Annotated in this window: 44 protein-coding genes, 1 tRNA gene and 1 pseudogene (2 of these 46 running past the window's edge); 9 read left to right on the top strand and 37 right to left on the bottom strand. The window is 59.4% G+C overall.

Annotated elements, in window-relative coordinates; translation table 11 throughout:
• The 17 genes from RlegSU303_RS02165 to RlegSU303_RS02085 all read right to left on the bottom strand — a co-directional run.
• A protein-coding gene (locus tag RlegSU303_RS02165; protein ID WP_064650462.1) for an O-antigen polymerase crosses the window boundary here: on the bottom strand, window positions 1-172 show its 5' portion. 1,187 nt of this gene lie to the left of the window's left edge; the window shows 172 of its 1,359 coding nt (coding positions 1-172); the start codon lies at window positions 170-172; its stop codon lies off the left edge, out of view.
• Window positions 162-1,322 carry an N-acetyl sugar amidotransferase gene (locus RlegSU303_RS02160; RefSeq protein ID WP_011650566.1) on the bottom strand — a complete coding sequence of 387 codons (1,161 nt, stop codon included), beginning with the start codon at window positions 1,320-1,322 and terminating at the stop codon, window positions 162-164. Before RlegSU303_RS02160 ends, RlegSU303_RS02165 begins: the two co-directional genes overlap by 11 nt.
• Window positions 1,315-2,070, bottom strand: coding sequence for a HisA/HisF-related TIM barrel protein (locus RlegSU303_RS02155; protein ID WP_231283837.1), 756 nt, complete (start codon window positions 2,068-2,070; stop codon window positions 1,315-1,317). Before RlegSU303_RS02155 ends, RlegSU303_RS02160 begins: the two co-directional genes overlap by 8 nt.
• Complete coding sequence (gene hisH, locus RlegSU303_RS02150) at window positions 2,070-2,681, bottom strand: imidazole glycerol phosphate synthase subunit HisH (protein WP_064650458.1); 612 nt, start codon at window positions 2,679-2,681, stop codon at window positions 2,070-2,072. The genes RlegSU303_RS02155 and hisH overlap by 1 nt, the downstream gene beginning before the upstream one ends.
• The gene (locus tag RlegSU303_RS02145; RefSeq protein WP_231283404.1) at window positions 2,682-4,277 is read right to left on the bottom strand and encodes a lipopolysaccharide biosynthesis protein; all 1,596 of its coding nucleotides are present in this window, start codon (window positions 4,275-4,277) and stop codon (window positions 2,682-2,684) included.
• Window positions 4,274-5,377, bottom strand: coding sequence for a DegT/DnrJ/EryC1/StrS family aminotransferase (locus RlegSU303_RS02140; RefSeq protein WP_064650454.1), 1,104 nt, complete (start codon window positions 5,375-5,377; stop codon window positions 4,274-4,276). The genes RlegSU303_RS02145 and RlegSU303_RS02140 overlap by 4 nt, the downstream gene beginning before the upstream one ends.
• Before the next feature lie 214 nt (window positions 5,378-5,591).
• Window positions 5,592-6,077, bottom strand: coding sequence for an acyltransferase (locus RlegSU303_RS02135; protein WP_064650451.1), 486 nt, complete (start codon window positions 6,075-6,077; stop codon window positions 5,592-5,594).
• The gene (locus RlegSU303_RS02130) at window positions 6,074-7,153 is read right to left on the bottom strand and encodes a Gfo/Idh/MocA family protein (protein WP_197496388.1); all 1,080 of its coding nucleotides are present in this window, start codon (window positions 7,151-7,153) and stop codon (window positions 6,074-6,076) included. The genes RlegSU303_RS02135 and RlegSU303_RS02130 overlap by 4 nt, the downstream gene beginning before the upstream one ends.
• Before the next feature lie 20 nt (window positions 7,154-7,173).
• On the bottom strand, window positions 7,174-8,292 hold the full coding sequence (gene gmd, locus RlegSU303_RS02125) for a GDP-mannose 4,6-dehydratase (protein ID WP_064650449.1): 1,119 nt from the start codon (window positions 8,290-8,292) through the stop codon (window positions 7,174-7,176).
• Window positions 8,292-9,272 carry a GDP-L-fucose synthase family protein gene (locus RlegSU303_RS02120; protein ID WP_064650447.1) on the bottom strand — a complete coding sequence of 327 codons (981 nt, stop codon included), beginning with the start codon at window positions 9,270-9,272 and terminating at the stop codon, window positions 8,292-8,294. Before RlegSU303_RS02120 ends, gmd begins: the two co-directional genes overlap by 1 nt.
• Window positions 9,273-10,165: 893 nt before the next feature.
• On the bottom strand, window positions 10,166-10,555 hold the full coding sequence (locus RlegSU303_RS02115) for a hypothetical protein (protein ID WP_150131655.1): 390 nt from the start codon (window positions 10,553-10,555) through the stop codon (window positions 10,166-10,168).
• Between the two features lie 33 nt (window positions 10,556-10,588).
• On the bottom strand, window positions 10,589-11,011 hold the full coding sequence (locus RlegSU303_RS02110; protein WP_150131656.1) for a hypothetical protein: 423 nt from the start codon (window positions 11,009-11,011) through the stop codon (window positions 10,589-10,591).
• Between the two features lie 647 nt (window positions 11,012-11,658).
• A complete protein-coding gene (locus tag RlegSU303_RS02105) occupies window positions 11,659-19,824 on the bottom strand; it encodes a M10 family metallopeptidase (RefSeq protein ID WP_231283403.1) in 8,166 nt (2,721 codons plus the stop codon).
• A 257-nt stretch (window positions 19,825-20,081) separates the two neighbouring features.
• A complete protein-coding gene (locus tag RlegSU303_RS02100) occupies window positions 20,082-20,330 on the bottom strand; it encodes a hypothetical protein (protein WP_064652494.1) in 249 nt (82 codons plus the stop codon).
• A 69-nt stretch (window positions 20,331-20,399) separates the two neighbouring features.
• Window positions 20,400-21,203: an anti-sigma factor family protein gene (locus RlegSU303_RS02095; RefSeq protein ID WP_231283402.1), complete on the bottom strand. Its 804-nt coding sequence runs from the start codon at window positions 21,201-21,203 to the stop codon at window positions 20,400-20,402.
• Window positions 21,200-21,805 carry an RNA polymerase sigma factor gene (locus RlegSU303_RS02090; protein ID WP_231283401.1) on the bottom strand — a complete coding sequence of 202 codons (606 nt, stop codon included), beginning with the start codon at window positions 21,803-21,805 and terminating at the stop codon, window positions 21,200-21,202. The genes RlegSU303_RS02095 and RlegSU303_RS02090 overlap by 4 nt, the downstream gene beginning before the upstream one ends.
• Before the next feature lie 46 nt (window positions 21,806-21,851).
• On the bottom strand, window positions 21,852-22,388 hold the full coding sequence (locus RlegSU303_RS02085; RefSeq protein WP_231283400.1) for a tetratricopeptide repeat protein: 537 nt from the start codon (window positions 22,386-22,388) through the stop codon (window positions 21,852-21,854).
• Between the two features lie 168 nt (window positions 22,389-22,556).
• On the opposite strand from RlegSU303_RS02085, the gene RlegSU303_RS02080 reads away from it, so the two are divergent.
• From RlegSU303_RS02080 to RlegSU303_RS02070, 3 genes are all read left to right on the top strand, one after another.
• Window positions 22,557-23,609, top strand: coding sequence for a type III polyketide synthase (locus RlegSU303_RS02080; protein ID WP_231283399.1), 1,053 nt, complete (start codon window positions 22,557-22,559; stop codon window positions 23,607-23,609).
• Window positions 23,606-24,109 (top strand): isoprenylcysteine carboxyl methyltransferase family protein, encoded by a 504-nt coding sequence (locus RlegSU303_RS02075; protein ID WP_231283398.1) that lies wholly within the window; start codon window positions 23,606-23,608, stop codon window positions 24,107-24,109. The genes RlegSU303_RS02080 and RlegSU303_RS02075 overlap by 4 nt, the downstream gene beginning before the upstream one ends.
• Window positions 24,110-24,184: 75 nt before the next feature.
• Entirely contained in the window at window positions 24,185-25,432 is a 1,248-nt protein-coding gene (locus RlegSU303_RS02070) for an NAD(P)/FAD-dependent oxidoreductase (protein WP_231283397.1), read from the top strand.
• On the opposite strand, the gene RlegSU303_RS02065 is transcribed toward RlegSU303_RS02070, so the two are convergent.
• The 10 genes from RlegSU303_RS02065 to RlegSU303_RS02020 form a co-directional block, all read right to left on the bottom strand.
• Window positions 25,422-25,961, bottom strand: a complete 540-nt coding sequence (locus RlegSU303_RS02065) for a gluconokinase (RefSeq protein WP_231283396.1) — start codon at window positions 25,959-25,961, stop codon at window positions 25,422-25,424. The two genes, RlegSU303_RS02070 and RlegSU303_RS02065, sit on opposite strands and share 11 nt — an antisense overlap.
• A 26-nt stretch (window positions 25,962-25,987) precedes the next feature.
• Window positions 25,988-26,941 carry a peptide ABC transporter ATP-binding protein gene (locus tag RlegSU303_RS02060; protein ID WP_027666445.1) on the bottom strand — a complete coding sequence of 318 codons (954 nt, stop codon included), beginning with the start codon at window positions 26,939-26,941 and terminating at the stop codon, window positions 25,988-25,990.
• Window positions 26,938-27,954: an ABC transporter ATP-binding protein gene (locus tag RlegSU303_RS02055; RefSeq protein ID WP_077977681.1), complete on the bottom strand. Its 1,017-nt coding sequence runs from the start codon at window positions 27,952-27,954 to the stop codon at window positions 26,938-26,940. The genes RlegSU303_RS02060 and RlegSU303_RS02055 overlap by 4 nt, the downstream gene beginning before the upstream one ends.
• Window positions 27,954-28,844: an ABC transporter permease subunit gene (locus RlegSU303_RS02050; RefSeq protein ID WP_077977680.1), complete on the bottom strand. Its 891-nt coding sequence runs from the start codon at window positions 28,842-28,844 to the stop codon at window positions 27,954-27,956. Before RlegSU303_RS02050 ends, RlegSU303_RS02055 begins: the two co-directional genes overlap by 1 nt.
• 9 nt (window positions 28,845-28,853) lie before the next feature.
• The gene (locus RlegSU303_RS02045) at window positions 28,854-29,858 is read right to left on the bottom strand and encodes an ABC transporter permease subunit (RefSeq protein ID WP_017959055.1); all 1,005 of its coding nucleotides are present in this window, start codon (window positions 29,856-29,858) and stop codon (window positions 28,854-28,856) included.
• A gap of 87 nt (window positions 29,859-29,945) precedes the next feature.
• On the bottom strand, window positions 29,946-31,541 hold the full coding sequence (locus RlegSU303_RS02040; protein ID WP_077977679.1) for an ABC transporter substrate-binding protein: 1,596 nt from the start codon (window positions 31,539-31,541) through the stop codon (window positions 29,946-29,948).
• A 340-nt stretch (window positions 31,542-31,881) separates the two neighbouring features.
• The gene (gene rirA / locus RlegSU303_RS02035; RefSeq protein ID WP_017959053.1) at window positions 31,882-32,364 is read right to left on the bottom strand and encodes an iron-responsive transcriptional regulator RirA; all 483 of its coding nucleotides are present in this window, start codon (window positions 32,362-32,364) and stop codon (window positions 31,882-31,884) included.
• A gap of 108 nt (window positions 32,365-32,472) precedes the next feature.
• Window positions 32,473-33,522 (bottom strand): M48 family metallopeptidase, encoded by a 1,050-nt coding sequence (locus RlegSU303_RS02030; protein WP_017959052.1) that lies wholly within the window; start codon window positions 33,520-33,522, stop codon window positions 32,473-32,475.
• The gene (locus tag RlegSU303_RS02025; protein ID WP_017959051.1) at window positions 33,512-34,594 is read right to left on the bottom strand and encodes a YjgN family protein; all 1,083 of its coding nucleotides are present in this window, start codon (window positions 34,592-34,594) and stop codon (window positions 33,512-33,514) included. The genes RlegSU303_RS02030 and RlegSU303_RS02025 overlap by 11 nt, the downstream gene beginning before the upstream one ends.
• A gap of 170 nt (window positions 34,595-34,764) precedes the next feature.
• Window positions 34,765-36,261 carry a CoA-acylating methylmalonate-semialdehyde dehydrogenase gene (locus RlegSU303_RS02020; protein ID WP_231283395.1) on the bottom strand — a complete coding sequence of 499 codons (1,497 nt, stop codon included), beginning with the start codon at window positions 36,259-36,261 and terminating at the stop codon, window positions 34,765-34,767.
• Between the two features lie 180 nt (window positions 36,262-36,441).
• Here RlegSU303_RS02020 and RlegSU303_RS02015 point away from each other — a divergent pair, with 180 nt between their 5' ends.
• Both RlegSU303_RS02015 and RlegSU303_RS02010 read left to right on the top strand, forming a co-directional pair.
• A complete protein-coding gene (locus RlegSU303_RS02015) occupies window positions 36,442-36,756 on the top strand; it encodes a putative quinol monooxygenase (RefSeq protein WP_064652519.1) in 315 nt (104 codons plus the stop codon).
• Entirely contained in the window at window positions 36,753-37,634 is an 882-nt protein-coding gene (locus RlegSU303_RS02010) for a LysR family transcriptional regulator (protein WP_064652521.1), read from the top strand. The genes RlegSU303_RS02015 and RlegSU303_RS02010 overlap by 4 nt, the downstream gene beginning before the upstream one ends.
• On the opposite strand, the gene RlegSU303_RS02005 is transcribed toward RlegSU303_RS02010, so the two are convergent.
• The 3 genes from RlegSU303_RS02005 to traA form a co-directional block, all read right to left on the bottom strand.
• Window positions 37,631-37,798 carry a hypothetical protein gene (locus tag RlegSU303_RS02005; RefSeq protein WP_017959047.1) on the bottom strand — a complete coding sequence of 56 codons (168 nt, stop codon included), beginning with the start codon at window positions 37,796-37,798 and terminating at the stop codon, window positions 37,631-37,633. The genes RlegSU303_RS02010 and RlegSU303_RS02005 overlap by 4 nt on opposite strands.
• 44 nt (window positions 37,799-37,842) lie before the next feature.
• The gene (locus RlegSU303_RS02000) at window positions 37,843-38,280 is read right to left on the bottom strand and encodes a DUF4174 domain-containing protein (RefSeq protein ID WP_017959046.1); all 438 of its coding nucleotides are present in this window, start codon (window positions 38,278-38,280) and stop codon (window positions 37,843-37,845) included.
• Between the two features lie 325 nt (window positions 38,281-38,605).
• The gene (gene traA / locus RlegSU303_RS01995; RefSeq protein WP_231283394.1) at window positions 38,606-43,252 is read right to left on the bottom strand and encodes a Ti-type conjugative transfer relaxase TraA; all 4,647 of its coding nucleotides are present in this window, start codon (window positions 43,250-43,252) and stop codon (window positions 38,606-38,608) included.
• A gap of 322 nt (window positions 43,253-43,574) precedes the next feature.
• Here traA and RlegSU303_RS01990 point away from each other — a divergent pair, with 322 nt between their 5' ends.
• Both RlegSU303_RS01990 and RlegSU303_RS34455 read left to right on the top strand, forming a co-directional pair.
• Window positions 43,575-44,570, top strand: a complete 996-nt coding sequence (locus tag RlegSU303_RS01990) for a nucleotidyltransferase and HEPN domain-containing protein (protein ID WP_231283393.1) — start codon at window positions 43,575-43,577, stop codon at window positions 44,568-44,570.
• 15 nt (window positions 44,571-44,585) lie between these two features.
• Window positions 44,586-44,809 (top strand): annotated as a pseudogene (locus RlegSU303_RS34455) (helix-turn-helix domain-containing protein); the annotation flags it as partial.
• 107 nt (window positions 44,810-44,916) lie between these two features.
• Here RlegSU303_RS34455 and RlegSU303_RS01985 read toward each other — a convergent pair.
• Window positions 44,917-44,993: transfer RNA gene (locus tag RlegSU303_RS01985), tRNA-His, on the bottom strand.
• 130 nt (window positions 44,994-45,123) lie between these two features.
• A complete protein-coding gene (locus RlegSU303_RS01980) occupies window positions 45,124-45,573 on the bottom strand; it encodes a phasin (protein WP_003545621.1) in 450 nt (149 codons plus the stop codon).
• Window positions 45,574-45,786: 213 nt separating this feature from the next.
• On the opposite strand from RlegSU303_RS01980, the gene RlegSU303_RS01975 reads away from it, so the two are divergent.
• Window positions 45,787-49,644 (top strand): ATP-binding protein, encoded by a 3,858-nt coding sequence (locus RlegSU303_RS01975; protein WP_094086708.1) that lies wholly within the window; start codon window positions 45,787-45,789, stop codon window positions 49,642-49,644.
• A gap of 215 nt (window positions 49,645-49,859) precedes the next feature.
• Here RlegSU303_RS01975 and RlegSU303_RS01970 read toward each other — a convergent pair whose 3' ends face one another.
• On the bottom strand, window positions 49,860-51,812 hold the full coding sequence (locus RlegSU303_RS01970; protein WP_231283392.1) for an acetoacetate--CoA ligase: 1,953 nt from the start codon (window positions 51,810-51,812) through the stop codon (window positions 49,860-49,862).
• Window positions 51,813-52,031: 219 nt separating this feature from the next.
• On the opposite strand from RlegSU303_RS01970, the gene RlegSU303_RS01965 reads away from it, so the two are divergent.
• Window positions 52,032-53,924 carry an AsmA family protein gene (locus RlegSU303_RS01965; protein WP_094086710.1) on the top strand — a complete coding sequence of 631 codons (1,893 nt, stop codon included), beginning with the start codon at window positions 52,032-52,034 and terminating at the stop codon, window positions 53,922-53,924.
• Between the two features lie 26 nt (window positions 53,925-53,950).
• Here RlegSU303_RS01965 and RlegSU303_RS01960 read toward each other — a convergent pair whose 3' ends face one another.
• From RlegSU303_RS01960 to RlegSU303_RS01945, 4 genes are all read right to left on the bottom strand, one after another.
• The gene (locus tag RlegSU303_RS01960) at window positions 53,951-54,769 is read right to left on the bottom strand and encodes an ABC transporter permease (protein ID WP_020048525.1); all 819 of its coding nucleotides are present in this window, start codon (window positions 54,767-54,769) and stop codon (window positions 53,951-53,953) included.
• A gap of 3 nt (window positions 54,770-54,772) precedes the next feature.
• Window positions 54,773-55,684, bottom strand: coding sequence for an ABC transporter permease subunit (locus RlegSU303_RS01955; RefSeq protein ID WP_094087679.1), 912 nt, complete (start codon window positions 55,682-55,684; stop codon window positions 54,773-54,775).
• Between the two features lie 4 nt (window positions 55,685-55,688).
• Window positions 55,689-56,831 carry an ABC transporter ATP-binding protein gene (locus RlegSU303_RS01950; protein ID WP_231283391.1) on the bottom strand — a complete coding sequence of 381 codons (1,143 nt, stop codon included), beginning with the start codon at window positions 56,829-56,831 and terminating at the stop codon, window positions 55,689-55,691.
• Window positions 56,832-56,919: 88 nt separating this feature from the next.
• A protein-coding gene (locus RlegSU303_RS01945) for a polyamine ABC transporter substrate-binding protein (protein WP_017959038.1) crosses the window boundary here: on the bottom strand, window positions 56,920-57,671 show its 3' portion. 346 nt of this gene lie beyond the right edge of the window; the window shows 752 of its 1,098 coding nt (coding positions 347-1,098); the start codon falls outside the window, past its right edge; the stop codon is at window positions 56,920-56,922.

The raw sequence follows: 57,671 nt of genomic DNA, 5'->3' as shown, positions 1-57,671 counted from the left end.
AGAACTTGGTCTGAGGACCCCATACTCGAGTGTAATATAGATACATAGGGCCATGAAGCGTGAGCATGAGGCCTAAAAATACTGACGAAAGCGTCAGATTGATACCCACCTTCCAAATGTAGAAGCCCACCGACAGTGTGACAGCCATTGCGAAGACGAGGCTAGTCGACATCAGCTGCCTCTACGGTTGCGCTACGTGACGGCAGCAAAATTCGAGTCACCTTACGCAGGCGCAAAAGCGCTTTATGAAGCCACATGCCGTTCGGAAAATTACTGTGCGGTACTGGCGGTGCCTCGATATACCATTGGAGCTCTTCCGGCTTCAATCCCAGTTTTTTGGCCACGAACTTTGTTTCCCTGCGGGCATCCTGAACGGAGATGATGGGCGTTGAAATTTCGCGCAGCGCCTCCTCCCGTGTCATTTGTCCGGCAACAATCAAACTTGAAAGATGAAGCCGTCTTTTGTCAAAGTTAAATTTTCTCGGAAGATAGATATCCTGGTAGAATTTTGTGAATCTAGATTCACTGTGTTTGCCGCCGTAGTCACGCCACCCATATTCGCGCTGAAGCTCAGTGCGCGCCTCTTCTTTATTGTAGTCGATGTAGTTGAGTGGACGGTGAATGGTGAGTTGCCGGCGGACGCGGGTAAGCCAAATATACTCAAGAGGGCTCATGAAGGGATAGGTCGTGAGCTTCAAGGAGCCGAAGCGTTTTTGAATCGCGCTCGCATGCGTTCCGTCAATCGACGGATAGCCAAAGCCGCGGGGTATCACCGATTCTGACGCGAAGTTTACGCCGCTGAGGAAGTGACGAATGCCGAATTTAGCTGCTGTCCTATAGAGGGTGGAAAAGAATGCATGATCTTGCGGGATGTCCTGATTGAGGACAGAAGCCTTCATAAACGCAATCTGCAGATCGCGCATCTCCTGCCACTCGATTACATACGTGTGAAGGTCGAGATCGAGTTTCCGGACAAGAATTTCAATATTGTGGACGGCGGGCTCGGAATTCCAACCGCCGTCGACATGGACCGCCAGAAGACGAAGACCATGCTTTCGGGCGGCGAGATGCGCAAGAAACGCGCTGTCAATTCCACCGCTAAGCCCGACCATTGCGTCGTATGGCTTACCTGCGCCTTCTTCCTTCAATGTGGCGATCAATCGCCGCATTCGTATGTCGCCTTCGGGGCCGGTCCACCACTCGTGCGGCTTGCGATTCAGCGCATCCCGACAGCAGTTACATTGGCCGTTTGCGTCAAACACGATCGACGGGTTGGAATTGTCCATGACGCAAAATGAGCAAACTCGCGACGCGTTATCCATGAGCACCTTGCTCCGCCTCCTCCAAAATTTCTGGTGCAGGGTAGCTTATAAGGACTGCCCTCAGCCGACCGATAAAGGTGAAGGCGCTCCCCGAGGCCGCGGCGGAAGCGCCGGCATCAAGGCCTTCCATCAGGTGGGCGACGTTTCCGGCGCCACCCAAGGCAACGACCGGAATGCTCAGCTTTCGGGTAATCGACTGGATCAACTCAAGATCATACCCGTTGCGCGTGCCGTCGAGAGTTTTCGACTGGAGAATTATTTCGCCAACGCCGACATCCTGCAGCCTCAGGCAGAATTCTATCGGCTCTTGCCTCGCACCGCTTGAAGTGTAGCAGCTCGCCGCCGCGCCGCGACCGTCAACGTCGACACAGGCAACCAGAGCCTGGCTGCCCATATCGGCAGCAATCGCTCCCACCAGTTGCGAATTGCGCGCGCCTTGACCGAGTACAAACTTCTCGACGCCGGAGCGGTTAAGTTCCTCGCACTGCTTAAGCTCGGTGATGCCGCCGCCATATGCCAAAGGCATGAAACATTCGGTTGCGAGTTCGCGAACGAAGCCGAGATCAGGACCTCGCCCCGTACGCGTGGCGTCGATATCGAGAATGCAGATCTCGTCGACTTCCTTTTCGTTGAACAGGCGAACAACATTGAAGGGATCGCCGACGTAGGTGCGTTCACCAAACTCTATCGTTTTCACCAGCCGACGCTTCTGATCGACCAGCAGGACGGGTATAAGCCTTTTTCTCATCAAAGCTTTCCGAATGCTTCAAGAATCCGCATTCCGAAGCGGTGGCTTTTTTCAGGATGAAATTGCACGCCGCTGACATTGTTCGAACTCACTGCGCAACATAGCTCCTCGCCATAGTCGATGACGGCGGTAACGTCATTCGGATCATCGCAATCGACAAAATAGCTGTGGTCGAAATAAAAGCGCTCCCGCCGGTTGGACCTGTCGAACAGAGCGCTTTCTCGGCGCGGCCTTATCTCAAGCCAGCCGATATGAGGAACCTTAAGGGATGATGTTGCCGCTAGCCCGATGCGCTTTACATCCGCATTTATCCAGCCAAGTCCAGTTTCCGAGCCTTCCTCGCTGGATCGCGCCAACAGCTGCATACCGAGACATATGCCGAGAACAGGAACCCTCCGTTCGCGCACCGCGTGATTCAGCGGATCGACTAATTGTCTGTTTCTCAACGTAGCCATTGCTTTGTCAAACGCACCGACTCCTGGAAGAATGAGCTTCGCGGCACTTTCGATCTCCTTGGGATCGCCGCTTGGCCGAGCATCGATCCCCAGATACTCCGCCATATTGGTGATTGCGCCGATATTCCCGACGCCATAGTCTACCACAGTGATCACTCAAAACCCTCTCTTGCGTTTCACAAGATGGTTATTCCATCCAATCAGGCGTCTCTCGGACAAAGCCGTTCTAACGGACCCATAGATACGGGACAAGATAATGCTCCCGGTTTTCGTCGTCATCGCCACGGCTGCGATCGCGGCGGAGACAACGCAGACAGAACAGACATACGCGAAAGCGAGGGACAGCCAGCCATTGATCCAGGTGAAATTCAGGCCTAAAGATCCGACAACTATGCAGATGCCAACCAAGATAGGAGCAACTGTACAGGCAAACATTTGCTCCGCGCTGAAAGTGCGAAAGAAGCAATTGCGAGTCACCAAAAGCGCGAGAGGTACTCTTACAAGGCTGGCAGCAAGCAAGCCTGTTCCAGCAGCGTATGGACCGAAACACCAAATGGAAATGAAAGAAAAAACAACCGTCATCACCGAATACGCAAGTGAAGTATATGCAGCCGGTGCGTTTCTGCCCATTCCCATGGCGTAATACTGGAATACATTCGAACCGCACCCGACGATGCCGCCGAGAATGAGTATTTGGAGCAGATGCGTGCCGCCTGCAGCGGTTTCTTCGCCGACCCAAACCGTCAACAGCGGCCTGGAGAGAACCGCGATTGGTGAGAGTACGATGGCTCCGAAAGCCGAATTGCCCCATGAGGCGAGCATAAAGAAATCATGCCGCTCCTCTTCGCGGCTGTTCGACATGTTGCCAAATCGAGGAAACAGGACTTCACAGATACGTATGACCGCGATGTAAGCGGCCTCCTGGACGCGATTGCACACGTTATATTGGCCGACAACGGCAGACGGCGCGAGCGAAGCCAGAACGTAGCGGTCAATCTGGTTGCCAAAGATTCCCGCAAGCTGAGAGAGGCTTTGCCATTTTCCAAAATGAAGCAATGATTTCAGTTCGTCGGGAGACGATGAGATCAATCTGCCGTTCTCACGGAATTCCGAGGATGTAATCCATATCCATCCTACAGTCGACAATACGAGACTTCCAGAAAATCCGAGCAAATAGCCGTTCAGCACTGGAAAGGACCAAGTGCATCCCAAGGTCATGATGATGGTTGCGAATGAACTCCAGGCTGATGCTTGGGCCACCAATCGAAAACTTTGCTTTCCCACGCAAATACCTTGCAGGACAAACGAGAACTGCTGCGCCATTGTGCCGGTTGCGACAATGAGGAAGGAGACGGCGAGATTCTGTGACGGAAGAGACGCACCGGCGATGCCGGTCATGATCCATGGACCGGCAAGCACGATCCCTAGCCACGCCACCGCCGAAGCGATCAGGCAGATTTTTATTCCGACGATAGCAATACGGGCGGCGGCATGCTCCTCGCCACGTCCAATCCGCGCGGAAATTTCCCTGACAACGGCCTGCCCGAGCACGGTGCCGATCAGCGTCACGGGAGCTGCGATAGCGATCACTATGCCGGCGCTTCCCAGCGTCTGCAGTCCAATCCAGCGTACGACGAACGGCACCGTGGCAAGGTTAGCAACCAGCATAAAAAGGAAACCCGCAAAATTCCAGCCTGAGTTTCCAAGAAGATTGCTGCGCCTTCCATGGCTCTCCGGGCGTTCATCACTCACTCGGCGAATCCCCTGATCGTATCTGCGACGTACAGGAGTTGAGCTTCTGTCATTTCAGGGAAAATCGGAATTGAGAGAATCTTGGATTGATTTCCAAACGCGTTGGGAAAATCTTCCGGCCGATGGCCAAGGCGTTCGTAAGCCGGCAGGAACGGCAGCGATATTGGATAGTTGACCACGGTTTGGATGCCGGCATGATTGAGGTGGGCGGCCAGGGCATCGCGCCGCTGGTGCTTGATCACAAACAGGTGATAGACGTGATTTCGTCCGGCTGCCGTTTCAGGCAGGTCCAGCCGACCAATATCCTCGAGGGCGCGCGCATATCGTCTCGCCCATTCCTGCCGCTTTGCAGTCCACTCAGGCAGACGCGGCAGCTTCACCGACAGGATCGCGGCCTGCAGTCCGTCGAGGCGGCTATTTATGCCTTCGATCTGGTGGTCGCCCTTTGAAAGCCCGCCATGCCGCGCAAACATTGCCATCCGATCGGCAAGTGATTTGTCCTTGCAGGTAATGGCGCCTGCGTCGCCCATCGCGCCAAGGTTCTTACCCGGGTAGAAAGAATAGGAAGCGACATCCCCGAAGCTCCCGACGACCTGCCCATCAATCTCAGCCAGATGGGATTGAGCACAATCCTCTATGACCCAGAGACCGTGCTTCCGGGCGATCGCCATGATCGCAGTCATATCTGCCGGTTGGCCATAGAGATGAACCGGGATGATGCCAACCGTTCGAGGCGTGATCTTCGCTTCGATTTGAACAGGATCGATGGTGTATGTCGAAGCGTCGGTGTCGCAGAAGACAACATTGCCGCCGGCCTGTGAAATGGTCTCGGTAGTTGAAATCCATGAATGGGCAGTCGTAATAACTTCATCCCCAGGTCTGACGCCTAGCGCGCGCATGGCGATGAAGAGTGAGTCCGTTCCATTAGCACATGAGATGCAATAAGGGGCGCCGACGGCGACGGCAAATTCGTCCTCGAACTTCTGAACGAATGGCCCCCTGATAAACGAGGAAGACCGGATGACTGAAGCAATTGCAGCATCGATCTCCTCCTTTAGCGAGAGATATTGGAGATGAAGATCAGCGAAAGGAACTTTCATTAAACCTGCTCTCGGTAAATTTTCATGATTTCCGCGTCTGGCAGCGCCGTCACTGCAACAAGTCAAATAACATTCGGCCATGCATTGGCTCAACACTGAAACAACTTTTCCCCAAGGGGCAAGGTCAACGACCTTCTATGGGCCACCTTGCGGCGAGAAGCTCACAAAGCCAAAGGTGCCGGGTTGTCTACCAACGACGACATTTCCGCACAAACTAAGTTTCGTTGCTAGCCGAGCGAGGTAAAGGCCGGGCGGGGTTGCCGGCATAGGTGCCAGAAATGGTGATATCCCGGGTTACAACGGCGCCCGCGCCGATGACAACGTCGTCGCATATCTGAACCGGAAGGACCGTAGCGTTCGAGCCGATCGAAACCCGATTGCCGATTCGGGTTTCCTTCCAGAGCTCGCGATTTCCCCGCGCAGGCCCACCTCCTGAAAAAACGTCGTTCACAAAAACAACCCCATGTCCGATGAAACAATCCTCACCAATCTCTACAAGTTCGCATATGAAACTGTGTGACTGTATCTTTGTGCGCGGCCCGATCTTCACTCCCTTCTGGATTTCGACGAACGGACCGACGAAACAATCATCCGCAAGTTCGCATTCATAGACATTGGCCGGCTCAACTATTTTCACCCGAGCGCCGCAAACGACGTCTCTGACCTGCGTCTTCCAAAGCGTGGGGGAGCCGTCGGTCACTGGGAAGACCGTCCCAGTTTCGAGTGTTTCAATTCCAAAGGAAGTTTCACTTCTTTATTCGACGCGATTGATTCGTAAAGCGCCGAGATCAGTTCAAGACTCTGGCGGCCCTCATGACCATCCACGAGGGCTTTTGTATCATTCACTAGGCAATCGACGACATGCTCGTAATAAGCCTGATGACCAAAACCATAAACGTTCGGAGGATTAACAGAGTATTTCTCCATAACTTGCTCATCGCCTAAGTCATGATCGCTGAACTGCCAGGTGCGGATTTTGTTCACCGCAAAGCCCGCAATCTCAACAGAGCCCCCAGCTCCAAGTATCGAAATCGATCCTTCAATGTCTTTGGGTCGGGTTGCTGCGGTAGCTTCTATAATGCCGAGAGCACCATTGCGGAACTTCAGTGTGGCTACTGCGGTGTCTTCCGCCTCGATATCCACCAACGCTGTCGCCGCGCGCGCGTGAACACTTTCGACATCACCCATGAACCAAGTTAACATGTCGATATGATGACTTGCCTGATTGGCAAGGACACCGCCGTCGTATTGCCAGGTACCGCGCCAGCTATCCTGATCATAGTAACTCTGATCGCGGCACCATCGTACCCTAACCGTGCCGAGCACGAGCTTACCGAAGCGGCCAGCATCAAGAGCTTCGCGCGCCTTCACGACCGGGACATTGAAACGGTTTTGTTTGACGACGAACAATCGAATATTATTCTCGTCGCAAGCCCTGATCATCGCTTCAGCATCGGTCAGAGTCAGAGCCATTGGCTTTTCGACAACGATATGTCGTTTATATTTTGCTGCCGTAATGACGTGTTCCGCATGCATGCCGCTTGGCGTCAATATCGATACGACATCCACCTCAGTGTTCTGAAGCATCTCATCGATCGACCGATAGTAGGGAACGCCGAATCGTTCACCGAACTCCCTCGCTCTTTCCTCTGCAACATCGCAAACCGCAGCGAGCGTCGCACCTTTTATCTGTGACAGGCCCAACAGTTCGGAATGTCTTTTGGCAATGCGCCCGCAGCCAACAATAGCGAATTTTATCAAGAGTTCTTTCCCCATGCGATCGTATTCGCCCGCAATCACTCGGCACTTACGTTAACATCGAAGCCATGCTGTTTAAGCAAGGCATGTCTCTGTGCATGCCCCAAATCATGCATGACCATTTCCCGGCACATTTCTCTCGCGGAAATTTCCGGAACCCAGCCGAGTAGTTCGCGGGCCTTCGTAGGATCTCCGAGAAGTGTTTCGACTTCGGCCGGACGAAAATAGCGAGGATCGATCTGTACGACTACGGAGCCGGGTTTCACGCGATGGGCCTTGTCGCCTGTGACGGTCTCAACGATCCCTCGTTCATTCAAGCCCACTCCCTCGAAGCGAAGGGTAATTCCGAGATCCTCTGCAGCCCATTGGATGAACTGACGTACGGTGTATTGCTTGCCGCTCGCGATCACGAAATCCTGCGGTTGATCCTGCTGGAGCATCATCCATTGCATGCGAACGTAGTCTTTGGCGTGGCCCCAATCACGCAACGCATCGAGATTGCCCATGTACAGGCACTCTTCCAGACCTTGCGCGATATTGGAAAGACCTCGCGTGATTTTTCTCGTCACGAACGTTTCGCCGCGACGAGGACTCTCATGATTGAATAGGATTCCATTGCACGCGTATAAACCATAGGATTCGCGATAGTTGACGGTGATCCAGTAAGCATAGAGCTTCGCAACCGCGTAGGGACTGCGCGGATAGAATGGTGTCGTTTCCTTCTGAGGGGTTTCTTGCACAAGGCCGTAGAGTTCGCTCGTGCTCGCCTGATAGAATCGCGTTTTCTTTTCAAATCCCAGTATGCGTATGGCTTCGAGCAGGCGGAGCGTTCCGAGTGCGTCGGTATCGCCTGTATATTCCGGGCTCTCGAAGCTTACGGCGACATGGCTCTGGGCGCCGAGATTATAGACCTCGTCCGGCTGCGTTTCTTGCATGATGCGGATGAGATTGCTTGTATCCGTCAGATCGCCGTAATGCAGCTTGAACAACATATTCTTGCTGTGTGGATCCTGGTAAATATGATCGACGCGTTGCGTGTTGAACGAACTCATGCGTCGCTTGATTCCGTGAACGGTATATCCTTTCTCGAGGAGAAATTCCGCCAGATAGGAACCGTCCTGACCGGTGACGCCGGTTATGAGAGCGACTTTAGACATTATGCGACGTTCTCCCGAGACAGGAAATCTTCATAGGCAAATTTGAGACCTTCCTTCAGATCGGTTGCCGGCGACCATCCGAGTTCTCTCGCCACCCCGCTGTCCATGAGCTTTCGAGGTGTTCCGTCCGGTTTGGAGGTATCGAATTCTATCTTCCCTCGGAAGCCGACAAGATCGCCGATAGTCGTCGCAAGCTCGCGGATGGTCACGTCGCTTCCATATCCTACGTTGATATGGGTCTGGCCTTTTGGCTTCAAGGCGTTGTAGCGTTCCGCCGGCAAATTCATGATATGCACGCTGGCGGCGGCCATGTCGTCGACGTAAAGAAATTCCCGCAGCGGCATCCCGCTGCCCCAGATCACCACGCTGGACGCGCCGCTGGTTTTGGCTTCGTGAAAGCGCCGCAGGAGCGCCGGAATGACATGCGAATTCTGGGGATGATATGAATCTCCCACACCATATAAATTGCTGGGCATCACAGCGCGGTAGTCTACACGGTGAGTATCGCCGTACTGGCGATTGTAGCTCTCGCAAAGTTTGATACCGGCAATCTTGGCAATTGCATAAGGTTCATTGGTCGGCTCGAGCGGACCTGTAAGAAGCGCATCTTCCTTGATCGGCTGGTCGGAAAGCTTCGGGTAAATACAACTTGATCCGAGCAGCAGCAGATTCCGAACGCCGGTCCGGAACGCAGCCTCCATGACGTTCAATTCAATCATCAGGTTGTCGTAGATAAAGTCAACCGGATAGGTATTGTTTGCGTATATGCCGCCCACCTTCGCCGCTGCAAGGTAGACCTGATCAAGGCGCTCCTTTTCGAAAAACCGACGAACGTCCAACTGCTCTATCAAATCAAGGTCTTGATGCCTTGCGGTGATGACGGAATCGGGCGGATGCCCTTCGGCGACCAAGCGCCGTACGATCGCCGAGCCGACCATACCAGTATGACCGGCTACGAATATTTTTGGAAAACTGCCCATATTTGCTCGCGCACCCGTGGCATGACCGGAAGCTTCCCGGCTTCTTTATCTACGACCGCACAGTTGCCATGTCGGACTCGCGCGGAAAGGATTAGTTACGCCTCATTGGGTGTTCTCGCCACAAAAGTCAATCTTCATCAATGGGAGCATACTGATCATACTGGTAGTTTTTTCGCGAATCTTACGCACACCTCCTGAGTGGTGGCAGCTTGCCATTTCCCGTCTGGAATTGGCATTTGGCCTCAGTGATCACGGTAGCCTCGACACAGGTGATGGCCGCAACGCTGACGCGCGCGGAATTCAAAGCGCTATCTGACCTAAGATGAGATATTTGAACCGCTCTTTTGATGAACTCTCAAAATCGCGACCATGCAATAACGTGAGTTGCCCCAATCGACGTAACGAAAAAGTACAACGGAAACAATGGTACCGCATAGCGCGGATTCCCAACCGGAAACGCATACGCGACAGCGAAGGCTGGTGCTAATGCGCAAAGAAGTAATATTGTTACTTCCCTCGCTTGTACGGCCAAAAGTGCAGCAGCGAGCAACGCCAATATCAGCCAGACGTCGGGCGGGGCAACACCAATATCTATTGGGTCACGCAGTCTCTCTGGGAAGGTCGAAATATACGGATTGAACGCGGCATAGATCTTCGCATTCGATGAAACTGCAAAGGGGAAAATCGCCGCATCTGAAGCTGCCTGTGGCCCAAAGAAACGCTCGAACGTCGACCGATAGTCCTGCCCGGATGTCCAGCTTTGCCAGCGATAATAGTCGTATAGGTGATTGAGAAAATCCCTGGGAGAGTATCCCGGGAGGACTTCGTGGGTTTGCGGAACTACGGCAGACGGCAAGATCGCCCGATTGATGCCATACCATACAGAAGCCGGTTCAATTGAACTTCATGCCATCCGACCGTAGTGCGCTGGCGAGCCCCTCCGCCTTCTTGTTAATTTCGCTATTGGAGAGTCCTTCCGCTCTCCATTTTTCGGCGGTCAACACAGCGTCCGACATTGTGATGACGCTGTCGACCGCCTCGCCATCCGCCGACGACGGATGGGGGTTAGCCTGAGACGCCGATATCAGAAGATTGATGCCGCCGGCCGGAAGAAAAAATTGCCCGACCTGCAAATATCTATAGGTCGGAAACGCCAGGGCCGAGCCAGCCGACACAGCTAGCAGCAGCACCATCCATCTAGAGATAAGAAGTGTCCGAGACGCAAGCGCGTGGAACAACATTAAAGCGACGATCGCTCCCCAGTAGCTTCTAAACTGGGTCACGCACACAACTGCTAGAAGTGCTACACAACGCAACTAGTGATCGAGCGATTCCCCCGCGTTCCAGACGTCATTCAAGGCAATGTAGTCTGGGTGATATGACCCGCCGCCAAGAACCCATAGTTTTCCGTGATAAGCGACGGCCGTGTGATATGCCCGCGGCTGCCATGCCGCGTGTTCTGTCACCTTGGTCCAGTTGATACCATCGCGGGAGCTCCACACGTCGTTCTTAAGGGTCTGCTTGCGATCAACCCACTCAAGCCCCCCGAGAATCCACAGCTTACCATTTAGCATCACAATCGGCGTGGCTGTTCTAGGACTCCAAGAAGCTGCTACTTGCACGTTGTTCCAGCGAATTCCGTCATCTGAGTTCCACACCGCATTGGTGGCAGGATGCTCCGGGTCCGAAAGTGTAGTCCCACCCATTACCCACATTCGGTCCTTGAAAACGATCGTCATCGGCAGGTCGGTATAATGGAAAGGTAGCTCCGACTGGACAGATCCCACTTGATCCCATCCGTCGAGTTCCAGACATCCCGAAGCAACTCTGTCGGCTTTGTTTTCCAGCCGCCCAAGAGCCAAAGCTTGTCATGATACACGAGTTCTCCAGCCGAATCACGCGGTTGCCAATCAGCGATGGCTATCCGCTTCAAACTCGGTGCCGGGAATCCCGGTGCCCCGCTGTAAATCCACCCGAGAATAAGGCAAAGAACAACCAGCGGAACGACGCGGAAAAACAAAAGCCGTTTGACTTAAATTCATGATTTCATCCCGAACCACTCTTGGAGAGCAGGCGTTTATGACCGCACAAGTACCTTCATTCGCACAATCGCCGATTGTCACAACTTCAAGGCCACCAGCAACGGGCGGACCAAATGCGACGCTCTTGTGTTAATGATTGTTTCTGTGGATCAGCCACTTTGAGTTTCATCACGGCCTGATCCCCACGGCGACGAAGAGCTGAGCCAAATTGTGATTGCCTCAATTGCCGGAAAAATGGTGTCGTTCAATCCCCTTGCCTCATCTCCTCCACAAACCGCCGTCATCCTCTCCGCCGCAGCATGCTCGATCTCCCCCGCAGGGTTTACCAAGAGGTCCGATTGGGTTCACGCAAAAAAGAAATCCCCCGAGTCTAGGCTCGTCAAGGCTACGTTCCTCAATACTATGGTGTTGTCGATATCGGCTGTAACGATTGTATCGTTGCCATACTGACTGGATGCCGCAAAAAGCGATTCCCAGTCGGCGAAAATGCTGTGGTCGATCCTGATCGTGTCGTGTGCGGAGCCGGTTGCCACGAAGTTTGTGATCGTATCGTGGCCCCAGTTCAGCAAAAAAACGAAGACGTCGGCTGCCGCTCCACCAGTGAGGGTATCGTTGCCGGCGCCACCCATCAGCGTATTAGAACCACTGCCGCCGACGATCACGTTGTTAAGCGCATTCCCTGTTCCGGCAAACGGCCCAGTTCCGATATAGGTGAGGTTCTCGACATTGGCGGCAAGCGTATAGCTCGCCAGGCTCGTGCGAACCGTGTCGACCCCCTCATTGGCGATCTCGGTGACGATATCACCGGCATTGTCGACGATATAAGTGTCGTTGCCCGCACCGCCGATCAAGCTATCCGCACCTGTCCCGCCATTCAGCACATCATTGCCGGCGCCGCCGGTGATCGTGTTGGCGAGCGCATTGCCGGCGCCGGTGAAGCTGGCGGATCCCGTATAGGTCAGGTTCTCGACATTGTTGCCGAGCGTATAGCTGACAAGCGCCGTCCGGACCGTGTCCGTCCCTTCGTTCGCGTTCTCAATCACGATGTCAGTCGCAATATCGACGACATAGATGTCGTCACCCGTCCCGCCCGACATCGTGTCGGCACCAGCCCCGCCGATCAATGTGTCGTTGCCGCCAGCCCCCACGAGCTTGTCGGCAGCAACACCGCCCTTGAGGACGTTGTCGAGTGCATTGCCGGTGCCGGCAAACACGGCCGTACCGGTCGATGTCAGGTTCTCGACATTGACCCCCAGCGTGTAGGCGGCCAGATTCGTCTGCACCGTGTCGATACCCTCGTCGGCATTTTCGATGACTGTGTCACCGGTGGAGATGACATAGGTATCGTCGCCCGCACCGCCCTTAAGCGTGTCGACCCCCGCCCCCCCGGTTAGGATATTGTTCAGCGTGTTGCCTGTTCCGGTAAAGGCTGCCGTGCCGATATTGGTGAGGTTCTCGACATCACTGCCAAGCGTATAGCTTGCCAGCGTCGTGCGAACCGTATCATTCCCCGCGTCGGCGGCTTCCGTGACGATGTCGCCGACATGGTCGACGATATAGATGTCGCTGCCCGCACCGCCGATCAGGGTATCCGCACCGCCCCCGCCATTCAGCAGATCGTTGCCGCCGCCGCCGGTGATCGTGTTGGCGAACGCATTGCCGGTGCCGGTGAAGTTGGCGGATCCCGTGTAGGTCAGGTTCTCGACATTGACCAATGCGGCGATCGAGTAGGCTGCAAGCGCCGTGCGGATTTCGTCGGTGCCGGCGCTGACCGCCTCCTTGATCACGTCGCTCGCACTGTCGACCACATAGATGTCGTTGCCGGCACCGCCGTCAAGCGTGTCATTGCCGGCGCCGCCGTCCAGAAGATCGTTGCCAGCGCCGCCGGTGATCGTGTTGACGAGCGTATTGCCGGTGCCGGTGAAGCTGGCGGATCCCGTATAGAGCAGGTTCTCGACATTGCTGGCGAGCGTATAGATTGAAAGCGCCGTCTTGATCAGATCGGTTCCTGCATTCAGCCCTTCGGTGACCACGTCGCCAACGTCATCGACAATATAGGTGTCGTTGCCCGCACCACCGATCAAGCTGTCCGCACCGGCCTTTCCGTCCAGGGTGTCGGCACCTGCCGCGCCCCTGATCGTGTTGGCAAGGTCATTGCCCGTGCCGGTAAAGGCTACCGTGCCGATGTAGGTGAGGTTCTCGAGATCGCTGCCAAGCGTATAGCTTGCCAGGGCCGTGCGAACCGTGTCGGCTCCTTCATCGGCGGCTTCAGTGACGATGTCGCCGACATGGTCGACGATATAGATGTCGCTGCCCGCACCGCCGATCAGGGTATCCGCACCGGCTCCGCCATCAAGCGTGTCATTGCCGGCGCCGCCGGAAAGAGTATCGGTGGCAGCGCCACCCGTGATCGTATTGTCGAGATTGTTGCCGGTACCAGCGAAAGTTCCCGTGCCGGCAAAGCTCAGGTTCTCGACATTGGCGGCAAGCGTATAGCTCGCCAGGCTCGTGCGAACCGTGTCGACCCCCTCATTGGCGATCTCGGTGACGATATCACCGGCATTGTCGACGATATAAGTGTCGTTGCCCGCACCGCCGATCAAGCTATCCGCACCTGTCCCGCCATTCAGCACATCATTGCCGGCGCCGCCGGTGATCGTGTTGGCGAGCGCATTGCCGGCGCCGGTGAAGCTGGCGGATCCCGTATAGGTCAGGTTCTCGACATTGTTGCCGAGCGTATAGCTGACAAGCGCCGTCCGGACCGTGTCCGTCCCTTCGTTCGCGTTCTCAATCACGATGTCAGTCGCAATATCGACGACATAGATGTCGTCACCCGTCCCGCCCGACATCGTGTCGGCACCAGCCCCGCCGATCAATGTGTCGTTGCCGCCAGCCCCCACGAGCTTGTCGGCAGCAACACCGCCCTTGAGGACGTTGTCGAGTGCATTGCCGGTGCCGGCAAACACGGCCGTACCGGTCGATGTCAGGTTCTCGACATTGACCCCCAGCGTGTAGGCGGCCAGATTCGTCTGCACCGTGTCGATACCCTCGTCGGCATTTTCGATGACTGTGTCACCGGTGGAGATGACATAGGTATCGTCGCCCGCACCGCCCTTAAGCGTGTCGACCCCCGCCCCCCCGGTTAGGATATTGTTCAGCGTGTTGCCTGTTCCGGTAAAGGCTGCCGTGCCGATATTGGTGAGGTTCTCGACATCACTGCCAAGCGTATAGCTTGCCAGCGTCGTGCGAACCGTATCATTCCCCGCGTCGGCGGCTTCCGTGACGATGTCGCCGACATGGTCGACGATATAGATGTCGCTGCCCGCACCGCCGATCAGGGTATCCGCACCGCCCCCGCCATTCAGCAGATCGTTGCCGCCGCCGCCGGTGATCGTGTTGGCGAACGCATTGCCGGTGCCGGTGAAGTTGGCGGATCCCGTGTAGGTCAGGTTCTCGACATTGACCAATGCGGCGATCGAGTAGGCTGCAAGCGCCGTGCGGATTTCGTCGGTGCCGGCGCTGACCGCCTCCTTGATCACGTCGCTCGCACTGTCGACCACATAGATGTCGTTGCCGGCACCGCCGTCAAGCGTGTCATTGCCGGCGCCGCCGTCCAGAAGATCGTTGCCAGCGCCGCCGGTGATCGTGTTGACGAGCGTATTGCCGGTGCCGGTGAAGCTGGCGGATCCCGTATAGAGCAGGTTCTCGACATTGCTGGCGAGCGTATAGATTGAAAGCGCCGTCTTGATCAGATCGGTTCCTGCATTCAGCCCTTCGGTGACCACGTCGCCAACGTCATCGACAATATAGGTGTCGTTGCCCGCACCACCGATCAAGCTGTCCGCACCGGCCTTTCCGTCCAGGGTGTCGGCACCTGCCGCGCCCCTGATCGTGTTGGCAAGGTCATTGCCCGTGCCGGTAAAGGCTACCGTGCCGATGTAGGTGAGGTTCTCGAGATCGCTGCCAAGCGTATAGCTTGCCAGGGCCGTGCGAACCGTGTCGGCTCCTTCATCGGCGGCTTCAGTGACGATGTCGCCGACATGGTCGACGATATAGATGTCGCTGCCCGCACCGCCGATCAGGGTATCCGCACCGGCTCCGCCATCAAGCGTGTCATTGCCGGCGCCGCCGGAAAGAGTATCGGTGGCAGCGCCACCCGTGATCGTATTGTCGAGATTGTTGCCGGTACCAGCGAAAGTTCCCGTGCCGGCAAAGCTCAGGTTCTCGACATTGGCGGCAAGCGTATAGCTCGCCAGGCTCGTGCGAACCGTGTCGACCCCCTCATTGGCGATCTCGGTGACGATATCACCGGCATTGTCGACGATATAAGTGTCGTTGCCCGCACCGCCGATCAAGCTATCCGCACCTGTCCCGCCATTCAGCACATCATTGCCGGCGCCGCCGGTGATCGTGTTGGCGAGCGCATTGCCGGCGCCGGTGAAGCTGGCGGATCCCGTATAGGTCAGGTTCTCGACATTGTTGCCGAGCGTATAGCTGACAAGCGCCGTCCGGACCGTGTCCGTCCCTTCGTTCGCGTTCTCAATCACGATGTCAGTCGCAATATCGACGACATAGATGTCGTCACCCGTCCCGCCCGACATCGTGTCGGCACCAGCCCCGCCGATCAATGTGTCGTTGCCGCCAGCCCCCACGAGCTTGTCGGCAGCAACACCGCCCTTGAGGACGTTGTCGAGTGCATTGCCGGTGCCGGCAAACACGGCCGTACCGGTCGATGTCAGGTTCTCGACATTGACCCCCAGCGTGTAGGCGGCCAGATTCGTCTGCACCGTGTCGATACCCTCGTCGGCATTTTCGATGACTGTGTCACCGGTGGAGATGACATAGGTATCGTCGCCCGCACCGCCCTTAAGCGTGTCGACCCCCGCCCCCCCGGTTAGGATATTGTTCAGCGTGTTGCCTGTTCCGGTAAAGGCTGCCGTGCCGATATTGGTGAGGTTCTCGACATCACTGCCAAGCGTATAGCTTGCCAGCGTCGTGCGAACCGTATCATTCCCCGCGTCGGCGGCTTCCGTGACGATGTCGCCGACATGGTCGACGATATAGATGTCGCTGCCCGCACCGCCGATCAGGGTATCCGCACCGCCCCCGCCATTCAGCAGATCGTTGCCGCCGCCGCCGGTGATCGTGTTGGCGAACGCATTGCCGGTGCCGGTGAAGTTGGCGGATCCCGTGTAGGTCAGGTTCTCGACATTGACCAATGCGGCGATCGAGTAGGCTGCAAGCGCCGTGCGGATTTCGTCGGTGCCGGCGCTGACCGCCTCCTTGATCACGTCGCTCGCACTGTCGACCACATAGATGTCGTTGCCGGCACCGCCGTCAAGCGTGTCATTGCCGGCGCCGCCGTCCAGAAGATCGTTGCCAGCGCCGCCGGTGATCGTGTTGACGAGCGTATTGCCGGTGCCGGTGAAGCTGGCGGATCCCGTATAGAGCAGGTTCTCGACATTGCTGGCGAGCGTATAGATTGAAAGCGCCGTCTTGATCAGATCGGTTCCTGCATTCAGCCCTTCGGTGACCACGTCGCCAACGTCATCGACAATATAGGTGTCGTTGCCCGCACCACCGATCAAGCTGTCCGCACCGGCCTTTCCGTCCAGGGTGTCGGCACCTGCCGCGCCCCTGATCGTGTTGGCAAGGTCATTGCCCGTGCCGGTAAAGGCTACCGTGCCGATGTAGGTGAGGTTCTCGAGATCGCTGCCAAGCGTATAGCTTGCCAGGGCCGTGCGAACCGTGTCGGCTCCTTCATCGGCGGCTTCAGTGACGATGTCGCCGACATGGTCGACGATATAGATGTCGCTGCCCGCACCGCCGATCAGGGTATCCGCACCGCCCCCGCCATTCAGCAGATCGTTGCCGCCGCCGCCGGTGATCGTGTTGGCGAACGCATTGCCGGTGCCGGTGAAGTTGGCGGATCCCGTGTAGGTCAGGTTCTCGACATTGACCAATGCGGCGATCGAGTAGGCTGCAAGCGCCGTGCGGATTTCGTCGGTGCCGGCGCTGACCGCCTCCTTGATCACGTCGCTCGCACTGTCGAGCACATAGATGTCATTGCCGGCGCCGCCGTCAAGCACGTCATTGCCGGCGCCGCCGTCAAGCGTATCGTTGCCAGCGCTGCCGTTGATCGTGTTCGCGAGACCATTTCCAGTTCCAGCGAAATCGCCGGTGCCGATGAAGGTCAGCTTTTCAACATTATTGGTCAAAGCATAGGAAGAAAGCGTCGTCTTGACCAGATCGGCTCCTTCATTCGGCCTTTCAGTGACGACGTCGGCAAGGTTATCGACAATATAAGTGTCATCGCCCGCTCCGCCGATCAGTATGTCTGCTCCAGCCTTTCCGTCCAGCGTGTCGGCACCCGCCGCACCCCGGATCGTGTTGGCAAGGTCATTGCCTGTCCCGGTAAAGGCAACTGCGCCCATATAGGTGAGGTTCTCGACATCACTGCCAAGCGTATAGCTTGCCAGTGTCGTGCGAACCGTATCGATCCCCTCATTGGCGACCTCGGTGACGACGTCAGAAGCGTTGTCGACGATGTATGTGTCGTTACCCGTCCCGCCGATTAGCCTGTCGGCGCCAGCCCCGCCGTCCAGCGTGTCATCACCGGCACCGCCCGACAAAATATCGATGACCGCGCCACCGGTGATCGTATTGTTGAGGTTGTTGCCAGTGCCGGTAAAGGCAGTCCGTCCGAAGTTAATGAGGTTCTCGACGTTAGCGCTCAATGTGTAGCTCGCCAGATACGTCTTCACCGTATCTATGCCCTCGTCGGCGTTTTCAATAACGGTGTCGCCGTCACCGTAAACGACGTAAATATCGTAGCCGATCCCCCCAGCGAGCGAGTCATCTCCCCAGTCACCACTCAGGGTATCGTTTCCTGCCCCACCAGAGAGCGTATCGTCGCCTGTCCCGCCAGTGATTATATTGTCGAGGCTATTCCCGACACCGGTAGAATTGCCACTACCTGCGAAGTATAGGTCCTCGACATTAGCATTGTCCGCCAGCGAATAAGCCGCAAGATCGGTCCGGATCGTGTCAGCGCCGCTGTCGGCCGCCTCGACCACGACATCGCCGAGATCATCGACAATATAGGTATCGTTGCCCGCACCGCCGATCAGCGTGTCGGCGCCGGCCTTCCCATCAAGCCAATCAATACCTGTCCCGCCAGTGATCACATTGGCCCCCGTATTGCCAGTACCGGAGAACCCAAAGGTGCCAATGTAGACCAGGTTTTCTACGTTGGTGCTGAGTGTATAAGAACCCGTCGTCCGGACCGTGTCCGTCCCCTCATCGACATTCTCAATTACAGCATCGTTGGCATTGTCGACGATGTAGACGTCGTTACCCGTCCCGCCCGACATCTTGTCGATTCCGGCACCGCCATCGAGTGTGTCATTGCCGGAATCGCCAGTAAGGGTATCGTTTCCGGCATTGCCCCAGAGCGCATTGTCCGCCTCGTTGCCGACAATCGTATCGTTGCCGGAGCCGGCCCGAACGTTCTCAATCAACGACGCGACATTGTCATGATAAAGAAGGGCGTTGAAAATGTTACCGCGGGCATAGCCATTATTCGGACCTCCGCCCAGGTCGGCCAACTGGCTCTGGGAAAAGACCGAGTAGCCCCCTGCTCGCAAGTCGATCTTGAGGGCGGTGGTATAAGCGCTCAAATCATAGGTATCGATACCGCCGCCGTCCCAGATTGTCGCGAAGATGCGGTTGGCAGCGGGCGTGATGGCCGCAACGCCGTTGACATAAGTGATGCCCTGGTTCGGATTCCACTTGTAGACGGTATCGCCGCTGTTCGTCGTGTAGTCCGCACCATACATTTCCTGCAGGGCGGCGATGTCGAGCATCATGAAGGTTTGTGGCGCGCCATCGTGCTCATACTTGGCCCCCCTCTCATCGTCTCCAATAAATGTGTGGTAGGTCATGATCGTGTATTCGAGCGAGTCGTAGGCGCTCGGAACGACTGTCCCCCCTTCGTGAGCATGTTTCAGTCCGAGAGCGTGACCCAGCTCGTGCGCCAAGACCTGGCCCGCATAGTTGCCGAACCTCGGGAACCGATAATCATCTTCGGTGCCAGCATATCCCGTCCCGAACCAGATATCCCCACCCCGCTCGCCGGCAGCTGGCAAATAGGCCCCTGCCGTCTCCAGATAGGGATCCGAGGTTTGCGCAAACCGCACCGTTGCGGTATTCGCGCTTCCGGCCTCAAAGTTGGCGTTCGTGAACCCCTCGACGGAGAAGCCGTCATTTGCCGCACTCCCGTAGGACTGCTCCATAAAGTACAAGGCGAGAGACTGCTGCTGCGACGATATTGGAGAGAAAGAATAGTACTTTTCGTAGTATAAATCGGCGCCATCATCGGCATAAGATGATGAGGTGGTGGGAAACGCATAGGTTATCGTTCCATCCCAAGCGGTGCCGCTGAAGAGCCCGTCTATTTTCTGATCCCCAGTCGAGCTGACGTTCTTCGTCGGAGTAATAAGATTCGTCATAAAATACCCGTTTGCCTATTCCATTCGCCGCGCCTAATGCCGGTTTCCCTCTGCCCGAAATCAGAGGAAAATTCAACTAAAAGCTTTATTTCTCTTCAGGAAAGTTTTTTTGACCTAGTAACTAACGCTCCTGAAGCGCTTTCTCCTCTATCGAAGGCCAGAAGACATATTCCAGGATCCTGGTGCTCGCCCGTCCGAACCTTCGCAATTGCTGCCACGGCGGCACTTAAATTGACGTTACGGTCATCTGCTGAAATTTAATAAGCCTCAGGCTTGGTGATATCGGGAAAGCGAGAGGTCCGCATTGTTTCGGCGCCGTCGAACGTTGTCTCCGGCCGTCGTGCCGCGGGGTCGCCCTCACGGCGTGCCGCGTCGGGTTCGAGGATCGCATCTGCCGCAATCTTGGTGACGTGGCCTGCGATCGTTCCGTAGCGAGTGAAGGGAAAGGCGTCGAGCTTGACGACAGTGTCCTGTCCGACCGTGGTGAAGCCGATGTTCTTGTTCAAAGCGTCAATTTCGAGCTCAAACGTGCTCCCTAAAAAAAACCCGGCGAAGCTGAAGTCCTGCTGAGCTGGTCAGCTTGAAAGCCTGCTCCGGGCGTTCTCCGCCAATTCCTGCACCCGGTCTACGGGGATGCGGCCGATCAGCATGAAAGCGTGCGTCGCGTTCGACCAGTAGACGACATTCATACCTTTGCGGTTTTCGAGGTCCGGCGCCTTCGGCCCCGCGTCAGACTTGACGATGCAGAGCGCCATCGGCCCGGTCTCGGGGTCGAGATAGGCGATCTGGGCGAGCGCCTTACCATCATATTGCAGCAGCAGGGCGCGTTTGAAATCAATCCCCGGCAGCGAGACGGCTTCGGGGGAGAGTGACAGGCCGAGCTTCTCGTCAAGACCGGCGAGCTGGGCGGCCTGATCCTCCCTGCCGGGGGCGGGGCCGGCGTACGTTTCGGCGGTATAGAGCGAGATATAATCGGCGACCACGGCGCGCCACTCGCTGTTTTCGTCCTTTGCCGAAAACCGTGCTCCGATGCCGATGACGGCGCGGTCGATGGCGATGCCGGCGACCAGCGAGGCGGCGAGCGCGCCGAGGAAGCGGCGGCGGCTGGCGAATGCGGGCGCGGGACCGGATTTTGCGCTTTGGTGCGCCGGGATGGCGGCGAGCATCGCCTGCAGCTTCTCGCGCGGCGCTTCCGATAGGAGCGGGGCGAAGGCCTGCTCGAACGGCAGGCTGGCGCGCGCCAGGAATTCCAGCCGTTTGGCGACGCTCTCGTCTTCCTTCACCATGGCCTCAATGCGCGCAGCCTCTTCGGCCGTCAGTTCGCCGTCGATGAAGGCTGTGAGCTGCTCGTCGGAGGGAATGGTCTGTTTCGTCGTCATTGCCGTCCCCCTTCCGGTCCGGCGCCGGAGAGCTTGGCGCGGGCCGCCGCCAACCGGCTCATCACGGTTCCGATCGGGATATCCAATATGCCTGCAACCTCGCGATAGGAAAGTCCTTCCACATAGGCGAGGAAAACCACCGTTCTCTGCGCCTCGGGCAGCGCATTCACCTGCTTCAGCACCTGACCCGCCATCACATGGGTTTCGGTGTCGTGCGCGCCGTCGAAGATCAGCGTCTCCCCGGCATCGACGAAACCCTGGCCCTGGCGCACCCGGCGGGAGCGGATCTCGTTCAGCCAGATCGAATGCAGGAGCGAAAACAGCCAGCGGTCGAGCCGGGTGCCGGGGATGAACTGATCGGCGCGCTCCAGCGCGCGAAGGCAGGTCGCTTGCACCAGGTCGTCGGCGACATCGCGCTGATGCGAGAGAAGGAGACCATAACGCCAGAGCCTTGCCAGATTTTCCGTCAGGCCGCTCCTGATATCCGCTTCGCTCGCGATGGCCGCCTCCGCCGATCCTGCATCCCTCGAAACCGCCGGATGAACCGGCGATTCCGTTCTCGCGCGACTATAGGCAGGAAAATGGGTGCGCGCGACCGACATTCTTACGTCCCTTTTGCGGTTCAAGTCTTCCCGCCGTGCCTGTTGATCAGATCTTCGAGGGATCGAGGATTGCAGCGTTCAGATCCTGATATTCCTCGCAAGCCGTGCCGCAGATCGCCTTGATTGACTTCAGCTGGTCTTTGGCGAGGTCGAGCTGGCCCTTGATGACATAGGCTTCACCGAGATATTCGCGGACCTTGGCGTATTGCGGATCCATCTTCACCGACTGCAAGTAATAGGAGATACCTTCGTCGGTGCGGCCGAGCTTGCGCGTGGCATAGCCGCGATAATTGAGCACTTCGGCGGTGTTCTGATCCTTGACCGTGTCGAGCACCGCAAGCGCCTCCACATAACGACCGGCCTTGGCCAGCGAATAGGCATAGTCGGCGCGGTTCTCGTCGGAGACGTTAGCGCTCTGCTGCTTGACGCATTTCTTGGTCTTCTGGTCGTAGATCTCGCCCTTCTTGCAGGTGGGCGTTGTGCTGCTATCATCGCCAACCGCAAAAACCGGGCCGGAGACAACAGAAGCGGCAAGGCAGCCGCCGAGAATGATGGAAGCGATGCGGGCTGTCATAATCGTCATGGGGAAACTCCTCGAAAGTGACGTTGCGACGAGAGAACACCGCTGCATCCCGCTTTATTCGGCTGCCGCTTGCATTTCTTTCTTCACCCTTTCGTGAAGCTTCAGAGCTGAATAATTTGGGCGTCCGCGTGTTTTCCTTCGTTCCGCCGGAGGGACAAGGAGAATTCTGTGACCGATACCGTCAAACTCGTCAGCCTCGCCGTTGCCACACCCGAACATGTCATTTTCCAAAAACAGGCGGCCGAAGCCTCGGCCCGGCTGTTTGCCGACCGTTTCGGGGATTTCCGCCATCTTGCCCGCGTCTTCGACAGCGCCGGCATCGACAAGCGCCATGCGGCGCGGCCGCTTGCCTGGTTCGACGAGCCGCATGGGTGGCAGGACCGAATGCAGGCTTTTGCAGAGGTGGCAGGCGGGCTTTTCGTCGAAGCTGCCAGCTCTGCCCTTCGCCAGGCGGGGCTTGAGGCCAGCGATGTCGATTGTGTCGTGACGGTCTCCTCCACCGGTTTTACGACGCCGAGCCTCGATGCGCAGCTTAGCCGCAGGATGGGTTTCAAACCCGATATCGAGCGCGTGCCGGTCTTCGGGCTCGGCTGTGCTGCTGGCGTCTCAGGTTTTGCGATCGCCTCGCGACTAGCGCGAAGCCGGCCGGGCACTGTTGTGCTTTTCGTGTCGATCGAGCTTTGCACGCTGGCCTTCCGGCTGGACGAGCTGACCCGGCCGAACATCATTGCGACGGCGCTTTTCGGCGACGGCGCTGCCGCCTGCGTGCTGCGATCAGGCGAAGACGGGCTGGCGGAGGTGGAATCGACCGGCGAGCATCTCTTTCCCGACACGCTCGATATCATGGGCTGGAAGATCGATGACGGCGGCTTCGGCATCGTGCTGGCGCAATCGCTGCCGCCGTTTGCCGAAAAGGAGATCGGCCCGGCAGTGACGGCCATTCTGGCCCGCAACGGGCTAAGGGTGGAGGATATCGACCGCTTCATCTGCCATCCCGGCGGCATGAAGGTGCTGGCCGCGATGGAGAGCGCGCTTTCGATGGTCCCGGGCACGTTGGATCACGAGCGAGCTGTGCTTGCCGAATACGGCAACATGTCCTCGCCGACCATCCTGTTCGTGCTGGAGCGGGCGATCCACGCCGGGTTGCCAGAGCGCGCCGCGATGATCGCCATGGGGCCGGGCTTTTCGGCGAGCTGCGTGACGCTCAGGAGGGTCGCATGATGTGGCCGTCGATCGCGCTCCTTGCCTTCGTGACGCTGCAGCGGCTGGGGGAACTCGTGCTTGCCCGGCGCAATACGGCGGCGCTTGTTGCCAGGGGTGCCAGAGAGGTGGCACCCGAGCATTATCCCTTCATGGTGGCGCTGCATGCCGGCTGGATCATCGGCCTTTGGCTGCTTGCCCCCGGCAGGCCGGTCGCGCTCTTCTGGTTTCTGGTGTTCATGGGGCTGCAGGCGCTGCGGCTCTGGGTGCTGGCGACGCTGAAAGACCGCTGGACGACGCGCATCATCGTCCTGCCCGGCGCGCCGCTCGTCAGATCCGGGCCCTATCGCTTCCTCCGCCATCCGAACTACGCGATCGTCGTCGGCGAAATCGCCGCCCTTCCCCTCGCCTTCGGCCTGCCGTTTTACGCGATTGTCTTTTCCGTTCTCAACGCGCTTATCCTCTATATCCGTGTGAAGGCTGAAAATGCCGTACTGAAAAGCGCAATGATTTTGAAATGAAAGCGATTTTTCGTTTGCGTCGCAGTATCGGCGCGGGCATTTTCACCCGATAAACAAAGCGGAATTCAAGCGGAAATGACGAAGAACGCAATCGTGCTCGGCGCCGGCATTGTCGGGGTTTCCACGGCCATCCATCTTCAGCGGCGCGGCCGGCAGGTGACGCTGATCGACCGCAAGGATCCGGGCAGCGAAACCTCCTTCGGCAATGCCGGCCTGATCCAGCGCGAAGGTGTGGCACCCTACGGCTTTCCCCAGCAGCTCGGGCTCTTGCTGCGCTATGCGCTGAATAACCGCATCGACGCGCATTATCACCTGCGCACGCTGCCGAGCCAGATCGCCTTTCTCGCCCGCTACTGGTGGAACTCCGATGCGCGGCGCCACGCGATCATCACCCGGGCCTATGCGCCGCTGATCGAAAATTCGATCGTCGAACATAAGGATCTGATCGAAGCGTCGCAGGCCGAAGGGCTGATCCGCAAGGACGGCTGGATGAAGATTTTCCGCACGCAAGCCAAGCGGGACGGCGCTCTTGCAGAGGCAGCACTTTGGCAGAATGAATTCGGCGTGGAGTATGACAGCCTGACTCCGGCCGATATCGCCCGCATGGAACCTCATATGACCGGCGATTTTGCTGGCGGCATCCACTGGCGCGATCCCTGGTCGGTGCTCGACCCGCATGCGCTGACATCGGCCTATCGCCGCTATTTCGAAAGCCTTGGCGGCCGGTTCGTCACGGGTGATGCCGCCTCGCTCGGTCCGTTCGGCTCCGGCTGGAAGATCATGACGGCGGAAGGTCCGCTCGAAGCCGAGGATGCGGTTTTAGCGCTCGGCCCCTGGGCGGCCGTTGCGACGCGCCGGCTCGGCTATTCCTTCCCGCTCGGCGTCAAGCGCGGCTATCACATGCATTATGCCACTGAGGGCAATGCCGTGCTCAACAACTGGACGCTCGATGCCGAGCGCGGCTATCTCCTTGCGCCGATGAACCGCGGCATCCGGCTGACGACAGGGGCGGAGTTTGCAACGCTCGATGCGCCGAAGACGCCGGTCCAGCTCGACCGCGCCGAAGCCGTGGCCCGCACGATCTTCCCGCTCGGAGGCAGGCTCGATCCCGAGCCTTGGATGGGTGCGCGACCCTGCACGCCAGACATGATGCCGATCATCGGCAAGGCGCCGCGCCATCAGGGCCTGTGGTTTGCCTTCGGCCATGCCCATCACGGCCTGACGCTCGGGCCGGTGACCGGCCGTGTGCTTGCCGAAGTCATCACCGGCGAAACGCCGTTCATCGATATCGCGGCCTATTCGCCGCAGCGTTTCAACCCGTAACACCGAGCGCGGCAAGGCCTTTAAAGGCCTTTGTCGCAATGCCTTCTACCGTGTCGTCGATATCGACGGTGACGACACCTTGCTCGCCTGTCGGCACCTCAAGTGTGGCCAGCTGGCTATCGAGCAACGAGACCGGCATGAAATGTCCCTTGCGCTCGGCCATACGCTTCATCAGCAGCGCTCTGGAACCTTCGAGATAAACGAAGAACAGATTGCCGCCGGCAGCGGCCCGTAGCCTGTCGCGATAGATGCGCTTCAGTGCCGAGCAGGAAACGATGATACCCTCGCTCTTTTCCAGCGAGGCCTTGATGTCTTCGCCGATGCGGTCGAGCCAGGGCATCCGGTCCTCATCGGTCAGCGGAATGCCCTTCGACATCTTCTCGACATTGGCGGCGGGATGAAGCGCATCGCCTTCGACGAAGGCCAGGCGCAGCGCTTCGGCAAGCTTCTCGCCGACGGAGGATTTACCGCAGCCGCTGACCCCCATGACGATGATCGCATGAGGCCTGTTCATCTGCTCATCCGGCATGTTTACTCCTCAGCTTATCTTCCCGCTCAGTCGAGCGGGAAATGACAGGCATATTGTTGTGCGCCTTCTCCCCTTAATTCGGGAGAAACCTGGCGACAATAGTCCTGCGCCTTCCAGCAGCGCGGATTGAAGTGGCAGCCCGACGGCGGCTTCAAGGGCGACGGCAGTTCGCCCTGCAGGCGGATGCGGGTCTTCTCGCGCTCGGGATCGGCGATCGGGGTCGCCGACAACAAGGCGGCCGTATAGGGATGGCGCGGCCGGGCGAAGACTTCAGCGGCAGGGCCGGTTTCGATCGGGCGGCCGAGATACATGACCATCACCTCGTCGGCGATGTGATGGACGACCGAGAGACCGTGCGAGATGAAGAGATAGGCAAGGCCCATCTCCTTCTGCAGGTCCATCAGCAAGTTCAGCACCTGCGCCTGGATCGACAGATCAAGGGCCGAAACCGGCTCGTCGAGCACCAGCACTTTCGGCCGCAGCATCAGGGCGCGGGCAATGGCGATGCGCTGGCGCTGGCCGCCGGAGAACATATGGGGGTAACGGCCATGATGCTCCGGGCGCAGGCCGACGCGGGCCATCATCTCCTCCACCTTGCGGCGGCGGGCGGCCGCGTCGAGATTGGTGTTGATCTTCAGCGGCTCTTCAAGAATCGCGCCGACCTTCTGGCGCGGGTTGAGCGAGCCGTAAGGATTCTGGAAGACGATCTGCACCTGGCTGCGCAAGCTGCGGTCGCCGACACGCGCCGGCTTGCCGTCAATCAGCAATTCGCCGGCCGTCGGATCCTCGATCATCGTGACCAGACGGGCGAGTGTCGACTTGCCACAGCCGGATTCGCCGACGACGGCGAGCGTCTTGCCGGAATGCAGGCTGAAGCTGACGCCGTTCAGCGCCTTGACGGTGGCGTCGGCTTTGAAGAGACCGCGGTTGACCGTGTAGAAACGGGCGAGATCCCTGCCCTCGAGAACAGCGCCAGTCATACCAAGTCTCCTGCAGTTTCAACGGCGATGACACCGGGATGCCCCAGCGGCTTGCCGTCCTTCAATGGATAATTGCACAAAGCCTGGCCGAGCTCCGGGCCCTGGCGCACCACGCCGCGATCGCATTCGACCGTGGCATAACCGCAGCGCGGCGCGAAGAGACAGCCCGTCGGGCGGCCGTGCTGGCCGGGAACGACACCGGCGATCGAGGGCAGACGCTGGCCGACCTTGGCGCGTTCCGGCAGGGCGGCGAGCAGAGCTGCCGTATAGGGATGATGCGGATCGCGAAACAGCGCCCTCACCGGCTGCTCCTCGACCTTCTGGCCGGCATATTGTACCTGCACGCGCTCGGCGGTTTCAGCAACGACACCCATGTCGTGGGTGATCAACACCAGCGCCATGCCGTGCTCCTTCTGCAGACGCACGAGCAGATCGAGGATTTGCGCCTGGATCGTCACGTCGAGCGCTGTCGTCGGCTCGTCGGCGATCAGGAGCTTCGGATTGCAGGCGAGCGCCATGGCGATCATGACGCGCTGGCTCATGCCACCAGACATCTGATGCGGGAAGTTCGACAGGCGGTCTTCCGGGGCCGGAATGCCGACGAGGTTCAGGAGCTCGATAGAGCGTTCGCGGCGCTCCTTGCGGTTGAGGCCCATATGAAAGCGCAGGGTCTCGCCGAGCTGGAAACCGACCGTGAAGCACGGATTGAGGCTCGACATCGGCTCCTGGAAGATCATCGCCATATCCTTGCCGATGATCCTGCGGCGCTGGCGGGCGGAGATACCGCGCAGATCCTTGCCGTCGAACTGCATGCGGTCGGCGGTGATCTTCGCCGTCCAGGGCAAAAGCCCCATCAGGGCCAGCATGGCCACGGATTTACCCGAGCCGGATTCGCCGACGACCGACAGGATCTCGCCCTTGTCGCAGGCAAGAGACACGCCGTCGACGGCGCGGAAGAGACCGGAAGAGGTCTGGAATTCGACCGTCAGATTTTCAATCTCGAGGAGTGACATCACGACCTCTTCAGTTTGGGATCGAGCGCGTCGCGCAAGCCGTCACCCATCAGGTTGATGGCGAGAACGGTAATGAGGATGGCAAGACCCGGGAATGTCACCACCCACCAGGCGCGCGAGATGAACTCACGGGATTCGGCCAGCATTGTCCCCCATTCGGGTGTCGGCGGCTGGGCGCCCATGCCGAGAAAGCCGAGGGCGGCGGCATCGAGAATTGCCGCCGAGAAAGCGAGCGTCGCCTGAACGATCAGTGGCCCAAGACAGTTTGGCAGGATCGTCTTGAACATTAACCGGAAGGTGCCGGCACCGGCGACACGCGAGGCGATCACATATTCCTTCTCACGCTCCGAAATGACTGAGGCCCGCGTCAGCCGGACGAAATGCGGCTGGTTGACCAGCGAAATCGCGATCATCGCGTTGGTGAGGCCAGGCCCGAGCACGGCCACCAGCACGAGAGCCAACAGCAGCGACGGGAAGGCCAGGATGATGTCCATTAGGCGCATGATTGCCGTATCGATCTTACCGCGGAAAAATCCGGCAACGAGCCCGATCAGGACTCCCGAAATGACCGAAAGCGTGACGACGACGACGCCGATGAAGAGCGAGAACCGCGCGCCGTAGATCAGGCGCGAGAGGATATCGCGGCCAACGGCATCCGTTCCGAGCGGGTAGGAGGCGCTGCCCGCCTCCATCCAGAACGGTACTGCCAGCAGCACCTGGCGGTTCTGCTCGTTCGGCTGATGTGGCGCAAAGAGCGGCGCTAAGACTGCAACGACCAGGATGATGCTGAACACCACCAGGCCGATGACGGCGCCCTTGTTGCGGGAGAAATAATGCCAGAACTCCGCAAGAGCGGATGGCTGGCCGGTTTTGACGGTGACCGTGCTCATGGACCGCTCCTAGTGACGAATGCGCGGATTGATGAAGCCGTAGAGAACATCAACAATCAGATTGACCAGCATGATGACGCCGGCGATCAGCAGAAGGCCGCCCTGGACCACGGCATAATCGCGCTTGAAGACCGAATCGACCATCCATTTGCCGATACCTGGCCAGGAGAAGATCGTCTCGGTGAGGATGGCGCCGGCAAGAAGAACGCCGATCTGCAGACCGATCGTGGTGATGACAGGGATCATCGCATTTCGCAGCGCATGCACGCCGACGACGCGCAGCGGCTTCAAGCCTTTGGAGCGTGCGGTCCGGACATAGTCCTCGCCCAACACTTCGAGCATCGCCGAACGCGTCTGGCGTGCGATGACGGCGAGCGGGATGGTTGCCAACACGATGGTCGGCAGAATGAGGTAGCTGACGGCCGAGGCGAAGGCTCCCTTCTGGCCCGACAGCAAGCTGTCGACGAGCATGAATCCGGTGACCGGCTTGAAGAAATACATCAGCGAGATGCGGCCGGAAACCGGCGTCCAGCCGAGATAGCCGGAGAAGAAGATGATGAGCAGCAGACCCCACCAGAAAATCGGCATGGAATAACCGATGAGGGCAACTCCCATCACGCTCTGATCGAACCACGTGCCTCGCTTGACGGCCGCAAAGACGCCGGCGGGCACGCCAAGACAGACGGCGATAATGATGGCACAGAGCGAAAGCTCCAGTGTTGCCGGGAACAATGTGAAGAACTCGCCGAGAACGGGCCGCTTGGTGACGATCGAGGTGCCGAGATCGCCTTGCAGCACTTTTCCGAGATAATCGAAATACTGCACATATATGGGCCGGTCGAAACCGAGATCGTGCATGATCTGGGCGTGACGTTCCGGCGCCATCACACGTTCACCCGACAAAAGCATGACGGGGTCGCCGGGAATCATGCGGATGAACGAGAAGGCTATCAGCGAAACGCCAAGGAATGTCGGGATCAGCACCGCGAGGCGGCCGATGAAAAAACGCAACATAGCAGGTTTTCCAATAGTTTCCGGCGGTCAGGGGAACCTGACCGCCGGCCGCACCCGGCGTTGACCGGGCAGTTTACAGATTTTTTATTATTCGGAAATGTCCACACCGTCGAAGCGGTGAATTCCAAGCGGGTCCATGAAGAAGCCCGAGACCTTCTTGCTCATCGGAACGAAGACCAATGAGTGGTTAATCGTATTCCAGGGAGCTTCCTTCTTGAAGATCAGCTGAGCCTGCTCATAGGCCTTCGTGCGCTCGGCGACGTCGGCCGTCAGCTTGGCCTTCGTCATCAGATCGTCGAATTCCTTGTTGCACCACTGAGCGCGGTTGTTGCCGCCGACAGCATCGCAGCCAAGCAACGTATCCATGAAGTTGTCAGGGTCGCCGTTGTCGCCGGTCCAGCCAAGGATGACGGCACCGTCGCGATTCTTGTCGGACGAGAGCTTCAGATATTCGGCCCATTCATGGGTGACGATTTCCGCATCGACGCCGACCTTGGCCAAGTCGGCCTGCATCAATTCTGCGGCGCGGCGCGCGTTCAACATGTACGGACGCGAAACCGGCATTGCCCAGATCTTCATCTTCAGATCCTTGACGCCGGCATCTGCCAGCATCTTCTTCGACGCATCGGGATCGTACTTGTCGTCTACGACGGCATCGTTATAAGACCACATTGTCGGCGGGATCGGGTTCTTGGCAACGGCCGCAGCACCCTGGAAGACGGCGTCGACGATCGCCTGCTTGTTGATCGCCATGTTCAGCGCTTTGCGGACTTCGGCCTTGTCGAAGGGAGCAATCAAAGTGTTGTAGGCGAGATACGAAACGTTCAGGCCGGCCTGCTCGAGCACGGTCAGGTTCTCGTCCTTCTTGAGTTCGGCGACGTCGGCCGCATTCGGATAGGGAATGAGGTGGCATTCGCCGGCCTTCAGCTTCTGCGCGCGGACGGCAGCATCAGAGGTGATCGCGAAAACCAGATCGTCGATCTTTTCCTTGCCCTTGAAATAGGTTTCGTTCGCCTTGTAGCGGATGACGGCATCCGGCTGGTAGGCGACGAAGGTGAACGGGCCGGTGCCGAGCGGCTGCTGGTTGAGCTGCGCCATCTTGCCGTCGGCGGCAAGCTTGTCGGCATATTCCTTGGAGACGATCGAGGCGAAGTCCATGGCCAGGTCGGCGAGGAATGGCGCTTCGGGATGATTGAGGACAAACTTGACGGTGAGGTCATCGACCTTCTCGATCGACTTGATCAGCTCGGGAAAGCCCATGCCGGCCGCGTATTCGTAGGAACCGCCCTCGACATACTTGTTCCACGGATTGTCAGACTTGAGCTGACGCTCGAACGAGAAGATGACGTCGTCGGCGTTGAGATCGCGCGTCGGCGTGAAGAAGTCGGTAGTCTGGAACTTGACGCCAGGATGAAGCTTGAAAGTGTATTCCGTGCCGTCGGCCGAAACGCTCCAGCTATCGGCCAGGCCCGGCTCGATCTCGGTCCCGCCATGCTTGAATTCGACGAGGCGGCTATAGACTGTGCGCGACGACGCGTCGAAGGTCGTGCCTGCCGTATAGAGGCTGGGGTCGAAGCCTTCCGGCGAGCCCTCGGAGCAATAAACAAGGGTCTTGGACCAGGCCGACGTCGCCATGACGGAAATCAGGGCCGTCGCTGCCAGCAGGACAGAGATCTTTTTCATAATATTGTTTCCCGGTTGTTCTTTTTTGATGTTTGGAGACCGTAGATTGCCATCTCGGTCGACGCTCGATGGAACGATATTTATTTACTGAAAGCAACGGGCTACGCAGAAAATTTTTCCAGCTGGACAATTTTAGAAATTTTCCGTCAAAAATCAGCCTCATTCGGAAATATTCGCACAAAAAAGACCGAAATTTTGTCGCATTTGGTATAAAAGCGCGCCCATCGCGACACGCAGCCGGCATTTCCCCGTATTCCTGATGCCAAGGAGATGCCCGCAAAAACAAAAACCGCGGTTGCTGGGGGCAACCGCGGTTCAGAAGTTCATCCTGGTCTTTTGATCAGGCGGCAGGGGCAACGATCGCGGGTTTGCGATAGGCCGGCTCGCCGGTGATTCCGAGAAGGAAATTGATCTGCGGACGCGCCTTGACGAGGTCGTCGATGGAGTATTCCGACAGCACGGCAAAGAAAGCGTTGAGCGCCTTGCGCAGCGCCGAATTCAAACCGCAGCTGTCGACCAGCGGGCATTCGACCTCACCGTCATCCTCAAAGCACTCGGCCATGGCGAAGTTGTCTTCCGTCACCCGAACGACGTCGAAAAGACTGATGTCGGCGGCCGGTTTGCCCAAGCGCACGCCGCCGTTGCGACCGCGCACGGTTTCGACCAGACCCGCCTTGTTCAGCGGCTGGAGGATCTTGAAAAGAAAGAGCTCGGAAACGCCATAGGCCCTGGCGATTTCCGGAATCCGGCTCAAGTGCCCGTCGTTGGCAGCACAATACATCAACATGCGAACCGCATAGTTCGTCTGCTTCGTCAACCGCATGCCATTCTCCTGACTCGTCTGTTCAGACCTATATAGGCGGTTTGCTAGTTTTGAACAATTCCAAAATATGAAATTCGCATTCAGCTTATGAGGCCATTTGCCGCGACGTCAATCCCGCCTCAGGACCTCGACGTAATCGAGGATCGCCTGTTTGCGCTCGGGTGTGCCTGGATGGGTGGACAACATGCTGGTGCGGGAGTGGTCGCCGAGCTTGGCTTCCAGCAGATCGAAAAACCTGGCGATCGCGACAGGATCCATACCGGCCTTGCGCATCAGTTCGACCGAGCGCCGGTCAGCTTCAGCCTCGGCGCTGCGGGAATAGGACAATGCGAGCAGACCGCCTCCTTGCGTCAGGATATCCTCGACGCCGGAGCCGATATCGCCGGCAATCAGCATGACGAGACCGGCGACGCCCGCGGCCCGATAGAGCTGCCTCAGGCTGTGCTTGTATTCGACATGGCCGATCTCGTGGGCGAGAACGCCTGTTATCATCTCGTCATCGCCACCCGCCAATTCGATCAACTGGTCGGTGAGGACGATATTGCCGTCGGGAAGCGCGAAGGCATTGGGACCGATCAATCCTCCATTGCGAAAATTCAGGACATAGCGCTCGGCGCCGCCTTCGGCATTGGCGGCCACCTTTCGAAAGCGATCGGCGATTTCGGCCTGCCGGATCTCCGTTATGTGGCTTGGAGACAGCGCCGTCGTATCAAGCGTGTTGAGAGCGCCATAGGACATCATCTCAGATACGACAGGCGGCGTCACGAAGATGGCGACTTCGACGAGCGCCGGCAACGCATAACGATAGATTCCGACGGCAAGCAAAACGACCGCGACCGCGAAGACGAAGATGCGGGGATGAAACTCCTCAAGCCGATGCACCCATCCGCTTTTGCCGCCAGCGCGAAGAAAGGCATCGATTGCGTCATTGTCGGCGCTCTCGAAGACCGAACCGTCGGTAAAGACCGCACGCCGGGGGATCGATCCGACGCGCGCCGTAAAGGAGACGTTTCCGATGGCGCCATCGGAAAGAGCCGCATCTTCCGCGGTGACGGCGATGAGGCGCCCGCCCCGCGACAGCAGGCGTGCGGGAACGGCGGCGCTCGAATGAGGCGGATACCATTCCCCCGTCGCGATGGTTTCTCCGTCAGAAACCAAAATCAAGCCCTTCCATGCTCATATATTCCGAACCGATGGCAGTGCCGCTGGCTTCAAACTGCGTAAAGACCTCGCCGATCTCGCCTTCGATGCGGATCGCTGTGTGCTCGGTGACATAACGCGCCAGCCTAACCGCCGCCCAGGGGCGCATCAGGCCGAGGGTGAGCACCGTCACCACGACGTTCGATATGGCGATCCAGGCATAACGCGCACGGGAAAGATCGCTCCGCAAGACATGCCGGCCGTCGATCTGCGTCGACGACCAGACGATGTTGTGGACGGCTGCCCGATAAAAGAGGCCGGCAAGGCCATAGATGATCAGGACACCGAAGACGGCCAGGTACATTCCCGACACTATCATCACAATATCGGGATCGCGCTCGAACGCGCCAGCGTCATTCGCCTGCATTCCGACGACCGCGATCGCAACCACCGCAACGAGCACGACGGCGCCCAGCACGACCATCAGGGCCGGGACGAGAAGCGCGCCGTAAAGCGCGCCAACTTTGGGATCCGTTTGAAACGGTCGGTTGCCGTAGCGGAGGTTGTTGAAGATGTAGCGGTTGAGCCAGCGGCTGGCGAAGGGCGCCAGCAGACCCAGCGACAGGACGGCGACGAGGCTTCCGAGCATGACGGAGACGAAGGCGCCGCCGGCAGTGCCGGCGAAATCAAATCGGACGTTGCGATAGCTGGTTACGCGGGCGTTGAAACGAAGGCCCCTCACGATCAGCCAGGGAAGTGCGATGAGGATGAGGACCGTGGTCACCAGCGAGAACAGCGGATGAATCACCGCCAGAATGTTGGCCACGATAACGAAGGCCACCACAATGAGGCGGCCGATAAGGATCTGCATGCCGGTGGCGTGATATTCGAAACTGCGGCCGAGCAGGACGGTGTTGCCGTAGAAATAACGGTTTCGCCGCACCTTCGCCCAGGCCGAATAGATGCCAAGCGTTAGGATCGTCAGAAGAACGTTGACGATCCAGATGCCGAAATATTCCGATGCCGTGCCGGTGAACCTGGCACGCTCGAATGCGTTGGCCGCGGCGCCCGCGGACACTCGATTATCCATATTTTGCTTCCCCCAAAGCGTAACAGGCCCGACCGGCTCATGACTGGAATCACGCGCCCGGCTGCTCATCTGAAAGCAAATCGGGCAAAAATCAACAACTTAGAATCGAAAAATCCGGAGGCCGAAAGGCGCCCCCGGATTGCAGATTGAAGATTGGAAGCTTGTGGAGATCACTTCATCGTCGGCATGACGAATTCGGCGCCGCTCTTGATGCCGGAGGGCCAGCGGGCGGTGACGGTCTTGGTCTTCGTCCAGAACTTGATCGAATCCGTGCCATGCTGGTTGAGGTCGCCGAAGCTCGAGGCCTTCCAGCCGCCGAAGGAGTGGTAGGCGAGCGGAACCGGGATCGGAACGTTGATGCCGATCATGCCGATATTGATGCGCGAGGCGAAATCGCGGGCGGCATCGCCGTCACGGGTGTAGATGGCGACGCCGTTGCCATATTCGTGCTTCATCGGCAGAGACAGCGCCTCCTCATAGTTCTGGGCACGAACGACGGAGAGAACAGGCCCGAAGATCTCGGTCTTGTAGATATCCATCTCAGGCGTAACGTTATCGAACAGGCAACCGCCGACGAAATAGCCGTCTTCATAACCCTGGAGCTTGAAATCGCGGCCGTCGACGACGAGCTTGGCACCTTCCTCGATACCGCGGTCGATCAGGCCGCGAACACGGGTATAGGCTTCCTTGGTGACGAGCGGGCCCATGTCGGCCTTGTCGTCGGTATAGGGGCCGATGCGCAGGGATTCGATCTTCGGCGTCAGCTTCTCGACGAGGCGGTTGGCGGTCTCCTCGCCGACCGGAACGGCAACCGAGATCGCCATGCAGCGCTCGCCAGCCGAACCGTAGCCTGCGCCCATCAGCGCGTTGACGGCCTGATCCAGGTCAGCATCGGGCATGATGATCATGTGGTTCTTGGCGCCGCCGAAGCACTGGGCGCGTTTGCCGTTCATCGCCGCGGTGCCATAGACGTATCGAGCGATCGGCGTAGAGCCGACGAAGGAGACGGCGCCGATATCGGGATCGGTAAGGATCGCGTCGACCGCACCCTTGTCGCCATTGACGACGTTGAGGATGCCGGCGGGCAGACCGGCCTCGATCATCAGTTCGGCGAGACGGATCGGCAGGGAGGGATCACGCTCGGAGGGCTTCAGGATAAAGGCGTTGCCGCAGGCGATCGCCGGCGCAAACATCCACATCGGGATCATGCCGGGGAAATTGAAGGGCGTAATGCCGGCGCCGATGCCGACCGGCTGGCGGATCGAATACATGTCGATCGCCGGTCCGGCGCCTTCGGTGAACTCGCCCTTGGCGAGATGGGGAATGCCGCAGACGAATTCGCAGACTTCGAGGCCGCGGATAACGTCGCCCTTGGCATCCTCGATCGTCTTGCCGTGTTCCTTGGAGAGGATTTCGGCGAGCTCGTCCATGTGCTTGTTCAGGAGTTCGACGAATTTGAAGAAGACGCGGGCGCGGCGCTGCGGATTGGTGGCAGCCCATTTCGGTTGCGCAGCCTTGGCGTTTTCGACAGCGGCGCGCAGTTCCTCGACGCTTGCGAGCGCGACCGTCGCCTGCACTTCGCCTGTTGCCGGATTGTAGACGTTGCTGACGCGGCCGCTGGTGCCGGCAACCTGTTTGCCGCCGATGAAATGACCGATCTCACGCATGGGTGTTCCTCCTGTTTTTGGATGGCCGACAATCGCACTTCAATTTGCACAAATCAATGCGCTGATATAAGCAACCGTTGTGCGCAAATTATAGCTCTATCATTGCATCAGGCGCTGCCGTTGCTTCCAAACTTGGCACCGCACGCCAACAAGTCAAACCCCAAAGGGGAGGTCAAACCGATGAGCCGGAAACCCGTCGTCAGAATGGCGGAGTTGGAGATCGATCCGGACACGCTTGAAACCTATCGCGCAGTGCTCACGGAAGAAATCGAAGCATCCCTAGCGCTGGAAGACGGCGTCCTTTCCCTGAGCGCCGTTTCCATCAGGGACACCCCAAACCGGATCCGTATCCTTGAAGTCTACGCCGACCAGGAAGCATACGACGCCCATCTGCGAACACCGCATTTCCTTAAGTACAAGAACCAGACGGCGCACATGGTGACATCGCTGACGCTTATCGAGGTCGATCCGATCGCAATACGTGCCAAGCCATGAACTGGGACGATGTTCGTATTTTCCTCGCCGTCGCCCGCACCGGGCAGATCCTTGCCGCCTCGAAGCGGCTGGGGCTCAATCACGCCACGCTCTCGCGTCGACTGACGTCGCTGGAAGAGGCGCTGAAGACGCGGCTTTTCATCCGTCGCACGAATGGCTGCGAGCTGACGGCCGAAGGCGAAGTGTTCCTGGCATCCGCAGAGCGGATGGAAACGGAAATGCTGGCCGTGCAGGCCTGCCTCGGCCACACAGATACGGCAATTGCCGGGACTGTGCGCGTCGGGGCGCCCGACGGCTTCGGTGTTTCCTTCCTTGCGCCGCGCATGGGCAGATTGATCGAGCGCCATCCGGAGCTGAAGATCCAACTCGTACCGGTTCCCCGGTCCTTCTCGCTCTCGCAGCGCGAGGCCGATATCGCCATCACGCTCGAGCGACCGGACCAAGGCCGGCTCGTTTCCTCGAAGCTGACGGATTACACGCTCGGCCTTTATGCCTCGCGAAATTATCTGGCGTCACAGGGAGCACCTGCCGATATCGACGCGCTCAAGGCCCATCGCCGCATCGGCTATGTCGAAGACCTGATCTTCACCGCGTCCCTGAATTTTTCCGGCGCAGTCATGCGGAGTTGGGATGCAGGCTTCGAGATTTCGACGGCGATCGGACAGACGGAGGCGGTGCGAACAGGCGCCGGCATCGGCATCCTGCATGATTATATCGCCAGGCAATATCCGGAACTCCAGCGCATTTTGCCGGAGGTTTCGATCCGGCGCGCTTACTGGACGACCTATCACGAAACCGCGCGCGACCTGCTACGCGTCAGGAGCGTCGCCGATTTTCTTCAGGAACTCGTCAGCGCCGAACGGCACATCTTTCTTTAAGTCTCGAAGGTGTGTTTTGCCGGTTCGTCGTTCTCGTCGGGATTTGGAACCGGCGCTTCGTCGGGCAACCGGTCAGGCTCGGGTTCCTTGATCGGAGGCTCTGGCTTCCAGCCAGGCCCGGGCATCGGCGGCTGGTCGGGAATGGGTTCGTTGGGCACGGACATGACCGCCTCCCTTTCATGATTTCCGTTTACGCGACGTTCGGGTTTTATTTGTCCGGCTTCAGCGATTCCGCAGCACGCATCGGCATGCTGTCGATGATGGCGAAGAGCTCGCCATCGGTAATCGGCTCGCTGGCCTTGAGCTTCACGGTGCCGTCCTTGCCGAGAAGGAAAGCGGCGAATTCGCCGACCTCCGCCGCCTCGAGATCGCGGCGGATCGCTTCGCCGTCGAGATCGTCGGCCGCACCGAAGAGCGGACGGACGCCGGCGCCGGAAACCTTCAGCACCACCAGGTCGCGCTCATCGAGGGCCGAACGGTTGGCGAGCAGGTGATTTTCCTGCCGGGCAGCGCGGGAATTATCCCTGTCGGCGAATAGGATGAAGACGCGGTTCTTCCACTGGAACTGGGCGAGGCTCTCGATCGGCGCATAAGCGCTGTTGGTCTCGTCGATCTTCGTCGCGCCGTAGAGCAGGGTTTTCGACATGCGTATTCTCCCGTCAGCTGGAGAACGGCCCGAAACGGCGCGGGTTCCATCGAAACGTCAGGATCCGTATTTTTGTCGGCGAAGATCTTCCTCATTTCCAGCAGCGGCATTCGGCTCCAATCCAATCGGAATTAGTCGTTTGGCATTTTCGCCGGCGCCCCTTATCGCCTATGCGTCTGGATAAACGCATTCTGCTCACCTGAGCTGCGATACCTTCTTTGCCATCCGTTCGTTTCCCAGCCCGGATAATGCAACCGGAACACTCCAGCCAAGACTGATCCATTTTATGGATACAGATCAACAGAAATGGCCTCTCTTGTTTTGCTTAAGGGCCATTCATATCGATGCCACGCCCGCGGTTGACAGCCCGCTGGCGCCGCTCCGAGATGATCTGCTCGCTGCTTTCCATCCGGACAGCTTGCTGCAGGACTTTCAGCCTGTCCTGCAGCGCCTCGAACGCACGGCGCTGCAGCGGCGGGATGCGGTTGATAAGATCCTTTTCGCCGCGAACGATGGCGTTGCGACCAAAGCGCTCGTCGAGCGCCCGGCTGACGGCGTCGAACTCCCGGCGAATGCCGGGATCGAGCGAAGCGGCAGGGGCGCTCAGCTTGCGGCCATTGTTCTTCGCCTCTGCTGTCAGCCGCATAAGCGCCTCTTCCGCCGCCTTCGACAGGCCGGGAATGGCGACTGTCATGCGCCGTCGTTCTTCAGTAATAGCCTGGCGTTCGGCATCGAGCACGTTGACGTAGGCCGAGCCGAGCGCCCGCAGGCGAGCGGCCGCTTCAGGCATGGCCTGCACCGCCTCTTTCCGCTCCCGGCCGGCGGCCAGCATCCGATCCATCAGGCGATCGGAACCGCGCAATGCCCCGTAGGCGGCCGGATCGTTGGTCACCGCAGCGGCGATGCGATCGGCAGCAAAACCTTTCTGGAGCAGCTCTTCGATCTTGCTGACGGCGCCGGCCGGATCGCGCCAGATCATGCTTGCCACGGTCGCCAGCGCGGCGCGCTGCTGGCGATACAGCGGCGTGGCGAGAGTGCGCAATCTCGCCTCCTCGTCGATCGGGGTCTTGAATTCGGTGACTGCGGCGAGCATAGGCAGCACCGCGGCATTCTCCTTGCCTGCCTCCATCCCCTGATCGGCACTGGCGCCAGCAACAATCTTCGAACGATCCCGCCGCTCGGCGAGATGCTGCTCCTCGGCAAAGCGCTTCACGGCTTCAAACAGCCGGGTCAACTTCTCGCCTCTGATGCTCGCGAGGTCTTCCGGCATACGCTCGACCACGTTGCGTTCGGCAACCGCATCGGCCTTCGAGGTAAAGGCGCTCCAGCCGAAGCGGGCGGTGAGCGCCTCGCTGACGGCCTTGACCTCCTGCACGAGCGAGCGGTCTTCTGTGGCGAGCGCAAAGGCGCTCTTGTAGGCGTCGTCCCCTCCCTGCCTGCGCACCGCCTCGATCTCGACGAGACGCTTCATCGCCTTTCTGGAGGGCGCCGGGATCGGCAGGGACATATGAGCGCGGCGCTGTTGCTCACGGAGATCGAAGCGTTCGGCATTCCGGCGGAACTCCGTCGCATGGGCGCGGGCCAACGGTATCAGTTCCAGCAATGCCGCGGTCGCGACGCTGCGCTCGTCACGTGCGGCCCGACCGTCGACGATCAGATCGGAACCACGCAGGCGGCCGAGCCGATCCGGTGCTGCGGCAAGATCCTCGGCAAGCTTGCGGGGTTCGAGGCCTGCATCCGAGGAAAGCGCGTTCAGGGCGACAAGTGCTGCATCCGGGTCACGATAGATCTTCTCCAGCAGCGGCCGCAGGATGGCTTCGCGCTCTTTCCAGGCCGGCGACGCAAGCTGAGCCAGCCGCGCGTCCTCGTCGACGCTCCTGGCAAAGACCGTGGTGGGCGCGATCAGATACCGCGCACGGCCAGCATCTGCATCCGAGACGCTTTGCGTTTCAATTCGCTCCTCATTGTAGGAGACGCGCCGCTCCCGCTCGATCGCAAAACCGAGCGCCATGCTGGCCCGCTCCCAGAGCTCAGCCACCTGCTCCCTCTTTTCCGCAATCCACGCCCACCGCCGCGAGACCTCCTCTTCCATGCCGGCGGCAGCTCGAGAAAGAGTGTCGAGCCCACGACGCCGGGCGAAGTCGTCGGCATGGGCCTGGTAGCCGGCCTCGCTTTCAAAATCGAGTGTCGTCGTCTTGGCACCGGCGCGCGACAGACGTTCGACGAGCTGCTTGAACACATCCGGCCGATGGCTTTCCCGCTCGACGCGCTCCAGGCGAGCTTCGGCGGTTTCGATGCGTTTCGCGGTCCAGACATTGCGGTCGACTTCTCTTTCCTCGAACCGCTTCTGGCCGGTTTGTTCGTCGACGACCGGAACCTGAACCTTGACCTTCTCGACACCGTCCTTGCGCAGGGTCACTGTATCGCCTTCCGAGATGCCACTCTCCTCGAGTGCCTTCGGCAGGCTCACACCCCAGAGACGATGAACAGTTCCGTCATCCGCCTTCACGTCGGCATAGGGACTGTCGTCGGCATCCTCGTCATTTGGCCGGAATTTGGCTTGTCCTGTTTCCACGAGCTCGCCGGTGACGCCGGCAGCATGATCGACACGCGGCTTCCTCCCCCATTCCGGCCTCGCTTCAAAATCTTCCTTCGCGGCATAGAGGTCAGCGCGGTCGCGATGCCGGGTCATCGACACATAGGTCAGATGTTGATCCATCATGCCGGTTGCGAGCACGAAGGTTCGCTCGACGGTGGCACCTTGTGATTTGTGAATGGTCGCGGCGTAGCCATGATCGACATTGCGATAGCTGTCCTCACTGATGACGACGTCACGACCATTGTCGAGACGCACCGAAAGCAATGTGTCGCCCCGTTTGTCGCTGGTGGACACCACCGTCCCGAGCATGCCGTTCTTGACATATTGCGGACCGAGACGGGGAGCACGGGGCTCGAGGAAGCGGGCATTCTCCAGAAAGTTGATGCGATCGCCGGCGGCGAATTCTCGCGCGCCGCGTTCGGCCCGGAAAGAGCGACCCTCACCGAGCGCCCCCTCACCTATCATCACCGATCGCAGTGCTTCGTTCAGGCGCTTCACGTCGGCATTGGTATGGGCAAGCACAAGCAGTTCGTCGCCGCGAAGGCGACCGTCATTGCCTTCGAGGACCGACGTCTCGATTGCCAGTTTGCGCGCTTCGCTCCAATCGGCGACGATCCGATCGATGATTTCGTCGCGCGTCGCCGCCTCGATAAGGTGACCCTGTCGGGCATAGGCGTCGAGACCTTGTTCGACCTCGCCGCGCGCAAAAAGCCGTGACGCCTCGCGCGCCCAGTCTTCGCGCTGGCGGCGCACGCCGGCGAGTTCGGCAAAACCGATGCGCTCGGTGATCGCCCGGAAGGCCGCACCCGCCTGGATCGGCTGAAGCTGCATCGCATCGCCGACCAGCACGACTTTCGCCCCTGCTTGTTCCACGAGCTTCAGCACGCGGGCCATCTGCTGCGACGACACCATGCCGGCCTCGTCGATGACAATCACATCACCGCGGTGAAGCGTCTCGTGTCCATTGGCCCAGATGAGTTCCCAGGCGGCGAGTGTTCGCGAGCTGATGCCGGAACTGTCTTCCAGCCCCTCAGCGGCCTTCCCCGCAAGGGCCGCGCCGATCACCCGGCGGCCATCGTGTTCCCAGGCGAGGCGTGCGGCGGCGAGCAGGGTCGACTTGCCGGCACCGGCAAGGCCGACCACCGCAGCAATGCCGCTGTCACCGGTGATATGACGGACCGCGTCCACCTGCTCCGCATCGAGCCGAAAAGACTTTTCCGGATCTGCTGTTTCGACATTTTCGATCGCTGCGGCCACGCTCTCGGCCGAAACTGCAAAACCGCGACGTTCCGATAAAACCTGCGCGGACCGCGACATGTCATATTCGATGCGAAGGATCTCGCGCGTGGTGAAGACGGCAGGTTCGCTCGCCTTGCCCGTTTCGGCATCGACCTGCTGCGGCTTCAGCATGATGAGATCGTCCGATGCCATCAGCCGCGCGCGGATATTGGCGAAGTCGGCGGGATCGTCGACGTATCGATGCAGCGCCTTGGCGATATCGCGCTCATCGAAGGTGGAGCGTTCATTGCTCAACTGCTTCAGCAGAAGCGCAGGATCTACCAGCAGCCGGTCGGCCATCTCGTGGCGACGGGCAAGATCGGCTGGCGCGAAATACATCTCGGCACCCCGGCGGGAGAGTGCTGCCTTCTCCGGACCGAGATGTCTTTGCGCAATGCCATCAAGCCCCTGTTCGGCATAGGAGCGGCCATCGAGCCGGATCTCGTGGCCTGCAAGCGCCAGGTGCCGGTTGGCCGTCTCCGCCCAGGCGACTTTCCAGGCCTGCAAGGTTTCCTTGTCGCCGCCCCATGACTTATAGACAATCCGACCCCCGGGCCGCCCGGGCGGGAAGAAACGCAGTGGCTCGCCATTCTCTCCCAAGACAGGAGCGTTTTTCGGCCCGAAGCCCTCTTCCGTCAGCGGTCTCACGGTCGTCAGCAGATGAATATGCGGGTTGCTATCCTTGTCGTGGTAGACCCAATCGGCGACCATTGCCTCGGACGTGAAATTATCACGGACGAATTCGCGCACCAGTGCGATGTTCTCGGCCCGCGTCAGCTCTTCCGGCAGCGCGATAATCAGCTCTCTCGCCAGCCGCGCGTTTGCCAGTTTCTCGAAAGCTTCAACAGCATTCCACAGCGCTTCACTGGCACCGGCAACGGAACGCCCCTCAACCGCCGACCGCAGCCAATTCGGCGCCTGATCCGGCAGGGCCAGTTCCTCGTGCACCAGCTCGGAGGCGCCGCGCCGATAGCTGAACGACGTGCCGGCCTGTTCGTCCATCATCCTGGTGCGATGACGATAGGCGGCGGCCGCGACGATGTTGCGTCCCGCTCCCCGGCTGATCACCTGCGCTCTGACGAACATGATCGCCATGATTGTCCTCGCATATTCGGAGCAGTTGCACCAACGAGCGACATCGCTCTTTCACAATAGTCAGACCGAACGACTGACGCGCTCCGCGCTTGTCTCCGGTTTTCGCGCGGGTCCATCAACTGCGACAAATAGGCGATTTAACTGTTTTATTCAAGACAGTATAATCTAAGCCGGATTTCATGCTTTGTTCGCCCCAAGGCATGGCGTTCCAACTACGCCGAATTCAGACAATCCTCGTCCCTAAGCGCTTGAAGCTTTTCATCAATCCTCAGCGTGGGGTTGGCAACCGGATGAGACGTAAGGGCAAAACTGGAGTTGAGCGATGCTAAAATTGCCAGTAGACGATATTGGATCTTTCGCCTATCGATTGCTTATGAAATCGTCGCTTGAACATATGCCGCTTCGCAAGCAGCGAGAACTCGGCCGCGTCCTGGAAATCCTCCACGAGGAATTCGAGGACGCGTTGAAAGAGGGTACCGCCGATTTCAAGAAGCGCGGCAGGATCCTGAAGATCATTCTGTTCGGCTCCTACGCCAAGGGCGGATGGGTCGATGAACCTTTCACCATGAAGGGGTATCGCTCCGATTTCGATCTGCTGATCATCGTCAACAACCGCAAGCTCTGCGAGTTCGCCGAGTACTGGTACAAGGCCGCCGACCGCCTCATTCACGACGCCTCGATCGAAACGCCGGTGAGCTTTATCGTCCATTCCAGACGCGAGGTGAATACCTACCTCAGGGAGGGGCAATATTTCTTCTCAGACATTCGCAAGGAAGGCATTGTTCTCTACGAACTCGACGATGAGCCGCTGGCCGAGGCCGAGCCTCATTCGTCGGAAGATCGACTGCGAATTGCGAAAGAACATTACGAGGATCGGCTAACACTTTCGCGGTCATTTCTAAAGATAGGAATATCTTGCGTTAGCGAAAAGGAACTCCGAGTCGCAGCATTCCAGCTCCATCAGGCGTTGGAACAAGCCTATTCCTGCGTTCTCCTGACCCTAACAAATTACGGCCCGCCTTCCCACAACATCAAATTCCTCCGCTCCCTTTCCGAAGAACAGGATCGGCGGTTAGCTGAGGCATTTCCTCGCGATCAGCATCGTGAACGCGCCTGGTTCAACACGTTGAACGAGGCATATGTGAAGGCGCGCTATTCGAAACATTTCGAAATCAGCGAGGAAGCGCTTGGCTGGCTCGCAGAACAAACTGCGTTACTGCTCGAACTAGTCAAGATGGTTTGCGAAGGGCACCTGGAGACCCTTAGAGGAATAGTTGGCAGCGACATAATCAAGCGAGATTCGCTTTCATGCGATTGACCAACTGCGCGAACGGAATTCGCCATCTCGGGCACGACCGGCTACAAAATCTTCAATTGCTACAAAGATGACGGCCTGGAAGCCCTGACGGATCTGTCTTGCGCCTGGTGCGTTGCGCCAACCAACTACCTCAGCCGGTCGAGGCGATGATCATCTGGCAAAAGGAGCCGCATTGGGGTACCAGGAAGGTCAGAGAACTGCTGGTCAAGCGCCTAGCCAGCGATGTGCGCGTGCCGTCAAGCAAAGGACTTTGCGACCGATCGACGACCCGTTTCTGCACGAGGTTGCCACCCAATGTCTTAGGGACGATCTGTTACCTATGTCTTCGATATGGACAAGTGGGAGATGGTACGGTTGGGGGGTCTCGAACCTCCGACCTCAGGTGCCACAAACCTGCGCTCTAACCAACTGAGCTACAACCGCATAAATCGCGCTTGGCGCGACGGGGGTCACATACGAGGACTTGGAGATGAATTCAAGCCCCATTCCTCGTCAATATACAAAAAGGCTGGACGCGAGGTCCAGCCTTTTATCTCCGATCGGTAAAGACCGATCAGGCAACCTTGAAGGAAGCCATGGCCTTTTCGGCGGCGTCCTTGGAGGGCTTTGCGAGCTTCTCGGCCACCTGCTTGGTGGTTTCCTGGATCGACTTCGCCTGCTCGACGGTGAGTTCGGCCTGCTTGCGGATGAACGAGGTCTGCAGCTCGAAGAATTCGGCCGGGGACTTGACGCCGAGCAGCGCTTCGAAGTGCGACAGCGAGTTCTCGGAGTTGATGCGCAGGATGTCGATCGCCTTCAGGCCGATCTCGACGCTGCCGGCCTGAGCCGTCTGGACGGTGGCTTCGAGCGTCTTGCCGGCTTCCTCGCCAGCGGTCTTCAGCTTGGCATAGGCATCCTTCGACTGCTGAGCGCCCTTTTCGGCGAATTCACGGAAGGATTCCGTGAACTTGGACGGGTCGAAAGAAGCGATTGAAAAAACGTCGTCGGTCTTTATGGTAGCCATGGGTCGCATCCTTTGGGTTGAGGCAGCCGCTGCCTGCGTTAGTTGGATGATGCTTATATAAGACATTTCATTGTGCATTGCAACAATGATTGTGCAGTGCACAAGACGTTAACCTTTCCGGCCGAAAACCCCCTGCTCTTCTGGACCGGCATGCGCCCCGCAGTTATTAATAAGCCGTTAATTTAAGAAGGCCGACAGCGACAAGGTTCGAACATGCCCGCAGTCCAATATCCGTTCATCGATATCGCCGTGCATGCACGGGTGCGGGAACGCTTTTCACGCGGCGAGGCCATGGTGCTGTTTTCGGCCGATCTTGCGCGCCTGCTCTGGGCGAACGGTGCGGGTGCGGAGCTTTTCGGCCATTCGGCAGTCTATGACCTGCTTGATCAGGGGGTCGACCGCACCGACATCACCTTCCGCCAGCTGGAAACGGCGGCGCGCCAGCTGACCGATATCGGCGACAGCCGCAGCCTGATGATCCGCGTCGCCAGGGGCTTCCAGCGTGCGCAGGTGCAGGCGGCGGCCGAACTGATCCGGCTTTCCCAGGGCGAAAAGGCCATCCTGTTTTCGGTGCCGGTCTCGGCAAAGCCCCTCGCGGCCGGCGCATCGGCCGCCCAGATGCTGCAGGGACTTGATGATCCCGATACGCATATGGCGGTGATCGGCGCCGATGGCGAAGTCATCGCGGCTTCGCCGGGCTTTGCCTCGCTCGGGATCTCCGAGCAGACTGCAAAGACCTTGATCAACCTTGCCGGCGCGCATCCCGACCGATTGGTGAAGCGACCCGTCGCGACCGGCAGAGGCAATCTTCCGGCCGCGGTCGGCAAGCTCAGCGACGATCCGGCGCTTAATCTGCTCTTTGCGGTGGAGACCGCGATCGGTCATCTCGACCCGCTCGACGCGCCCGCGCTCGATCCAGTCGATGCGTCCACGCTCGACCCGGTCGATGCGCCCGCACAGGAAGAAAGCGCGCCGCCGGCCGAAGTGCTTCAAGACGACCCTGTCACCCCAGCAGGCTTTACCGAAATCATCGACGCCGTTTCGGGGATCGAGGAGGTCGAGGAGACTCTCGAAGAGATCGCCGGCGAAAACGAACAGCCAGCCGAGACAGACGCGGCATCCGCAGACGAGGCGAGTGAAGAGACCCACCCTGCCGCGGATGCGGAGCCGGAGAGCGACGGCGACATGATCGATAGAAGCGCGGATGAGGCCACCGAGCCCGCCGCGATCATCGAGGACGATGTGACCTCCATTGCGGAGACGGTGGAAACGGCGACGGCGGCGGAACCGCCTGTTGAAGCCGGCGAAACGCCTGTCGAAGAGGCGCCGGCAGCGGTTCACGAAGAACCCGCCATCGCACCGTCTCTCGTCCCCGATACGCCCCCTGCCCCTGAGCTTGCGGCTGAGCCCGGCTTCGTCTTCAGGCCGAACAGCCGCGCCACGCGCTTCGTCTGGAAGATCGACGCCGAGGGCCGGTTCACAGAGGTCAGCCACGAATTTGCCGAGGCCGTCGGTCCGCATGCGTCCGACATTATCGGTTCTGCCTTCGGCGATGTCGCCGCCCTCTTCAATCTCGATCCTGACGGCAAGCTTTCCGAGGCGCTCGCCCGCCGCGACACGTGGTCGGGCAAGACGATCCTCTGGCCGGTCGAAGGCACCAGCCTCGTCGTTCCGGTCGATCTGGCGGCGCTGCCGACCTATACCCGCAACCGCGACTTCGATGGCTTCCGCGGCTTCGGCGTGGTCCGGCTTTCCGATGCACAGGAAGATCCGCTGGCGCTCGGCCTGACACTCGGCCCTGATGGTATCGGCCATGATGCAGCGAGCCTCGGTCCGGTTGCGGAGCCCGTCGCCGAAGTGGCAGATGAAGCGGAAGCCGCCCCCCAAGAGGTCTCGGCCGAAACCATCGCAGCGGAAGAGATCGACGACCAAGCGTTTACGGCAGCCGAGCCGGAGACCGAAGAGACAGGATCGGAAGAGATCACTGCCGAAAAGGCGATCGTGCAGACCTCAGCGCCGGAGAATGCCGTAGAAGAACAGGCGGTCGGCGCCGACGAAGCACCTGCCGCCGAGCCGGCAGCGGATGTTTCGGACGAGCCGCCGGCGCTTCGGATTTCGGAAACGCCCAATCGCCGTTTCTCCGACAAGATCGTTCAGCTCCACAACAGCGGCGCTGCGCTGACGGCCGCCGAACAGGCCAATTTCCGCGAGATCGCCAAGCGGCTCGAAGCCTTCGGCACCCGCAAGGAAGAGCCTGTCGCCCCGGCGCCGATGGAACCCAACGCCGCGGAAACCGCCGGCTTCGAAAAGGCCCCCGGACCCGAAGAGTTCGAGGCAGAAACACCCATCGCCGAGAAGGCGGAAACACCGTCGCTCGAAGAGATGGCGCCGCAGGAAGCGATCTTCGAGAATGCCGTCGAGGCGGAGCGCGAAGATGATGGCGCCGCCGAAGAACCGGCTGCCATCGCCGAGGACGAGGCAACGGAAGGGCTGGAGGAGACGGCCAGCCAGATCGAGGTTCTCACCAGCTTCATCCCGCCGCGCATCAAGATGACGGACGGGCTTTCGGTGGGAACGGTCGACCAACTGCCTGTTGCCGTGCTCATCCATATCGGCGATGCGCTGATCCATGCCAATCCGGAATTCATGCGGCTGACGGGCTACGGCACGCTCGAGGCATTGCGCGAAGTGGGCGGCATCGAAGCCCTGCTGCAGCGCCGCGAACTCGAGGAGAATGCCGCAGGCTCCGGCACCATGATGCTCGTCAAGGCTGATGATACGCTGGCGCCGGTGACCGCGCGGCTGCAATCTGTGCGCTGGGAAGACGCCAACGCCCTGATGCTGGCGCTGATGCCGGTGGAAGGCAAGGAAGATGGCCGCAGCGACGCAAGCCGCTCCGATGGCCGGTCCGAAGGCCGCCCCGAGCGGATGGTCGAGAAGGTCGCTAAACTCCAGGTCGAAGTGGAAGAATTGCGCTCGATCCTGGAAACGGCGACCGACGGCGTCGTCGTCATCGGCACGGAGGGCGACATCCGCTCGATGAACCGGTCGGCCAGCGCGCTTTTCAATTACGACGAACAGGAGACGCGCGGCAAACCCTTCGTCATGCTATTTGCCCATGAGAGCCAGAAGGCAGTCATCGACTATCTGAACGGCCTCTCCGACCATGGCGTGGCAAGCGTGTTGAACGACGGGCGCGAAGTGATCGGCCGCGAGGCCGCCGGCGGCTTCGTACCGCTGTTCATGACGATGGGCCAGCTCACGTCCTCCAACGGCTACTGCGCGGTCATCCGCGATATCACTCAGTGGAAGCGCACCGAGGACGAGCTGCGCAACGCCAAGGGTGCGGCCGAAACCGCCAACGCCCACAAGACCGATTTCCTCGCCCGCGTCAGTCACGAGATCCGCACGCCGCTCAACGCCATCATCGGCTTTTCCGACATGATGGCCGGCGAGCGCTTCGGGCCGATCGGCCATCCGCGTTATATCGAATATGCCAACGACATCGGCCGCTCCGGCCGGCACGTCCTCGATATTGTCAACGACTTGCTCGACATTTCGAAGATCGAGGCGGGCGAGATGGATCTCGATTTTGCCGCTGTCGGCCTCAACGAGGCGGTCTCCGAGGCCGTGGCTCTGGTACAGCCGCAGGCGAACGGCCAGCGCGTCATCATCCGCACGGCGCTGTCGCATGCGGTACCCGAGGTCGTGGCGGATCTGCGCTCGATCAAGCAGATCGCGCTCAACATCCTGTCGAACGCCATCCGCTTCACCCCGTCAGGCGGGCAGATCGTCGTTTCCACCTCCTATGAAGCCAATGGCAGCGTTGTGTTGAGGGTCCGCGATACCGGCATCGGCATGACGCGCAGCGAACTCGACCAGGCGATGAAGCCGTTCCGGCAGGTCTCCTCGACCCAATCGCGTCACCGCGGTGACGGCACCGGGCTCGGCCTGCCGTTGACCAAGGCGATGGTGGATGCCAACCGAGCGACCTTCTCGATCAATTCGGCGCCGAACGAGGGCACGCTCGTCGAGATCACCTTCCCGTCGCAGCGGGTGCTGGCGGGTTGATAAAGAAAAGGCAGCCAGGAGGCCGCCTTTGAATTTGGTGCTGTTCAACAAGAGCTCAGTCGATCAACGTCATGTTTCGGAGGCCCGAAGGCCCCGGGCCGCATCGTTCATGTGCGGCCCCCAAGTTAGCTTCACCTTTGACAAACCTTTCTTAACGAAAGGTTTCCATGACAGGAAATTGATAAAGGGTGAAAGCTTGTAATCTACGATCGCTGTCAATCCTTCAGCTCGCTTAGCCCGGCGAAGAGCCCCAGCGCCTCTGGATTGGCAAGCGCTTCCTGGTTCTTCACCGGCCGCCCGTGAACGACCTCGCGCACAGCAAGCTCGACGATCTTGCCGGACTTGGTGCGGGGAATATCGGCAACCGCGATGATCTTCGCCGGCACGTGCCGCGGCGAGGCGCCGGTGCGGATGCGGGTCTTGATCGCCTTGACGAGATCCTCGGTCAGCGTCACATCCGGGGCAAGGCGGACGAAGAGGATGACGCGCACGTCGTCGTCCCAGTCCTGGCCGATGCAGAGCGCCTCGGCCACCTCCTCCATCTGCTCCACCTGATTGTAGATCTCGGCCGTGCCGATTCGAACACCACCAGGATTGAGCGTCGCATCCGAGCGGCCGTGAATGACAAGGCCGCCATGCTCCGTCCATTCCGCGAAATCGCCGTGGCACCAGACATTGTCGAACCGGTCGAAATAGGCGGCGCGATATTTGGCGCCGTCGGGGTCGTTCCAGAACATCACCGGCATCGAGGGGAAGGCCTTGGTGCAGACGAGCTCACCTTTCTCCCCACGCACCGGCTTGCCGTCATCGTTCCAGACGTCGACCGCAAGGCCGAGACCGGCCCCCTGGATTTCGCCGCGCCAGACCGGCTGCAGAGGATTGCCGAGCACGAAGCAGGAGACGATATCGGTACCGCCTGAGATCGAGGCGAGCTGTACGTCTTCCTTGATGCCCTCGTAGACGAAGGTGAACCCTTCCGGCGACAGCGGCGAACCGGTGGAGGTCATCAGCCGCAGGCTGGAGAGATCGTGGCTGACGCGCGGCGTCAGCCCGCCCTTGCGCACCGCATCGATATATTTCGCCGAGGTGCCGAAGATGGCGAATTTTTCGGCCTCGGCATAGTCGAACAGCACGTTGCCATCGGGGGCGAAGGGCGAACCGTCGAACAGGCAGAGCGTCGCGCCGCTGGCGAGACCGCTGACCAGCCAGTTCCACATCATCCAGCCGCAGGTGGTGAAATAGAACAGCTTCTCGCCCGCCTGCAGGCCGCAATGCAGCCGCTGCTCCTTGAGGTGCTGCAGCAGCGTGCCGCCGGCCGAATGCACGATGCATTTCGGCACGCCTGTCGTGCCCGATGAAAAGAGGATGTAGAGCGGATGTGCGAAGGCGAGCCGCGTGAACTCGACTTCCTTTGCCTCATAGGGCGAAACAAAGGCTTCCAGGGTCAAAGCTCCCGGCGTCTTGCGCGCCACCGCCTCGGTATCGCCGGCGTAATGGACGATGACCGTGGGGACACCTAAGCTTTTTGCAACCGTGGCGACCTTGGCGCCGACATCCTGCAGCTTGCCGGAATACCAATAGGCATCGCAGGCGATGAACAGCTTCGGACCGATCTGGCCGAAGCGGTCAAGCACACCCTGCTCGCCGAAATCAGGAGAACAGGACGACCATATGGCGCCGATCGAGGCGGCGGCGAGCATGGCGGCGACGGTCTCCGGCATGTTCGGCATCATCGCGGCGATGCGGTCGCCCTTACCGATGCCGAGTGCTGCGAAGGCCTGTTGCAGTGTCGAGACCAGCGCGCGCAGCCGGTCCCACGACCACCGGCCCTCGGCCTTGTCCTCGCCGCGGAAGATGATGGCATCGCCCTCACCGCGGCCCGACAGCAGGTTCTCGGCGAAGTTCAGCGTCGCATCGGGAAAGAAGCGAGCCTCCAGCATGCGGTCGCCATTGGCTAACACCTCTGCGCCAGGCTCTCCCTTGACGCCGCAGAAATCCCAGACGGTCGACCAGAAATTCTCCCGCTCGGCCACCGACCATGCATGCAGATCCTCAAAGCCTGAAAGAGAAAGCCCGAAATCGGCATTGCAGCGCTCCATGAAAGCATGGATCGGGCTTTTTGCAACGGCATCCTCCGAGGGCACCCAAAGTGGTCTGTTATCTTGCATTCAATCCTCCTCCCCAATACCGCCCTTATATCATGCTGCATTGCGTTATAAAGTACGGAAGCGGCGCGATCCGATGCCGTCAATTCAAAGGTTACAGCGTCCTTTGCGCGTCTGAAAAGACGTGCGGCGCTGTAAGAGATTTGCATATGCCTGGCATTTCCTATATCCGGCGAAATCAGCGCATAACGGGATGACCGGCTGAATTTGCCGGCGGAGATCATGAGCACGTCAAGACATCGCAGGTGGCGCAGGAAGATCGGACCCGTTTCGCGCTGGCTTCCGGCCTTCGCCCGCCTGTCGACGGTGTTCCTGCTGATCGCTCTGGCGCTTTTCGTGGCGCTCAGGGTTGCCGCACCCTATCTCATCTCGACCGGCTTCGTGCGCTCCGGCATCGAGGACGCGCTGTCGAAATGGACCGGCTACCATGCCGAGATCAAGGGTAGTCCGGTTCTCGAATTCTGGCCGACGCCGCGCATCACGCTGAACCAGATCACCATCCGCCAGCCGCGCGAAAGCGGCGACAAGCTGCTCGGCAGCATTGAAAGCCTGTCGGCCGATTTTAGCCTCATCGATGCGTTGAGAGGCCGGACGAGTTTCCACGAATTCCATCTGGTGCGCCCCAACCTGGCGCTGACGCGCGATGAAAAAGGGCTCATCGACTGGAGTTATGCCGGCCTGCTCGCACGCGCGATCAGCGGCGTACGCTACGAAAACGGAGCTGAGGTGCTCGATCCTGATCTCGATGCCGAGATCGGCGCGGTGACCGTTGAGGACGGCACGCTTGTGGTCACCGACATCAAGTCCGCCAAAACCTATCATTTCGACAGCGTCACCGCAGATATCGCCTGGCCGAGACTCTCCGGCGCGATCTCGGCGGTGGTCATTGCCCGCATCAACGGCGAAGACCTGAAGGTCGATTTCGCCTCGCGCCAGCCGCTGCTCGCCTTTGCCGGCAGGAATGCCGAGACACGGACATCGCTCACGTCGAACCTTTTGACCGCGCACTTCCAGGGCATTGCCAGCATCGCCAGCCTTTCGGCCTTTTCCGGCAATGCCGCCGTCACCATTCCCGATGTGCCGGCACTCCTGACATGGTCGGGTAAATCGATCCCCGGCATCGCAACGTTGAAGAGCGCCTCGCTGGAATCCGACATCATGTCGTCGGGCAACGGGCTGCGTTTCAATAATCTCAGTCTTTCGTTGAACGAAGCGAGCGCCACCGGGGTGATGGACCTTTTCACCCAACCCGGCAAACGACCGAAGATCGGCGGCACGCTCGCCTTCGACCAGATGAACCTCAAGCCGTTCCTCGACGCCTTTGCGCTCAGGCTCGCTGCCGGCGAGGCGGAGGACATTTCCACCGGCATGAGCGGGCCGCTGCGGGTGCTCGATGTCGACGTCAGGCTTTCTGCACGGCGCGCGCAGATGGGTCTCTTCGAGCTCTCCGATGTCGGCGCCAGCATGATCGTTACCGGCGGCGAGGCGAAGTTCGATATCGGCGACAGCCAGTTCGAAGGCGGTGAAATGACCGCGCATCTGGAAGCGACGCAGCGCGACTTCGACGGCGGCGGCAAGTTGCAGCTGTCGATCCGCAATGCCGACTTCGCAGCCCTTGCCGAGCGCCTGCAGCTGAAGGGTCCGCTGCCGCTTGCAACCGGATCGCTCGATCTCGACCTGCAGTCACCGAAGGCGATCTGGACGACCGGCCTTGCCGACGTCACCGGCAGGCTGCACTTCTGGACCGGGGAAGGCACGATTCCCGGCATCGATGCCGCAGCACTTCGGACGCAGGCGGCCGAAAAGCCGTTCTTTCCGCTGAGCGCGGCAGCAGGCGGCGCCTTCGCCTTCAACCAGCTCAACCTTCAGGCCGATTTTGCCAACGGTTCCGCCGAAATGCACGACGCCCGCATCGCCGGCGCCACACAGACGCTGACGCTTTCCGGCGTCATCACCTATCAGTCGAACGGGCTGGCGCTTTCCGGATCGCTTGATGCAACCGATCCTGCCAAGGCGGCGGAGCTACCGCTTCTGCCGTTCTTCATCGGCGGCTCATGGCCGAACCCGGTGATCTCGCCGGTTCCGCTTTTCGGCAATACGCCTCAGGCGCAATAAAGCGCGAGGAGCTCGCGCTTTAGACCTCACGCGCCGGCGGCTGCCGCGCGCTCGTCCCGCTGGCGCTGGATTTCACGGCGCTTGGTGACGACCGAGGCGCAGATGACACCAACGGTCACGATCGCGATCAGGATCGTGCACACCGCATTGATCTCAGGCGTCACGCCGAGGCGCACCTGGCTGTAGATCCTCATCGGCAGCGTGGTGGCGCCTGGCCCCGACGTGAAACTGGCGATCACCAGGTCGTCGAGCGACAGGGTGAAGGCAAGGATCCAGCCGGAGAGCACAGCCGGCGCGATGATCGGCAGGGTGATCTCGAAGAAAGTCCGCACCGGCGGCGCGCCGAGATCCTGCGCCGCTTCCTCGATCGATTGATCGAAGCTCAACAGGCGCGACTGCACGACGACGGCGACGAAGCACATGGTCAGCGTCGTATGCGCGAGCGTGATCGTCCAGAAGCCGCGGTCGAAACCGATCGCGACGAAGAGCAGCAACAGCGACAGGCCGGTGATGACGTCGGGCATGACGAGCGGCGCGTAAATCATGCCCGAAAACAGCATGCGGCCACGAAAGCGGGTGTAGCGCACCAGCGTCAGCGCCGCCATCGTGCCGAGGATGGTTGCGACCGTCGCCGACAGGAGGCCGACACGGATCGTCACCCAGGCGGCGTCAAGCAGACCCTGGTTCGAGAGCAGCGAGACATACCACTTGGTGGAGAAGCCGCCCCAGACGGTGACGAGCTTCGATTCGTTGAAGGAGAAGATCACCAGGAGCACGATCGGCAGGTAGAGAAAGGCAAAGCCGAGCGTGACGGAGATGATGTTGAAACGGGTCCATTTCAGCATGAGTTATTTCCCCCGCTCTTCGGCCTTGGCCTGGGCGTTCTGGAAGAAAACGATCGGGATCACCAGGATCATCAGCAGGATCGTTGCGACCGCCGAGGAGACCGGCCAATCGCGGTTGGCATTGAACTCGTTCCACAGCGTCTTGCCGATCATAAGCGTCTGCGAGCCACCGAGCAGGTCGGGAATGACGAATTCACCGACGGCGGGAATGAAGACCAACATGCAGCCTGCCACCACGCCGGGGATCGACAGCGGAAAGGTGACGCGCCAGAAGGCCTTGATCGGCGTGCAACCAAGATCCTGCGCCGCCTCGATCAGCGTACCGTCCATCTTCTCCAGAGCCGAATAGAGCGGGAGCACCATGAAAGGCAGATAGGAATAGACGATGCCGATATAGACGGCGGTATTGGTGTTGAGGATGATCAGCGGGCTGTCGATGATGTGCAGCGACAGGAGAAGCTGGTTGAGAAGCCCTTCCGGCTTCAGGATCGCGATCCAGGAATAAACGCGAATCAGGAAGCTCGTCCAGAACGGCAGGATGACCAGCATCACCAGCGTCGGACGGATGCTGCGCGGCGCTTGCGCCATGCCATAGGCGATCGGATAGGCGATCAGCAGTGTGAGGAAAGTGGAGATCCCGGCAATCACCACGCTCGAGACATAAGCATTGAAATAGAGCGAGTCCTCGGTGAGGTAGCTGTAATTGTCGAAAGAGAGCTCTCCGATCTTGCTCCAGAGCCCGGCCCAACCGTCGGCAAGTGAGAAGACGGGCTCGTAAGGCGGCATGGCGATCGCCGTCGTTGACAGCGAGATGCGGAAGACGATGAAGAAGGGCCCCAGAAAGAAGAGCAGCAGCCAAGTGTAGGGGATGGCGATGACGAGGCGATTGTAGAGGCCGGAGGTGAGCTTGCCCATCATGTCAATCCTTCAGCAGAATGCCGGCGTTCTCATCGAAAGAGACCCAGACTTCCTGGTCGTAGGTGAAGGGGTCGTCGACGGAGCGCTGCGCATTGAGGGACGAGGCCTTGACGATATTGCCACTCTGCAATTTCACATGGAAGACGGTCATGTCGCCGAGATAGGCGATGTCCCAGAGTTCGCCCCTGGCGGCGTTGACCGAAGCGTTGGCAGGAGGCGTGCGCCCGACCCGCATCTTTTCCGGCCGGATGGCGAAGCCGACGGCGCTGCCGGCCGAGGGTGTCTCGGCGGCGGCGACGCGCACGCTGAAGCCGCTGTCGATGGCGATCTCGATGGTGCCGTTGCCCGATGAGGCGACCTTGCCGTCGAAGATGTTCACGTCGCCGATGAAATCCGCGACGAAGCGGGAATTCGGCGCCTCGTAGATCTCCGCCGGCGTCGCCACCTGCACGACCTTGCCGTGGCTCATGACGGCGATGCGGTCGGCCATGGTCATCGCCTCTTCCTGGTCGTGGGTGACGACGACGAAGGTGAGGCCGAGGTTCTGCTGCAGGTCCATCAGCTCGAACTGGGTTTCCTCGCGCAGCTTCTTGTCGAGCGCGCCGAGCGGTTCGTCGAGCAGTAGCACCTTCGGGCGCTTGGCGAGCGAGCGGGCAAGTGCCACGCGCTGGCGCTGGCCGCCGGAAAGCTGGTTCGGCTTGCGGGAGGCGAACTGCTCAAGCTTGACCAGCTTCAGCATCTGCGAGACACGTTCGGCCATCTCGTCCTTCGACATGCCGTCCTGCCTCAGGCCGAAGGCGATATTCTTCTCGACCGTCATGTGCGGGAAAAGCGCATAGGACTGGAACATCATGTTGACCGGCCGCTTGTAGGGCGGCGTGCCGGCCATGTCGGTTCCGTCGAGAACGATTTCGCCCGAGGTCGGCTGCTCGAAACCGGCAAGCATGCGCAGGAGCGTCGACTTGCCGCAACCCGACGCGCCGAGTAGCGCGAAGAACTCGCGGTGGTAGATATCAAGCGACAGATCGTCGACGGCGGTAAAATCGCCAAAGCGCTTGGTGACATTCTTGAAAGCAATGAAGGGTTTTGCAGACGGATCGGTCCAAGGCGCAAAAGCGCGGCGGATATTGCCGAGAGACTTCATATTATTCCCCGAAATACAGGTTCTGCCGGCCTCCACCCCGGCCGGTAATTGAAAGGCCCGGACGTTTCCGTCCGGGCCCAAGGCTGAATTACTGGCCGGTGACGACCTTCGTCCAGAGGCGCGTCCCCAGACGCTGCGTTTTCGGATCCCACGGCTTGACCGTGAAGAGGTTCTTCATCACCTCTTCGGTCGGATAGATCGCTGGGTCCTCCAGAATCTCCTTGCTGACGAACTGCTGCGAAGCCTTGTTGCCGTTGGCATAGAAGGTGTGGTCGCTGGCCTTGGCGATGACCTCAGGCCTCATCATGTAGTTCAGGAACTCGTGGGCTTCCGCGACATGGGGCGCATCGGCGGGGATAGCCATCATATCGAACCACATCTGGGCGCCCTGCGAGGGGATCGAATAATTGACTTCGACGCCATTCTTGGCTTCGGCCGCACGGTCGCGAGCCTGCAGCATGTCGCCGGAATAGCCGAAGGCGATGCAGATGTCGCCGTTGGCAAGCGCGTTGATATATTCAGACGAGTGGAACTTGCGGATATTGGGGCGAACGGCCGTCAGCAGCTCTTCGGCCTTCTTGAAATCCTCAGCCTTTGTGGAGTTCGGGTCGAGGCCGAGATAACGGAACGCCGTGGAGATGACGTCCTTCGGCGTGTCGAGAACGTAGATGCCGCAATCCTTGAACTTTTCGGCGACCTTCGGATCGAAGATCACTTCAAGGCCGGGCTTGGCATCGGGACCGAGGATTTCAGCGACCTTCTTGACGTTGTAGCCGATGCCGTCCGTGCCCCACATGTAATCGACAGCGTGTTCGTTACCGGCGTCATATTCGGCGGTGC

This window comes from Rhizobium sp. SU303, assembly GCF_021052345.1.
In the GTDB taxonomy this organism is placed as follows: Bacteria; Pseudomonadota; Alphaproteobacteria; order Rhizobiales; family Rhizobiaceae; genus Rhizobium; species Rhizobium laguerreae.
The sequence above is the reverse complement of the archived record's forward strand: the minus strand, read 5'-3'. Positions and strand labels throughout refer to the sequence as shown.

Bases quoted from the DNA above. Each gene is read 5' to 3' on its own strand.
- RlegSU303_RS02160 (WP_011650566.1), bottom strand. From the start codon at position 1,322: ATGGATAACGCGTCGCGAGTTTGCTCATTTTGCGTCATGGACAATTCC.
- RlegSU303_RS02155 (WP_231283837.1), bottom strand. From the start codon at position 2,070: ATGAGAAAAAGGCTTATACCCGTCCTGCTGGTCGATCAGAAGCGTCGG.
- RlegSU303_RS02140 (WP_064650454.1), bottom strand. From the start codon at position 5,377: ATGAAAGTTCCTTTCGCTGATCTTCATCTCCAATATCTCTCGCTAAAG.
- RlegSU303_RS02130 (WP_197496388.1), bottom strand. From the start codon at position 7,153: ATGGGGAAAGAACTCTTGATAAAATTCGCTATTGTTGGCTGCGGGCGC.
- gmd (WP_064650449.1), bottom strand. From the start codon at position 8,292: ATGTCTAAAGTCGCTCTCATAACCGGCGTCACCGGTCAGGACGGTTCC.
- RlegSU303_RS02120 (WP_064650447.1), bottom strand. From the start codon at position 9,272: ATGGGCAGTTTTCCAAAAATATTCGTAGCCGGTCATACTGGTATGGTC.
- RlegSU303_RS02110 (WP_150131656.1), bottom strand. From the start codon at position 11,011: ATGACGATCGTTTTCAAGGACCGAATGTGGGTAATGGGTGGGACTACA.
- RlegSU303_RS02105 (WP_231283403.1), bottom strand. From the start codon at position 19,824: ATGACGAATCTTATTACTCCGACGAAGAACGTCAGCTCGACTGGGGAT.
- RlegSU303_RS02095 (WP_231283402.1), bottom strand. From the start codon at position 21,203: ATGACGACGAAACAGACCATTCCCTCCGACGAGCAGCTCACAGCCTTC.
- RlegSU303_RS02090 (WP_231283401.1), bottom strand. From the start codon at position 21,805: ATGTCGGTCGCGCGCACCCATTTTCCTGCCTATAGTCGCGCGAGAACG.
- RlegSU303_RS02085 (WP_231283400.1), bottom strand. From the start codon at position 22,388: ATGACGATTATGACAGCCCGCATCGCTTCCATCATTCTCGGCGGCTGC.
- RlegSU303_RS02075 (WP_231283398.1), top strand. From the start codon at position 23,606: ATGATGTGGCCGTCGATCGCGCTCCTTGCCTTCGTGACGCTGCAGCGG.
- RlegSU303_RS02070 (WP_231283397.1), top strand. From the start codon at position 24,185: ATGACGAAGAACGCAATCGTGCTCGGCGCCGGCATTGTCGGGGTTTCC.
- RlegSU303_RS02065 (WP_231283396.1), bottom strand. From the start codon at position 25,961: ATGCCGGATGAGCAGATGAACAGGCCTCATGCGATCATCGTCATGGGG.
- RlegSU303_RS02060 (WP_027666445.1), bottom strand. From the start codon at position 26,941: ATGACTGGCGCTGTTCTCGAGGGCAGGGATCTCGCCCGTTTCTACACG.
- RlegSU303_RS02055 (WP_077977681.1), bottom strand. From the start codon at position 27,954: ATGTCACTCCTCGAGATTGAAAATCTGACGGTCGAATTCCAGACCTCT.
- RlegSU303_RS02050 (WP_077977680.1), bottom strand. From the start codon at position 28,844: ATGAGCACGGTCACCGTCAAAACCGGCCAGCCATCCGCTCTTGCGGAG.
- RlegSU303_RS02045 (WP_017959055.1), bottom strand. From the start codon at position 29,858: ATGTTGCGTTTTTTCATCGGCCGCCTCGCGGTGCTGATCCCGACATTC.
- RlegSU303_RS02040 (WP_077977679.1), bottom strand. From the start codon at position 31,541: ATGAAAAAGATCTCTGTCCTGCTGGCAGCGACGGCCCTGATTTCCGTC.
- rirA (WP_017959053.1), bottom strand. From the start codon at position 32,364: ATGCGGTTGACGAAGCAGACGAACTATGCGGTTCGCATGTTGATGTAT.
- RlegSU303_RS02025 (WP_017959051.1), bottom strand. From the start codon at position 34,594: ATGGATAATCGAGTGTCCGCGGGCGCCGCGGCCAACGCATTCGAGCGT.
- RlegSU303_RS02020 (WP_231283395.1), bottom strand. From the start codon at position 36,261: ATGCGTGAGATCGGTCATTTCATCGGCGGCAAACAGGTTGCCGGCACC.
- RlegSU303_RS02015 (WP_064652519.1), top strand. From the start codon at position 36,442: ATGAGCCGGAAACCCGTCGTCAGAATGGCGGAGTTGGAGATCGATCCG.
- RlegSU303_RS02010 (WP_064652521.1), top strand. From the start codon at position 36,753: ATGAACTGGGACGATGTTCGTATTTTCCTCGCCGTCGCCCGCACCGGG.
- RlegSU303_RS02005 (WP_017959047.1), bottom strand. From the start codon at position 37,798: ATGTCCGTGCCCAACGAACCCATTCCCGACCAGCCGCCGATGCCCGGG.
- RlegSU303_RS02000 (WP_017959046.1), bottom strand. From the start codon at position 38,280: ATGTCGAAAACCCTGCTCTACGGCGCGACGAAGATCGACGAGACCAAC.
- traA (WP_231283394.1), bottom strand. From the start codon at position 43,252: ATGGCGATCATGTTCGTCAGAGCGCAGGTGATCAGCCGGGGAGCGGGA.
- RlegSU303_RS01990 (WP_231283393.1), top strand. From the start codon at position 43,575: ATGCTAAAATTGCCAGTAGACGATATTGGATCTTTCGCCTATCGATTG.
- RlegSU303_RS01980 (WP_003545621.1), bottom strand. From the start codon at position 45,573: ATGGCTACCATAAAGACCGACGACGTTTTTTCAATCGCTTCTTTCGAC.
- RlegSU303_RS01975 (WP_094086708.1), top strand. From the start codon at position 45,787: ATGCCCGCAGTCCAATATCCGTTCATCGATATCGCCGTGCATGCACGG.
- RlegSU303_RS01970 (WP_231283392.1), bottom strand. From the start codon at position 51,812: ATGCAAGATAACAGACCACTTTGGGTGCCCTCGGAGGATGCCGTTGCA.
- RlegSU303_RS01965 (WP_094086710.1), top strand. From the start codon at position 52,032: ATGAGCACGTCAAGACATCGCAGGTGGCGCAGGAAGATCGGACCCGTT.
- RlegSU303_RS01960 (WP_020048525.1), bottom strand. From the start codon at position 54,769: ATGCTGAAATGGACCCGTTTCAACATCATCTCCGTCACGCTCGGCTTT.
- RlegSU303_RS01955 (WP_094087679.1), bottom strand. From the start codon at position 55,684: ATGGGCAAGCTCACCTCCGGCCTCTACAATCGCCTCGTCATCGCCATC.
- RlegSU303_RS01950 (WP_231283391.1), bottom strand. From the start codon at position 56,831: ATGAAGTCTCTCGGCAATATCCGCCGCGCTTTTGCGCCTTGGACCGAT.